The organism is Flavobacterium hercynium, from assembly GCF_002217285.1.
GTDB lineage: Bacteria > Bacteroidota > Bacteroidia > Flavobacteriales > Flavobacteriaceae > Flavobacterium > Flavobacterium hercynium.
This window is the reverse complement of record NZ_MUGW01000008.1, coordinates 1-57671: the sequence shown is the minus strand read 5'-3', so window position 1 is coordinate 57671 and position 57671 is coordinate 1. Positions and strand designations below refer to the sequence as shown.

The window sequence follows — 57671 nt, the reverse complement described above, 5'->3', positions numbered from 1 at the left end:
TTAATCAAAATGTACTTACTGAAAAGAACAAAACAAAAGGATTAGTAGACAAAAACATTACAATAAAGATTACATGCCTACACGATCTTGATACTGATCACGAAATCAATATTTATGCGTATCCTAAAACAAAAAAAACAGCTTCCGGCATTTTAGCACAACCCAATATTGACGATAGAAAACTTGCGGGCAGAATAAATGTACTTCCAAATAACAGCACAATTCGCAAAGAGGAAAAATTTGCATTGATAAAGGTAAAGACTCAATTGGATCCAACAATTCCTGCACAAGAAGGTGAGTTTACTATTGTTGAGAAAAAAAATCTTTACAATACGCTCCATCAGGCACTAATTGTGCCTATAGTAGAAGAAGTTTCTCTTGACTTAGTTGGTCAACCTAATTTTTCTCTTAATGGTAAAAATACTGCTGGACAATTTATATTTTACAGCGGTTATATAAATGGAGTTTTTTACGAAAACCACACGCTATTTTCAGATTGTCAACTGGCTTTTTTGTTTGCTACAGATCCTAATGGAAATTTTATAAACACAAAATACAATCATTATTTTACTATTTTTAAGTTTGGAATTCCTTCAACAGATCTAACGTTACTTGGACATTCCGAAAACATAGGAACACGAAATGTAATTTTATATAGTATAATCGGAAATACTAATGATTACATTATAGCTCATGAATCAATGCATGGATTTGGACTTCTTCATTCTCATCGGGATGATCTGATAATAAAATTCCCTAATTTTAAATACATTTTCCCCTGTTATAACGCTACCTCATTTCAACCTACAGCTAATCCAATGACCTCTACAAATAATATCATGAGCTACAATAGACTTTGTTACAGTTCTTGGTACTGGCAATGGAAAATAGTTAATCCAAACATTCCTTAGTTTATAAAAAAAATGTTGTTGTGGTTCTGTTTAACTTCACTATTTCATAATAGTAATAGTCAAACTAAAATCGTTCCTGAAGAAGGTAAAAATCAATTAATAGAAAACAAAATGGAATACTTTGCATTAGAAAAATATAAAGATTGGGAAATTGATACCAAATGGTTATCCCGAGAAGATAAAAAATTTCTTAAAAAGCAATATGAACGGGCAATAATCTGGTATCTTAAAGAAAAAATACAAGTAACCAGAAGTTCTACACTAAATCCTTATACGAGTATATTTGTATATAACGAAAAAACAAGCATGCTGTTAACCTACGTACTACAATTTTACCAATTCCCTATCGGTACAGCAAAACATTACGATGAAAATGGGATTCTCATTAAAGAAATCGATTATGACAAACCTTATCCTTTTTCATTAAAAGAACTTATTGAGAAAATAAAAGAAGAATACAATATTGACCTCGAGGATAAAGAACAACAAGCTGTTGTAAGCAGACAAATACAAGAAGATTTGCAAAAACCTATTTATGAGGTTTACTTATTGAATGATGAATTCAATTCTAAACCGAATTATATCTTGATAGATGGTCAAACTGGGGCTGTTTTATTTGAATCCAACGTTAATAGCAGAGATGAAAAAGCGATACCTCCTCTTTATCAGTATTTGTCTAAGTTAAAAAACAAAGAAACAGAAGACAACTCCTATTACAAAAGCTACAAAGGAAAAAACTACACTAAAAAAGAATGGGAAGCTTTTCAGGATGAATGGCATAAAAATTACGAAGAACAGAAAAATGGCAGAAACTTTTTTTTCGATAATATATTTAAAAAATAGACAATTGTCTAAATTTATGACATAAAATTACATTTTTGTGAAGTGAGAAATATTTTTCTTACGCTATTCTATTTTTTAGTACGTTTGCACCAAACAAATCTAATCCAAATTAGATCTGCTTTTTGAATACCACTCAATTGTATTATTGACTTAAAGTTTGATGAACCTTTTTATCAACTATAACTTTAATCAATATACGCCTTGGCTTTACAGACTAATACCAGAATTAAAATTGGTGAAATTACGATCACCAATTTCAGCAACTTAAAAATCGATCAGGAGATTCATGCTCACAATACCTTTTCGGTAGAAGTGAGGCAGGATTTACTTGTACCCGAATTTAAAAGCGTCATGCCCGTTTCACAACGCTTATATGGCGAGAAAGTAACAATCGAAGTCAAACCTGCTGAAGGATTAGAGGATCTGCTGTTTTTTAATAATCGCAATGATTATGTACTTCATTTTTCAGGTATCGTAACCAAAATAAAAACCCGAAAATCCCGTTTTGAAGATCTCGAAGAAACCCTTTTTATTTCGGGTCACAGCTGTTCGATCCTTTTAGATGATGGTTTAAAATGCAATTCTTTCCATAATAAATCTTTAAACGATATTGTCACTGAAGCCAAAGCAGGTTATGATATCGATCTGAATATTTTTCCGTTTTACAAGAATATCCTGCCCTATACGGTACAATACAACGAAACTACTTTTGATTTTTTAAACCGTCTTGCCAAACGATACGGGCATTATTTTTATGACAATGGCCGTGTGATGGTTTTTGGTGCTCCGGGAACTTCGGGCGGAGAACCAACGCTAATGTATGGTGCCAACATGCAGGAGTTTAGTTATGAAATGAAAGTATTGCCTTCTCAGCTTGAAATTATGGAGAACGACAATCGTACAGGAAATTTTTCGACAGATCAAACACTAAAGTACCGCAACGAATGCGATGGTTTTCAGCAGAATTTTTTAAACAAATCCAATGCTGTTTTTAATCAGACAGCGCAACAACAACTCAATCAGAATCCTGCCGGAGGAAGCGGTAAAACAGCTCTCGAAGAATACGCCAAAAACAAAATGCGTGCTGTGTTAGGCAAGCTAATGCAGGTAAATGCAAAAAGTGAAGTAGCGGGAATAACACTGGGCAACTCAGTACGTATAACCGGTGTAGACGTTCAGCTTGAAAGTTCGTATTGTGTAACAAGCATAACGCATTTTTGTGAAGACGAGGGAACTTACGAGAATCAATTTACCGCGGTAAACTTAAACGGTTCTGTATTTTCTCCTCAAACCGATCCTGATTTAGTTCCACATTGTGTAAGTCAAACCGCAATCGTAACCGCCAATGCTGATCCTGACGGATTGAGCTTTGTACAGGTGCAAATGCCGTGGCAACAAGTAAAGAATAAAACAACACCTTATATTCCATTGCTTCAGGATTATGGAGGAAGTGGAAGAGGCTCGCATATCATTCCCGAAATTGGTGATACTGTTTTGGTGGAGTTTCAGGGAGAAAATGCAGAGCTTCCTTTTGTAGCGGGAATCATGACCAATACCAAACAAAAAAGCGGTTTCAGTACCCCAAATAACGATCTGAAAGTGCTTGCCACCCGAAGCGGTAATCAATTGGTAATGAACGACAGCACGGGAAGTATCTTGCTTGCAGATGCTTCTAACAATAGTGTAACATTAGATGGTAATCACAACATTTCCCTTAGAGCCGACACGTTGCATATTGATGTAAAACAACTCATCATCAACGCCTCAGAAAGTACTCAAATCACGACGAATGATTATACACTTAACGCACTCAGTAAAATATACATTAGCAGTGTAAAACTAAAACAAGTGATCAAAGGATTTATGAACCTGTGCTGTGGTAAAGTTTTAATCAACAGTGATGATACGATTGATATCGAAGGAAAAGTGGTTAAACTACATGGTAAAAAACAAGCGATGCTGCATTCTGATGAAGAAGCGATGATCAATAGTTTGGGTACCGCAAAAATACATGGTGCAGACGGAAATCATTTTACCAATACACCCGAGAAAATCGAAGCAGTTCCCACAGCGGCTGTTGCTCTTGCGGTCGTTTATTTTAGACCTTCTCCACTTTGGAAAGGACAATATGGTTTTGACTGGCTTCGTGAAAAAGACAATGGTTTAAACTTGGAACCTGATTATGAAAGCATCATCGAAAGCGGTTACAAAGATGGTATATCCAATCTAAGCAAAACCGAGGCTTTTGAAAAACTAAAAAAAGAATATGAAAGCATCCCAATCACCAGAAAGGACTCTAAAGCAGGAACAACAGAATATTTTGTACCGTATCTCACGCTTTTCTCCAAAGAGTTTGTAGATGCAATGCCTGCTACAACAGCTATAAAACCACAATATGAAGCGCAATTAAAATTGCTTTTCGACATAGAAGAAAACCTCGAAAAACTGGAATTTGAATTTGATGAAACCTTGTTTAAAGTAAGCAGTAAAGTATTGCCTATAAAAACCAAAACCAATGGTCTGGAAGAAAAAAACACCATCATAAAATTCACCTGTTTAAAAGACCTTGATCGCGATCATCATATCGATCTGTATGCTTATCCCAAAGCCCGCACCAATGCTGCAGGCAAAAAAATACAACCCACGATCGAAGACAGAAAACTAGCGGGAAGAATTAGAGTGCTTAGGAATGATTATACGGTTCGAAGGGAAGAGAAAATTGTGCTCGTGGAAGTTAAAACGAATATAATAAATGATGATAATGAAGGAGAAAAACAAGGCGAATTTAATCCCGAAGAAAAACAAAATCTATACAATACATTACATCAGGCATTTATCATACCTATTATAGAAGAAACTATTTTGGATTTATCTTGTGATGCTAATTTTATACTTGGAGGTAACCACTTATTGGGTACAACTATAAAATTTATGGTAGACGATATAACAAACCAAGATTTATTTACAGACTGTACAAGAGCGTTTTTAGAGGTTAAAGATTCAGAAGGTGTTAAAATAAATTCTAAGTATGAGCAGTATTTAACTGTTTTCAAATTTGGAATTCCTTCCAACAGAGGAAAATTATTTGGAGCGGCTGAGAATATAGGACAAAAAAATGTGGTGATGTTTACTTTAAAAGATAAAGATGACTGCACTTTAAATCACGAATCGCTACATGCTTTAGGGCTTTATCATTCGCATAGGGATCATCTCATTATCCCTACTAAACATTCTAACTATAAATATACTTTCCCAAATGCTAAAGACAATTACACAGATGCAACAGATAATGTTATGGGTTACAGAAGCACTGCTTATTCCACATGGCATTGGCAGTGGAAAATTATAAATACTAATATAAGATAATATGAAAAAGATACTGTTACTGTTATGTTTTACGACATTATTAAATTGTGTAAGCCAAACAAAAAAAATGACTAAAAAAGTTAACCAACAAAAAACACACAAAATGGAATACTTTACTATAGAAAAATACAAAGATTGGGAAATAGATACAGATCACTCGTCATCTGAAAATAGAAAATTTTTAAAAAAAGACAATGAAAGAGTTCAAATACTTTTTGACACAGAAGATATACAAGTAGAAAGAACCTCCATACTTAATCCGTATAAAAAAGTACAGGTTTTTCGTAGTTCGACAAAGAATTTATATGCTGAAGGAATTGAATTCTATCAAATTTGGATTGGAATTGATAAAGACTATGACGAAGTGGGCAAAGTTATTGAAGAAAGAGACAATGACAAACCTTATATTTTCTCACTGCAACAGCTAATTGAAAAAATTAAAAAAGAACAAGATATTGATTTAGAAGATTTAACCAAAAAAAGTATTGTTGATAGAAGAGAAGATACAGCATTGCAAAAACCTATCTATGAAGTTCATTTAGAGTCTAAAAAATCTCCGGATTATCAAACAGATTATTTTTTGATTGACGGTATAACTGGCGAAGTCTTGTTTGAAACTATCTATTTTAACAGAGATGAAAAATCACCAACACCCTATTATCAATATTTACGACTTTTAAAAAACAAAGAAATAGAAGACAACTCTTATTACAAAAGTTACAAAGGCAAAGACTACACTAAAAAAGAATGGGAAGCTTTTGAGGAAGAATGGTATAGAGACTTTGAAGAAAAGAAAGAAGGCAGAAACTTTTTCTGGGATAATATTTTTAAAAAATTAAATGAATAAAAGCATCAATAAATTAATAGCAATATGGTGCTGTTTCTCCTTATTGCAATGTACTGGTCAGGTAAAACACAAAATGGAATATTTTACAGTAGAAAAATACAAAGATTGGGAAATCGATACAGATTGGACATCATCAGTAGATGATAAATTTCTCAAGAAAGGTAGCGAACGAGTAGAAATATGGTTTCATGACGATAAAATACAAGTAGAGCATAGTTCTATACTACATCCATATACAAAAACATACGTTTACAATAAAAAAACAAGTCTTTTGCTTGTTTTTTTATTGGAGTTCTATCAATTTTCGATTGGAATATTAAAAACCTACGACGATACGGGCATTTTAATTAAGGAAACCAACTATGACAAGCCATACGTTTTTACACTACAACAACTGATAGAAAAAATTAAAAAAGAACAAGATATTGATTTAGAAGATTTAACCAAAAAAAGTATTGTTGATAGAAGAGAAGATACAGCGCTTCAAAAACCTATCTATGAAGTTCATTTAGAGTCTAAAAAATCTCCGGATTATCAAACAGATTATTTTTTGATTGACGGTATAACTGGCGAAGTCTTGTTTGAAACTACCTATTTTAACAGAGATGAAAAATCACCAACACCCTATTATCAATATTTACGACTTTTAAAAAACAAAGAAATAGAAGACAACTCCTATTACAAAAGCTACAAAGGCAAAAACTACACTAAAAAAGAATGGGAAGCTTTTGAGGAAGAATGGTATAGAGACTTTGAAGAAAAGAAAGAAGGCAGAAACTTTTTCTGGGATAATATTTTTAAAAAATTAAATGAATAAAAGCATCAATAAATTAATAGCAATATGGTGCTGTTTCTCCTTATTGCAATGTACTGGACAGGTAAAACACAAAATGGAATATTTTAATATAGAACTATACAAAGATTGGGAAATAGATAAAGATCACTCGTCATCTGAAAATAGAAAATTTTTAAAAAAGGAAAATGAAAGAATTGAAATACGTTTTTCTAGTAATAAAATACATGTGGAAAAGAGTTCGGTAATTAACCCTTATCTAAAAGTACAAGTTTTTCGTAGTTCGACAAAGTGTTTATATGCAGAAGGAACCGAGTTTTATCAATTTTCGATCGGAATTAGTAAGTCTTATGATGAAGTAGGTAAGGTTACTAAAGAAAGAGACAATGACAAACCATATATTTTTACACTACAACAACTCATTGAAAAAATAAAAAAAGAGCATGATGTTGATTTAGAAGATTTAACCCAAAAAAGTATTGTTCATAGAAGAGAAGATACAGCGCTTCAAAAACCTATCTATGAAGTTCATTTAGTGTCTAAAAAATCTCCGGATTATCAAACAGATTATTTTTTGATTGACGGTATAACTGGCGAAGTCTTGTTTGAAACTACCTATTTTAATAGAGATGAAAAATCGCCAACACCCTATTATCAATATTTACGGCTTTTAAAAAACAAAGAACAAGAAGACAACGCTTTTTACAAAAACTACAAAGGAAAAGATTATACTAAAAAAGAATGGGAAGCTTTTGAGGAAGAATGGTTTAGAGATTACGAAGAACGAAAAAAGGGAGGAAACTTTTTTTGGGATAATATTTTTAAGAAATAAATGCTTATTAACAAAAAGAGACTCGAAAGTCTCTTCTTGTATTTTTAAGCTACTTTTTCAAAAGATTTTATTTAGCCTCTTGTCATATCAATATGCGGAATATCGTCTTCCAGATACATTTCGCTTACTGGAATGAATCCGTGGCTTTCATAAAATTTTTTCAGATACAATTGTGCTCCAATCGTTATTTGGTCTTTTCCAAAATTTTCTTTGATTCCTTTTATTGCCTCACGCATTAAATCATGTCCCCATTTTTTATCACGGTAATTGGCATCGACCACTACTCTGCCAATAGAAGTATTATCAAAACTAATTCCTGCATCAAACAAGCGTGCATACGCTACAATTTTACTGTCATAAACACCAAGTAAGTGTAAAGCCTTCTTGTCTTTACCGTCTACATCTAAATAAACACAGTTTTGTTCTACTACAAAGATCTCACTTCTCAATTTGAGCACATCATACAACTCATGAACTGTTAATGCCTCAAAAGGCTTTATTTTCCATTCTATTTCCATTTGCATTATTTTAGATTAACCAACCTGTAATGGTTAACATGAAAGACTAAATTAGTTTAAAATTTGAAATTAACCTCAAAACATAAGTCATTTTCAAAAACAGAAATCCCGATCGTATAATATATATGATCGGGATTCTTGTTTTGAATATAATAAAGTTAGTTCTTTTTCAGAATGATTTCCATGCTTTTGTATTCTTCTCCGTTTTGAACATCGAACATTTCCATTTTACGTGTCTTAGGATCAACAATGGTATAGATTTCTCTGTACGGTGTTTTTTTTCCATCAACAGGATTGATTATAACCCCTTTAAATTCTATACTTTTTGTTCTGTCATCTAATTTTCCGTTCGCCACCATCATACCGGTTCCCATATTGTCAATAAAGGTGGTTGTAAATTCCTTGCTCGTATTATTAAAAGCCAATGTCCCTTTGCCTTCAAAAGGCTGACCGGATATTTTACCTTTAAAAATGGTCTCTTGATAACGGTTTCCCAAAATCATTTTTATTGTAGCCACGGCCTTTTCTTTTTCGGGTTTGCCATTTGGCTCTCTCCAAAACGTCATATCACAATTCCAATTTCCAGTTTCTTCCGCCATTAGTTTATGCGCTTCTCCTGGGGTGGCATAATTTATCCATGCCTTTATTTGTGCAGCAGAATCTAACGGTTGTTCTACCGCCACATGTTTTGGTTTAATTGTATCGGTAAGTACAGCAGGCTCTTCATTATGTACTGTCTCTTTTTTACAAGAAGCTAAGCAGATTGTTAACAATGCTAATGCCAGGTAAAAATTTTTCATAATCATTTGATTTATCGTTATTTAAAACAAATTTAATCAAAATAATCTCACTACCGTTTATCTATTTTAACCGATTTTATAATTGCTTCTAATTCCAGCATCAAATCGCGTTCCTGATTGGATGGGGAATAGCAAAATCCTTCGATTACTAAGATTCGGTTGTAGGCTTTATCGATAATTGCATAATTGATAAAGGGGCCGGTCATGAAGTCATTTCGCAGTTCCCAGGTTCCTTTTGTTTCGAAGGTTTTCTTTCCATTTAGTTCAACAATTGAAAAATATGGTGCATAAGCTTCACCAGTAATCATTCGGGTGTTGGGTTCACGACCTTTGATATAGCGTCCGACAGAATCACGCATTCTAACAATATTCTCTACAATATCGGCTCCTTTTGTAATTCTGCTAATGGGAATCTGATAGATAAGCAAACTTGTATTGCCGCTTATAATATCATTTTTAAGCCACATAAACTTATTTTTATGGAGCATGTATTCATATCCTACCGGAATTTCAAGATCAATATGGAATTTGTTTTTGATGATATCCGGCTTTAATAAGGCTTTTTTATTATCCTGTCTGATCTTATTTATTTCGCTGTCCCGAATCACTTTGATAATCTGAGCTCCGTTAAATTCAAGACTGCAAATTATATCGTCTACTGATTTTCCGTAAATACGAAATGTATTGTGGGGTAATGAATTAAAGTTATGTTTGATTTCGAATTTGTCTACTCCGGCTTTTTTTACGACAATGATACTTCGGCTATCTGTAACAAATCCTTCCAGCAGTTTAGCCGGATATTGATTGATCGTAAACAAGGGTTCTTCCTGAGTAAGTCCTAAAACAGGTGAAGCAAATTTATTTCGGATACTGTCTCCCACTTCGCCATACCACAGCTGATCGTCAATGACAATAGAAATGGTATTGGTTTTTCCGGATGAGCGCTGATTCTGCTTTTCGTTTTTGAAACACGAAACCAGCAAACACGAAACTATCAGATACAAAAAATGGGTTTTATTCATTTTCTTAAGTTATGAAATAAAACCCAAATTTAGGTAAGATTTTTAATTATCCGTTGATTTTAAGTTTCATTCCGGGTTTTAATTCTCCATCTTTAATATCATTCCATTTTTTAATATCTGAAATCGTTACTCCAGGATATTTTTTTGAAATGCTGTATAATGAATCTCCTTTTTTTACATAATATTCAATGTCTTCTTTAGCAGAAGGTTGTTTCTTTTTAAAGTTATCAATTGAGTTTGATGCTATAGCTGTATTTAATTCTTTGTGAGGTTCTTCTACAACAGGAACACTTTTAGAAACTATAAGTGTTTTTCCCATACCTATCGTATTGGAAGATAAGTTGTTTAACTCTTTTAACTCTGCAATAGAAGTATTGAACTTTTTAGCAATGCTTCCTAAATTATCTCCAGATGCCACTACATACTCTACGTTAATTGTACCTGGTTCTTCTTTATCATCAGCGGCAGCAATTGCTTCCTCTTTTTTATCAATTACCGGTACTGCTTTTATCTCTTTTGGAGCTTTTAGTACAACCTCATTCTTAGATTTGATTTTTAAAGTTTTGCCTAAAGCAATTGCATTAGTTTTAAGATTATTCCATTTCTTCAAATCTAAAACTGAAACATTATACTTATCAGCGATGGCTCCTAAATTGTCTCCTTTTTTGATTTTATAAAACTGAGTACTTGTACTGATTGTACTTTCAAGCTTTTCTCTGTTTTTTGGAGCAACTTTTAATGCTAATTGTCTCGGCAAGCCTTTGTGCTGTGAATCGTAGTTTGCATAAGCATAAATTTGCTCTTCGTTTGAAATGAAGGTAGCAATCTTGTCTTTTGGCAAACGTAAATAATGCGCTTCACTTTCGTAAAACGGTACAACGTTTAATTTATAAGAAGGATTTAAAAGTTGAATCTGTGCTTGAGGCATGTCTAACAAATCAGCAATTTGTTTAAACGACATTTGATTTTTAATCTGAACAGTATCTGTTTCAAAATGTTTAACGACTGCTCTTGTCGGAGTAATTCCGTGTTCTTTGTGGTATTCAAAAAGATACATCGTTGCAAGAAAAGCAGGAACATAACCTTGTGTTTCTTTTGGAAGATGGTTACGAATGTCCCAGTATTTTGTTTTTCCGCCAGAGCGACGAATCGCTTTGGTCACATTTCCTGGTCCTGAATTATAAGATGCTAAAACTAACTCCCAGTTTCCGAAAATCGAATACATTTTACTCATATACTCTGAGCACGCAAGTGTAGATTTAAGCGGATCACTACGCTCGTCGATATAAGAATCGATCTTAAGCGCGTATTGTTTTCCTGTACCGTACATGAATTGCCAAATTCCTGTGGCTCCCATTCTAGAAACTGCTTTAGGATTTAAAGCAGATTCTACAACGGCTAAATATTTAATTTCTAAAGGAACATTTTGTCTTGCAAAAGCTTCTTCAAAAATGGGAAAATAATATTCTGATAATGACATTAAGCGAGAGAACGATTTTTTTCGATTCTTAAGAAACGATTTTATGATATTCTCTAAGCCTTGATTGTACTCTATTTCAAAAGGCGATTTCTGGTTCATTGCCAATAGACGCTGTTTTAGCAAATCTGTTGGTAATTCTTCATCTACAGTTAAATCTGTATTGATGGTTTGAATGTCTTTTGTTAAATCGTCGTAGATATCTAAACTTGTTAATTCCTGCATCCAGAGACTATCTACGCGGGCAGCATTGTCATCTTTTACAAAAGAATTTTTAACTGAATCTAAATACGAAATCTTAACATCGGGTCTGATTTGTAAATCTGCTTTAAGCACATCTTGTGAAAAAGCGCTGACCGACAATAGTACCGAAAAGGCTAATGAAATTTTTTTTCCAATCATAGAACATTTATTAATAGGCTAATACTCAGGGCAATAATTAGTGCAATTATAAAGTTACAGAGTTGCAAACTTAAATGGTTTATGGATAAATAATATCCAAAAAAAAGTTAAAACTGCAATTTAGTCCAAAATGGCAGCAATACCAGGTAATACTTTTCCTTCTAACATTTCAAGCATGGCACCTCCTCCAGTTGAAACATAACTCATTTTATCTTCGAATCCGAATTGTTTTACAGCAGCAACAGAATCACCACCTCCAACTAATGAGAAAGCTCCTTTTTCAGTTGCTTCTGCAATATAGTCACCAAGTGCGATTGTTCCTTTTGCGAAAGATTCCATTTCAAAAACACCTAAAGGACCATTCCAAAGGATTGTTTTTGATTCTAAAATTACTTTTTTGAAGTTCTCTAAAGATTTAGGACCTGCATCAAGACCTTGCCATCCATCAGGAATTTCAGTTACGTCTACCACTTTAGTATTTGCTGTATTAGAAAAATCATCAGCAGCTATAACATCAACCGGAATATGAACCTGAACTCCTTTTTCTTTAGCTAATCTTAAAATTTCAAGTGCTAACTCTTGTTTATCGTCTTCACAAATAGATTCTCCAATTTTACCACCTTGTGCTTTGATGAATGTAAAAGTCATTCCACCACCAATGATCATGTGATCTACTTTATCAAGAATATTTTCGATAACCGTAATTTTTGAAGAAACTTTAGATCCTCCAAGAACTGCTGTAACTGGTTTTTCGCTATTTTTTAATACTTTGTTTAAACTCTCAATTTCTTTAGCCAACAATGTTCCAAAAGTTTTTTCAGTTGGAAAGAATTGTGCAATGATTGTTGTTGAAGCATGTGCTCTATGCGCCGTTCCAAATGCGTCATTTACGTAAATATCTCCAAGTGAAGCTAATTCTTTTGCAAAAGCAACATCTCCAGCTTCTTCTTCAGCATGAAAACGTAAATTTTCAAGTAATAAAACTTCTCCTGGTTTCAAATCTTTAGCAGCTGTTTGTGCAGGTTCTCCAACACAGTTTTCAGCGAACTTAACAGAAACTCCTAAGATATCTGAAGCTGTTTTTAAAATATGTTTAAGTGAATATTTTTCTTCTGCTCCTTTTGGTCTTCCTAAATGTGACATTAGAATTACACTTCCGCCCTGTGCCAAGATAGCATCAATTGTTGGTTTTGCAGCTTCTATACGAGTAGCATCAGTTACATTGAAATTTTCATCCAATGGGACATTAAAGTCAACACGGATAATAGCTTTTTTATTTTTAAAATCGAAATCGTTTAAAGTTTTCATCTGATATGTATTTTTTTTATTTTTTGGTAAGAATAACAAATATAGAACTTTTAGATTAGTATTAAATTCGAAAAATCTAAAAATAACCTATTTATAACAACGAAAACGATATAATTTATGAAAAAATCTCAATTAATTACAAAATGGTAAACTATTTCGCTATGTTGTTAAAAAAAAATAAAGTTTATTATAATCTGCTTATACTGTTCTACTTTTTTAAGTAGAAAACAATACTTGCAGATCACAATAAACTTTAAAATTTAGATGATCCTGTTTTATTTAGTCGTGAACAGGACTTTGTGTACAAGGACAGTTACTAATAGCTCCTAAGAAATCTACACCAATAGTAACCACGTGTGTACCTGTATTATAAGAACCCAATTGGTTAAACATTACCTGGTAAGAATATCCAAAATAGAATTTAGATTTCATGAAACCGGCCATTGGTCCAACTGATAAAGGTTTTGGAAACTGGTCATTAAGAAAACGATACGAAACCCCTACCCAATAATAATCTTCATAACGATTGTAACGTCTGTACTTGAAGTTGAAATCGGTAGTAGAACGTTTATCACTTGCAAAATATTGGTAATAAACAGATGGTTCATATTCGATACGTCTGTTTTCACCATCTGTGATTATATATCCTGTATACACCTGATAATTAGAAAGCAAATTAGGCTCTACTCCTCTGTATTTATCTACATTTTTCTTTAAAACGTTGTTGGCATTAAAACTCGCATAGAAATTTTTATTACGGTATAAAGCACTAATATCAAAGTTGTTATTTGATGTATAACGATTATCTGTAATAGAAGGATCTAAAATTGGTGCATTTGGTGTTGTATTGAATTCGTCAATGTCGATACGAAAACTATTGAAGTTGTATGACAAACCGAAAGATAAATACTGTTTAGAATAATAATCCAGAATCAAGTGATGCGCAAAGGATACCTTAGCACCTGTTTGCCTTGTATAACCGTTTTTATCATTGTATACCGAGATACCAACTCCGGAACGATCCAGAAGACGGAAATCTGCATATACAGATTGATTTTGAGGAGCATCTTTGATACCCACCCACTGTGTCAATCCATTGGCTCGCACTCTAAGGTTGTCGCCAATACCCGCAAAAGCAGGTGAAATAATAAAAGGGTTATCAGCCAAATACTGAGTAAACACCGGTAGGTTTAACTCTTGGCTGTAACTTGTTGTTACAGCCATGAGTACTAAGGATAAAATAAACTTTTTCATTGTATTAATTTTTTTAGATAACATTGGGGCAATCAATTGTTATCTGTATAAAGTGAAATGTCCAACAAACTCTCTGTTATCTTTTTCATCATTCAGTTTAAGAACATACCAGTAATCACCTGATGGTAATTCTTCACCATTGTATTTACCATCCCATTTTTGTCCATATGTATACTTCGCAACTGCACGACCGTATCTGTCGAAAATTAAGAACTTAAGGTTGTTGTAAATATTAGTACAACCAGGCCCCCAGTAATCGTTAATTCCATCTCCATTTGGTGTAAAGTGATTATCAATACAAACATCAACATAAACTCCAGGAACAGTAATCGTAACCTCACAACCATTTTGATCTCTAACGATTACTACATAATCACCTGATTTGTAGATTTTGTATTTGTTAGAAGATGTGAATGGCTCTCCGTTGAAACTGTATAGGTACTCTGGAGCACCACCACCTGCAACAACTGAAATTATGTTCATTTCTTTTTGTTCCGGACTAGCCATTAAAGTTAATGGTTCGTATGGTTTAATTACAAATTCCTCTGTAAATTGGTAACAACCATTTTCATGAATTGCTGCAATTGTATGCGTTCCAGCAGGTACATCGAAGAAAACATTTCCTCCAGAATTTGAAATTGAATTTCCATCCAATTCGTATCTGATAAGACTTAATGTTGAATTAGTTTCATCAACTGTAACTACTACTCTATTAGATTGTGCATTGTTAACACAGTCATACGTTATTGCAACTTTAGGGTTAAGAACAACCGGTAAAGGCATTTCTTCTCTTAACTCAGCGCTACAACCTGCAGCATCTCTAATGTAAACAATGTGAGTTCCACCTGAAAGACCTGTAAAATCAAATTTAGTCTGACCAACAGCTCCTAGTGTAAACGGACCTCTTTCTGCATCTAAACTTATGCTGTAAGGACCTGTACCACCTGTAACCTCAATACTAAATGCTCCATTCTTATCGTCTTTACAAAGTTCCGGAACCATTGATCCTGCAACTTCTATAGCAATTAGCGGGTTTGGTTGCTTAACTTCGATTTCATCAACAATATAACAACCATTCTCATCTTGTGTAACTACTGTATAAGTACCTGCACTTAATCCTTCGAATGTGTTTTTAGTATCAAACTGGTTCAAGTCTGGCGAGATAGCAAATTTAACAAGGCCTGTTCCGCCTGAGTAACTCATTACAATCTTACCATTGTTTTCACCAAAACAAGTAGCATCTATTACCACATTAGTTGTACCTAAACCTACAGCTGGTTCTTTGATTTCAACTGGTTTCACTACAGCGTTACAATCTCCGCTTACAACACGTACATTATAATTTCCTGCAACAAGACCTTCGAATCTAGGATCTGCCTGAGGTCCAAGAACTACAACACCACCTGAAGTTTCTAAAGTATACTGATAGTTTCCTAAAGCACCTGTTGCATTTGCAACAATAACTCCAGTTGCCTCACCAGCACATTTCACAACCGCATTAGTAACGTCTAAATCTAATCCTAGTGGCTCTAAAGCGTCTATTTTAATTTCATTTGAAATAACAGCCACACAACCGTTAGCGTCTTTCACATAGTATTGGTATTTACCAACCGGAACAGGGAAACTGGTCGATGTAGTAAATGTAACAATACTGTATGTAATACCATCTGCACTATAAGTGTATGGAGCAGTTCCGCCCACAGCACCTAATGTAAGAACAGTTTCTGTTAAACATGTTTGTGTTGATGCTAATGTTAAATCAACAATTATTTCTGCTGGTTCTGTTATTGTAATATCCGTAGATGTTGCAGCACAGTTGTATCCGTCAGTAACCGAAATACTGTATGTTCCTGCAGGTAATCTATTGAATACCGGACTAGTTTGCGGACCTGAACTTATAATTGGGTTTGCTGATAAGTAATTTAATGTATATGAATAATTACTTCCTTGACCTCCAGTTACTCCATTTACAGTTATTACACCGTCTCTTCCACCAAAACAAGATAACATTGTTGCATTTGCTGCAGCATTGATCACGATTGGATCCGGAATTACCAAGTTAACCGTTTTCGAAGCAGGACATCCTTTACTGTCTTTTGCGTTTATGGTATAATTTCCAACACCTAAACCTGTAAAATTACCGTCTGCTCTGTAATCAATAAATAAAACACCATCTTTCATCAATTGGTATTCATAATCATTATCCCATCCACCTACTGCACTAGCAGAGATTTCACCATTGTCATAATTTGTTGACAAACAAGTTATTGGACTTGAAATTACTATGACATCTAAAGCTACAGAAGGCTGCGCAATTGTAAACACAGTTGAAACAGTACACTCTGGGCTATCTACTAACTTAGCAGTAACAGTATACGTACCGGCTGCAAGGTTCTCAATTAATAATGGTCCTGCATCTGTTGTTGTTCCTGTGATCGGTAATGCACCACCTGTAATAGTGTATTCGAAACGACCTGCATCATCTGAAGGAACTGGTTGATTATCAACAAAAGTTAACTCAACACTTCCGTCATTTGTACCGAAACAAATTTCTGTAACAATTGGCTTAGCCACAATCTCAAACGTATTTGGATTATTTACATAATATGCTTCTTCTAAGAAACAACCTGTTGCCGGGTTTGTAACTCTAATTAAGTAACTTCCTATACCTAAACCTGTGAAATTACCATTGGTATTCGCTTGGTTATAAGCATTATCTGTTCCTGTAATTCTGTAGTTCAACAATACTGGAGTTCCTCCTGTTGTTGCAACTGTTACAGTTACATCTTCGTTAGAAATACATGTTATAGCTACATTAGTAGTAAGAATGTCATCTAACTTAATAAATGGATTCACTCTTATTGTTCCTACTGAAGCACCTGTACAATTGTGACTGTCTATAATGCTTACAGAATAATTACCTCCTAAGAAGTCAGACTCTGTGTAAACGTTTTCAGTACCTCTCTGAACTTCAACTCCATCTCTGAAGAAAATATAAGTATAAGCAAGAGTACCACCTGTTACACCTGCAGCAGTTACTGTTGCATAGTTCGAAACATTTCCTGTCGTACAACCGTATTGTGCGATCACTGGAAGTGGAACTAAAATTACAGCTGGCTCATCAATTCTCACATCTTCTGAGTCAACACAACCTCTACCTGAAGTAACAGTTATAGTATAATCTCCTGCCTCAACATTTTCAAAAAGAGGACTAGTCTGATCTGGTCTACTAATCGGAACATTCTGAGCATTTGTACCTGTTAATCTATATAGATAAACCGGATTATCATTTTTGCCTGGAGCACTTGGCTCCAAACTTGCTGTAATTGTACCATTGTTTCCACCGTTACATGTAACATCTGTTTTCGCTAATGTTAATCCTGTAATTTCAGTAGGTAGAGAAACTTCTATCGTAACTTCAAAGATACAATTAGTAACCATATCTCTTACTCTTAGGATATGCGTACCCGCAGTAACATTAGTAAACGTTGCTGGAGTAACATTTACAGGAACACCTCCATTAAGCGTGTATCTGTAATTTCCTGAACCACCTGTTGCTGTTGCGCTTATTTCTCCGCTATTTGTAATACTACAATTAGGTAATGCAACAATATCATAATTTAACTGCAATGCTGGTAAAATAGTCACCGCAGCCGGTACTGTAACTTCACATTCGTTAGCATCTTTAACTGTTACTTCATAAGTTCCAGAAGCAGTTACCGTAAAGCTGTTGCTTGTTTGGAATCCGTTTCCAATACTGTATTGGAAAGGACCTATTCCTCCACCAACATTAACTGTAAATGTATAGTCATGTGTCGTAGTATTAGGACATTGACTTGCCAATGTTACTGTAATATTATTTGGTAATGGGTCAACTACTATTGTGATTGGAATAAACGTTTCACAATTATTAGCATCTTTAACATAAGCTCTCCAGTTTGTTCCTGAAGCAGGATCTAAAACAGCATTAGGGCTGTTTGTGTAATCTGCTGCTGTTGGAGTTGCAGGCGCTACTACAAATGCATACTGGTAATTTGGTGTTCCTCCTGTAGCACTTACAGTAACCTCATAACCTTTATTACAATTTGCATTATCATCGCTTGTTTGTGTTAATGATAATGGAGCTGGCTGACCAACGATAACTGAAGCACTAGCAGTACAACCTGTAATGTCATCTGTTACCTGAACTGTATATGTCCCTACCGGTAAGTTCGTTAATGTAACTACTTTTCCTGTCTGAGTTAAAGTTCCTGTTGTTGGACCTGCTGTTAATACAGCTGTATAAGTTCCATCGAAATTATCAATATCAAATTTCACTGAACCATTAGATTCTCCGTTACAAACTACGTCATTAATTAACTGACCTACGTTTGTAATATTTACTAAAGCTTTTACAGTGTATGTCGCTTCATCTGTACAACCGTTGGTATCTGTAACTTTAAAGTTATAAGTACCTGCCGGTAATAAAGTAAACACTCCTGTTGTTGCTCCTGAAGTATTTGTAATAGCACTTGCAGGAGAAGTAATTACAAAGCTTAATCCTCCAACACCGTTAGTTGTTGTAACCGTTACTGTACTAGTTGTACTAGTAGACGGAGCACAATAAATTGGCGTTCCATCAACATTTGTAATTGTTGGTGGGTTTAAAGCCGGGATAACTACATCTACCGGAGCAGCAATTACGCAATTATTAGCATCCTTAACATACGCTGTAACAGTACCTGAAGTAGTTGTTGTGTATGTATTTGTTGGACCGTAAGTAGTACCTCCGTTAAAACTATATTGATATGGAGCTGTTCCTGTTCCTGCAGTTACATTAATTGTAACAATTGCAGGTTGTGCAGCATTTCCAGTTCCACAAGTTAAACCTTGAGTTAGTACCGCTGTAGCCGCTAAAGCTGTAGGTTCTGCAATCGTAACCGGGAAGCTTACAGATACACATTGCTTAGCATCTTGTATTACTACATTGTAAGTACCTGCAGCTAAATCTGTAAAGATATTAGAAGAAACAAATGTTACTCCGTTATCAATACTGTATCTGTATGGCGCTACACCATTAGCAGGTGTAAATACAATACTTCCATCTGAACCTCCTGTACAAGTTACATCACTTGTTTCGTATGTTGCACTAGGCGTTGTTGTTGGTGTAACTTCTACCGAAACAGAAGTTGCCTGACATCCTTGACTATCTGTTACTCTGAACGTGTATGTTCCAGGAACATTTGTAGTGTAAGGTAGTGGTGTTGTAATTGTACTATAAGTTCCTCCGTTAAAACTTACCTCAAAAGTGCTGTAAGTTAAAGTTCCCTGAGTTGCTAATAATGTTATGCTTGCATCACCTGCACAAGTATAATCTTGTGTTAGTGTCGCTTTTAATAATAATTCCTGACGTAAAGTATATGGTGCAGAAACAATACATCCGTTACCATCTTTAATGTAGAATGTATAGTTTCCTGGCGCATTCAATACAAAATCAGGGCTAGATTGGTATCCGTTTCCAATACTAAACATTGGTGTACCAACATAAGTACCTGTAATGGTTATCGCAACCGGACCTCCAACATAACAATACGGAAGTGCTGGTGGATTAATAGATGGTGGCAAATCAGAAGCAATTGTTACATCTAATTTAGTTACACAACCATTAGCATCCATTGCATAGAAATCCCAGTCTGTCGTAGCCGGATTAAGAACTGCGCTTTCAACAGTATCGTAATCACCAGCTACTGGCGTAAATCCGTCAACACCCCAAGCGTATTTGTAACCCGGTGTTCCGCCATTAGCTTTTACCGTTACTTGTGCACCGAAGTTGCAATTAGCGTTTTTATTAGAAACAAGACTTAAAACAAGAAGTGTTGGCTGCGTAACGTCTACTGAAGTAGTAGCAGTACATCCTGTAATATCATCTGTAATTGCTATTGTATATGTTCCAGGAACTAAACCTGTAACATTAACTGTGTCACCTGTTTGTGTTACTGTACCTGAAGCAGGAGTTACAGTAGCCGTATAAGTTCCAGTGTAATTAGCTACTGTAAATCTTACAGCACCATTTGTTTCACCGTTACAAACTACGTTACTTACTAACTGACCTGCAACTGTAATATTCGTTACCGGATCAACAATGTATGATTCCTGATCTTTACAACCGTTAGCATCTGTTACTTCAAATAAGTAGTTACCTACTGCTAGACCTGTAAAGATTCCGTTTGTAGCTCCTGTAACATTTGATGTCGCACTTGCTGGTGAAAGAATCACATAATTTAAACTTCCAACACCATTAGTAGTTGTTATTGTAACAGTACTAGTTGTGTTAGCAATAGGAGCACAATAAATTGGTGTTCCACTGATATTTGTAATTGTTGGCGGGTTTAATGCTGGGATCACTACATCTACCGGAGTAGCAATCACACAATTATTAGCATCCTTAACATACGCTGTAACAGTACCTGAAGTAGTTGTTGTGTATGTATTTCCTGGTCCATAAGTTGTACCTCCGTTAAAACTATATTGGTATGGAGCCGTTCCTGTTCCTGCAGTTACGTTGATTGTAACTGTAGCAGGTTGAGGAGTATTTCCTGTTCCACAAGTTAAAGCTTGAGTTAACACAGCTGTAGCAGCTAAAGCTGAAGGCTGTCCAATAGTAACTGGGAAGCTTAAAGATACACATTGCTTAGCATCTTGTATTACTACATCGTAAGTACCCGCCGCTAAACCTATAAAGATATTAGAAGAAACAAATGTTACCCCGTTATCAATACTGTATCTGTATGGTGCTACACCATTAGAAGCTGTAAATACAATACTTCCATCAGAACCTCCTGTACAACTAACATCATTTGTAGTAAATGTTGCTGTTGGCGTTGTAGTTGGTGTAACTTCTACCGAAACAGAAGTTGCCTGACATCCTTGACTATCTGTTACTCTGAACGTGTACGTTCCAGGAACATTTGTAGTATAAGGTAGTGGTGTTGTAATTGCAGCATACGCTCCTCCGTTAAAACTAACTTCAAAATTACTGTAAGTTAAAGTTCCCTGAGTTGCTAATAATGTTATGCTTGCATCACCTGCACAAGTATAATCTTGTGTTAGTGTCGCTTTTAATAATAATTCCTGACGTAAAATGTATGGCGCTGAAACAATACATCCATTACCATCTTTGATATAGAATGTGTAGCTTCCTGGCGCATTCAATACGAAATCAGGGCTAGATTGGTATCCGTTTCCAATACTAAACATTGGTGTACCAACATAAGTACCTGTAATTCTTATTGCTACAGGACCTCCAGTATAACAATATGGAGTTGCAGGCGGATTAATAGATGGTGGCGCATCTGTAGCAATTGTTACATCTAATTTAGTAACACAACCATTAGCATCCATTGCATAGAAATCCCAGTCTGTATCAACTGTAGGATCTAAAACTGCAGTATTAGAAGTATCATAATCACCCGCTACAGGTGTAAATCCGTCTACACCCCAAGCATAAGTATAACCTGGTGTTCCGCCAGTAGCCATTACTGTCACTTGTGCACCAAAGTTGCAATAAGCATTTTTATTAGAAATCAGACTTAAAACAACAGGTGTTGGTTGTGTAACGTCTACTGAAGTAGTTGCTGTACATCCTGTAATATCATCTGTAATTGCTATTGTATATGTTCCAGGAACTAAACCTGTAACACTAACTGTGTCACCTGTTTGTGTTACTGTACCTGAAGCAGGAGTTAAAGTAGCTGTATAAGTTCCAGCATAATTAGCTGCTGTAAATCGTACAGCACCAGTTGTACCTCCGTTACAAATTACGTTACTTACTAACTGACCTGCAACTGTAATATTCGTTACCGGATCAATAGTGTATGATTTTTGATCTTTACAACCGTTAGCATCTGTCACTTCAAATAAGTAAGTACCAACCGCTAAACCTGTAAAGATTCCGTTTGAAGCACCTGTAACATTTGATGTTGCGCTAGAAGGTGCAAGAATTGCATAGCTAAGAGCAGCAACACCATTAGTTGTTGTTATGGTAACAGTACTAGTTGTGTTTGCAGTTGGAGCACAATAAATTGGTGTTCCACTGATATTTGTAATTGTTGGTGGGTTTAACGCTGGAATATCAACTCCATTTGTTAAAGTAAAGGTACATCCTTTAGCATCTTTTACTAAAACATTAAACGTAGTACCAACATATGATTCGTATGTGTTAGTAGCGCTATAAGTAGCTCCATTATCAAAACTATATAAATAAGGCGCAGTTCCCTGAGCAGCAGTTACGGTAACTACAGCTTTAGTTGCTGCATTACCAGTTGTACAAGTTAATGCTGTTGTAACTACAGATGTAGCTGTTAAAGCACTTGGCTGTGTAATAGTAATTGAGCCACTTGGGTAAAGACAAGATTTAGCATCTCTTACTGTAACAACATAAGTTGTACCAGCTGTTAATCCTGCAAATACATTAGAAGTCTGGAATATACCAGATCCTAATTGATATTGATATGGACCAACTCCTGAAGAAACGTTTACAGTAATCGTTCCGTCGTTACCACCAAAACAGCTAACATGAGTTTGAACTGTTGTAAATACTGCTGGCGGAACAGGATCTAATCTTAAAGTTGTAGTAGCCTGACAAGCTGCCGGCAACTTAGCATCACTTACTCTAAAAGTATAATTTCCGATAGCACTTGTTGAAAGTACATTTGAAGCCATAGCAGTGTAAGTAGCTCCGTTATCAGTAGAATACTCATAAGTATAAGCTGTATCATATCCTCCTGTAGCAGTCAATGTAATTTCTGCATTTCCTGTAGCAGTACAATCTAATTCTTTTGTAAGTGCAGCGCTTAAGAATAATTGAGGTTTAACTTCATAAGCAACAGTTGCTGTACAACCATTGTTATCCTTAATAGTTAAATTATAAATTCCAGAAGCATTATATGTAAAGTTTGGACTTGTTTGGAAAGCACTTCCGTTTACGCTATAAGTAGCTCCGCCAACTGCAGGATCAACTGTTCCTAAGATAGCGATTGTAAACGCACTTCCAGTATAACAAATAGTAGCAGGAGCAGTAATCGTTGGATCTGCATCTCTGTCTAAAGTAATGTCTACTTCTCTTATACATCCATAAGCATCTTTTGCATAAACTGTATAATTTCCGGCATTTCTATTAAATGTATTAGCACTTGCCCAACCAGCAGTAGTAGCTGTTGGTGCAGCATCAGTAGCTAACAATAATTGATAAGTATACGGAGCAGTACCGTCATGACCAATAGCTGTTATGACACCTGAATTTGCAGCACAATTTGCATTTTTAGAAACTGAAGCTGTAACTGAGAAATCAATTGAAGACTCTGTAATGTTAAATGGTACAGTTGAAACGCTACAACCTGCGTTGGTAGCACCTGCTGTTTCTCTAACCAATACAAAATAGTTACCAAATGGTAATGGTCCTAAATCAGAAACCGTCAATATTCCGTTTGCAGGAACTGTTCCCGTTCCGGTAATTCCAGTTGATATTACACTTTGTGAGTTAAATATCTCGTAACTAACCGGTGTTGGTGTTCCGTATGTACTTGCAATTGTAAATGTTACATTTCCATCAGCACTTCCTTTACAAGTAACATTATCTGCAATAAGTGCATTTGTTGTTAATGTAGAGTTTGTTGGAATTGGTAATTGAGCTGATTCAAAATAGTAACATCCTGTACCTGCATCATGAACAATAAATGTATATGTAACACCCGGTATTAAGTTAGGGATTGTTGTTTTTTTACTTCCATTTCCATCTTCGTCATACCAAGGTAAAGCTGTTGGAGCTGTATATACCATTCCAGGCCCTGTGTAAATAGCGAAATGGAAAGGACCAGGACCAGTAATACCTGTAGATGCAGCACCAATAGCCACAACTGCACTACCTGGCGCAGAACAATCTGCCGGAGGTGGCGTTACTGTAATATCTAAATCTTCTGGTGGAGAAGCTACTAAAACATTTTTAATTAAAACAGAACATCCATTAGCATCAACCACATTAATTTGATACAATCCAAAATCAACTACGTTAAAACTTACTGAAGTAGTTCCTAAATTGTTTAATTCTGATGCATCATATCCGTTAACTCCTGTAACGAAATAGTTATAAGGACCAACTCCTCCGGTTACACTGTCAACAATAACAGAACCTTTAGAAATTCCACCTGAAGTACATGTAATTGGCACCGCGTGATGCGCTACAACAATTTGTGAAGGTTGTTTAACCTCAATATCAGCAGTAGTAAAACATCCTTTTGAATCCGTAACCGTTACTGTATAATCACCTGCAGGCAAGCCTGAAGTTTGTGTTTTATAATCAACACCTGTAGTGTTATTGAAAATATTATATACAAATGGAGCAACTCCCTGAGTATTATCAATCGTAATGGTAATAGTACCGTTACTATCTCCAAAACATTGTATATCAGTAGAAGAAACATTTGTTATCACCGGAGTAACTGTAGGTGAAACTACGATAGGTGTAGTAGTCGAAACTGTACAACCATTCGCGTCTACTACCGTAAAGATATAAGAATCCGGTGTAGAAGTTGTGAAAACATTCCCTGCAAAAGTTCCTGTAGCAGGAGTACTTGTGTAAGTAAACGGTCCGTTTCCGCCTGTTGTAGTCAACGTAATTTGAGCTGCTGTAGGAGCACTACAAGTAATATCTTTGTCTAAAACTGCAGATAATGATAATGCATTATTTACAATAATTACATTACTGTCTGCTGTACATCCGTTACCATCTTTAATTCTAACAGTATAACTTCCCGGAGTAGTAATTACAAAGGTGTTACCTGTTTGATATGATGCACCGTTATTGATACTGTATGTAATAGGTGCTACTACACCAGTACCTGGCGTTGCTGTAATTGTGTAGCTTCCTACACCAAAACACTGACCTGTAGCTGAAGCAGTAACCGTAGGTACTACATCATTAGCAATCGTAATATCTAATTTAAAAGTACAACCACTAGCATCAATGATGTGTACATCCCACTCTGTATTAACTGTAGGATCTAAATTAGCTGTATTTGAATTTGTATAAGTTCCTACCAGAGCATTATTTTGTACAAATGAATATCTGTAAACTGGTGTACCACCTGTAACATTTACTGTTACACTAGAAGTAGCAATAGAACAGTTTCCGTTTATTGCAGTGTATGTTGCTGCTAAAACAGCTGGTTCATTTATTAGAACTGAAGCCGTTTCTGTACAACCTGTTCCCTCATCTGTAACGATAACAGTGTAATTTCCAGCAGCTAAATTTACTAAATTAAATACTGAAGCCGTTTGTCCTGTAACAGCTGTTCCGCCATTTACAGTATAGCTATATGTAGTTGCGTATCCGCCAACCGTAAATCTTGCTGAACCTGTACTTCCTGCATTACACAAAGCATCGCTTATTTTAGCTCCTACTAGTGTAATTGGAGTAACAGGGTTTATCGTGTGTGCTTCTGTGTAGAAACATCCGTTTGCATCTGTAACCTTAAACATATAAGTACCCGGAGCAAGATTTGCAAAGGCATTAGATGTTTGTTTAGGTATAATAACCGGTGATGGAGCAATTGTTTCGTATTGTAAAGTACCTACTCCATTTACAGCTGTTACTGTAACTGTTGTTGTTGTAGCTGTACAAGTAACTGCATTTGCTGCAAAAGTTAAATCTGTTGGAGGGTTCAATCTCAATAAAGTTCCTGAACCTGAAATGATACATCCTTGCGCATCTCTAACTGAGTATGTATAAGGCTGATCTGCTCCATTGTCATTTAATGTCAATACATTAGAAGCACCAAATCCACCTCCGTTAAAACTATATGTGTAAGGAGTTGTTCCTGTACCGGCAGTTACATTCACTGTAACAGTTCCTGCAACTTTACCATTTGCTGTATTACAAGCAAAAGGAACTTCTGTAACTGTTGCTACTAATTGCGTTGGAGCAACCAATGGCACATCAATTGTTCCTATACAACCTTTACTGTCTTTTACATAGAAAGTATAAGTACCTGCTGCTAATCCTGTAAATACAGCACTTGCAGTATAAGTTGTACCATCAATACTGTATGTGTATCCTCCTGAACCTCCGGCACCTGTTAATTCAACAGAACCATTATTTCCTCCATTACATGATGGATCTACATGAATTTCTGTAACAGTTGGGTTCGTAATAGGGTTTACTGTAGTAATAGTTGTAGATGAACATCCGTTTGCATCCGTAACTACAAAAGTATAATCATCTACATTTCCAGCAGTAACGGTGTAAGTAAATGAAGCACTAGAGAAAGGTGCACTTGGTGTACTTGCAGCACCTGTACCTTTAGCAACGGTGTAAGTAAATGGTGCTCTACCTCCTGAAACTGCAACAGTAATAGTTGCGTTTGGTGTAATTGTACAATCTAACTCTTTTGTTACTGAAGCTAAAGCCACTAATTGTGGGTATATTACTAACGGAGTAGTTGCTGTAGCTGTACATCCGAAAGCATCTTTTACTGTAACAGTGTAAGTTCCTGCCGGCACGTTAAATACATTACTTGTCTGGAACGATGTTCCATCAATACTGTATGTTAATGGTGCAGTTCCTGTACCTGTTGCTGTTAATACAAACGTAGATCCTGTTCCACTACATTGGTTACCGTTTGTTACTGTAACTGTTGGTAAATCATTAACCTGAATTGTAACTTGATTTGTTGTGATACATCCATTTGCATCTTTAGTGTAAACATCCCAAACTAAATTTGCTCCTGAATTTGTATCAACTGAAACCACATTACCACTTGCATAAGTTGTTGGAGCTGTTGCTCCTGAAACTACTACAGCATAGGTGTAATTTGGTGTTCCGCCAGCTGGCGTTATTGTAATTTCAGCAAGATCATTATTACAATTGATCTTAGTTGCTGTTGTTGTAAATGTTAATGGATTTGCCGGTTCATCAATTACAACTGTTGCTGTATTAATACAACCTGTTGCATTGTCTCTAACTTCTACAGTATAAGTACCTGCAACAACATTAGATAATGTTAATACATCACCTGCTTTTACTAATGTTCCAGTACCTGCTGTTAAAGTATGTGTATAAGCACCTACTGTAGCGTGTCCTGAAATAGTAAAAGTAGCTCTTCCTGTAGCACCTCCTTTACACAATACATCACTGTCTTTGTTAGCCACAATAGTAATTGGAGTAACCGCATTGATTGTATATGGTTTATCAAAATAACATCCGTTAGCATCAGTAGCTCTAAAGTTATAAGTTCCCGGTGCTAAACCTGCGAATACTCCTGTTGTGTTTGTTGCAACTGAAGCCGCCGGTGATGTAATAGAATATGTTATTGTTCCAACTCCGTTAACCGCTAATGCTGTAACTGTAGTAGTTGTAGCAGTACATGTTACTGCATTTGCATTAAACGTAATATCTGTTGGAGGGTTTAATCTCAATAAAGTTCCTGAACCTGAAATGGTACATCCTTGTGCATCTCTAACTGAGTATGTATAAGGCTGATCTGCTCCATTGTCATTTAATGTCAATACATTAGAAGCACCAAATCCTCCTCCGTTAAAGCTATATTCATAAGGAGTGGTTCCTGTACCTGCAGTTACATTAACTGTAACTGTTCCTGCAACTTTTCCGTTTGCAGCATCACAAGAAAAAGGAACTGTTGTAACTGTAGCGGCTAATTGTGTTGGAGCTACTAATATTACATCAACTGTTCCTACACAACCTTTACTGTCTTTTACATAGAAAGTATGAGTACCTGCTGCTAATCCTGTAAATACAGCACTTGCAGTATATGTTGTACCATTTATGCTGTATGTATATCCTCCTGAACCTCCAGCACCTGTTAATTCAACAGAACCATTGTTTCCACCATCACAAGTTGGGTTAACATGAGTAGCTGTAACTGTAGGGTTTGCAATAGGATTTACTGTAGTAGTCGTTGTAGATATACATCCGTTTGCATCCGTAACTACAAAAGTATAATCATCTACATTTCCAGAAGTAACGGTATAAGTAAATGAAGCACTAGAGAAAGGTGCGCTTGGTGCACTTGCAGCACCTGTACCTTTAGCAACGGTGTAAGTAAATGGTGCTCTACCACCTGAAACTGCAACAGTAATAGTTGCGTTTGGTGTAGTTGTACAATCTAATTCTTTTGTTACTGAAGCTAAAGCTACTAATTGTGGGTATATTACTAAAGGAGTAGTTGCTGTAGCAGTACATCCGTTTGCGTCTTTTACTGTAACAGTATAAGTTCCTGCCGGTACATTAAATACATTACTTGTCTGGAACGATGTTCCATCAATACTGTATGTTAATGGTGCAGTTCCTGTACCTGTTGCTGTTAATACGAATGTAGATCCTGTTCCACCACATTGGTTACCGTTTGTTACTGTAACTGTTGGTAAATCATTAACCTGAATTGTAACTTGGTTTGTTGTGATACATCCATTTGCATCTTTAGTGTAAACATCCCAAACTAAATTTGCTCCAGAATTTGTATCAACAGAAACCACATTACCACTTGCATAAGTTGTTGGAGCTGTTGCTCCTGAAACTACTACAGCATAGGTGTAATTTGGTGTTCCTCCAGCAGGAGTAATTGTAATGTCAGCAAGATCATTATTACAATTGATCTTAGTTGCTGTTGTAGTAAATGTTAAAGGATTTGCCGGTTCGTTAACTACAACTGTTACAGAATTCGTACATCCTGTAGCATTGTCTCTAACCTGAACTGTATAAGAACCTGCAGGAACATTTGATAATGTTAAGATATCTCCTGATTTTACTAATGTACCTGAACCTGCTGTTAAAGTTTGTGTGTAAGCACCAACTGTAGCATGTCCTGAAACAGTAAAAGTAACTTTTCCTGTAGAACCTCCTTTACACAATACATCATTGTCTTTATTAGCCACAATAGAAATTGGACTAACAGCATTGATTGTATAAGGTTTATCAAAATAACATCCGTTAGCATCAGTAGCTCTAAAGTTATAAGTTCCCGGTGCTAAACCTGCGAATACTCCTGTTGTATTTGTTGCAACTGAAGCTGCCGGAGATGTAATAGAATATGTTATTGTTCCAACTCCATTAGTTGCCAAAGCTGTTACTGAAGTAGTTGTAGCTGTACATGTAACCGCATTTGCAGTAAATGTAATATCTGTTGGAGGGTTTAATCTGTTTATAATGATAGTTTGTACTCCTGTTTTACAACCTTGAGCATCGCTAACTACGTAAGATATTGTTTGGTTTGTACCATTATCAATAACAGTGAAAGTACGTGTACTTGAAAAAGTTACACCTCCATCAAAACTATATTGGTATGGTGCTGTTCCTGTTGTAGGAACTGCGATCGTAACAGTAGCAGCTTGTTTTACATTTGAAGCATCACATGTAAAAGTTGTTGCAGTAGCTGTAGCCGTTAATGTTGTTGGCTGTGTTAATGTAATAGAACCAACAGCAGACGTACATCCTTTACTGTCTTTTACCTGATAAGAATAGGTTCCTGCAGCTAATCCTGTATAATTTGATTGTGCAATAAAGTTTGTTGGAACTGGTGTTACTGTACTATTGTATAATAAATAAGTATACGTTCCTGATCCGCCAGCACCTGTTAATTGAACTGAACCAGTTGCTGCTCCGTTACATGTTGCATCAACTTTAGTTGCTGTTACCGTTGGATTTACAATTGGGTTAATAACTGCATTTACAACTGTAACACAACCTCTACTGTCTGTAATTTCAAAATCATAAGAATCTGCAGTAGTAGCACTGTAAACAAATGAAGTTCCTGTTACATTAACACTTGCTCCATAAGTACCTGCACCTTTTTTAACTTTATATGTAAAAGGAGCTGTACCACCTGTAATGTCAACTGTAATAGTTGCATCTGGTGATGCACTTGTACAATCTAATGTTTTAGAAATTGTTGCACTTCCCTGCAATGCCGGTGCTATAACAATATTAGATATTGTAACAGTACAATTATTAGCATCTGTTACTACAATATTATAAGTACCTGGTGCAACATTCGTAAATGTATTTGAATTTTGAGCTGGTGCTCCGTTTAAACTATAGGTATATGGCGCTGTACCATTTGCCGTTACTACTAACGTTGCCTGATTGTTTGTATCATAACATAAATCTGAGCTATTTGCTAAAGATGCTGCCAATAATACTGGTGCATTAACTGTTACCTGTGCAGAAGCACTAGATGAACAAGCATTTTGATCACGTGTTACAACAGTGTAAACTCCCGAAGGAACATTAGCAAAAACACCTGTATTTTGGAAAGCTCTAATGACAGTAACGCCATTTGCTGCTCTTAATTCATATTCAAAAGCAGGAGTTCCGCCTGAAGCTACAGCTGTAATCGTAGCTCCTTCAGTACAAGTAGCCACTTTCGTAACTGTTGCAGTAATTGTTAAAGCAGAAGGACCTTTTACTTCATGAGTCAACGGTTGAATACATGGCGAAGCCGATGCATCATAACGTACTTGTATATTATAATTTCTGCTTGCTAATCCAGTAGCTGTTACCGGAGAAACTTTAGAATTAACCCAAGTAACACCATTATCTAATGAGTAATCGAATCCGTAAGGCAATTTGAAGTTCTCTGCTGAAATTGTAATTTCACCATTATTAGCTCCAAAACAAGTAAGATCTTTAAATCCTGTAATTGATGCTGTAAAAGCTTTATCAGTACCAATAGTAACTGGGAAATCTTTTGTAGCAAGACATGATTTAGGAATCTGACGAACCCAAATATCATCTATAAGTACGTCATTACCATTAAACTCATTACTATAAGATCTGATTACGAAACTTAAATTCGTTTTTCCACTACCTGGATTTAATGTCAATTCTCTATATTCCCATTTTTCAGATTTAGGAACAACCCATGGATTAGTAGTATCTGTAGTAGCAACGATTTCTTCTGTACCACCAACGTTATTCAAATTGTTAACTAATTGAATTGTTAATTTTGGATCATCATGTCCTGAATTAACAGCTCTCATAAGATTTTCAGCCCATAATGATATAATGACAGATTGATTATCAATTACGTCTTTAATTGGTTTACTATATAAAATACCTCCAATACCTGCAGAACCTCCTACGTTAACACATAAAAATCTTCCTAGAGGATGTTGTGGAAGTGTATGATCTTTTGCAACAATCCATGTACCACCGAAATCTGTTTTTATTGAACTAGCTACTGCATACTTACCATCATTAATTTGATAATCATTAAAAGCACCACAAGGATATCCAGGATAGTGAGGAGTTGATTCGTCTTCAAAACAATAAGCAGGATTAATTCCAGGAGTTGTTGTATAACCTCCTCTACCAAAGTCTTCTTGTAATAAGTTACTATAAGTTGATACCGTAGTTACGTTATACTTAACAGAAACAGTATGCGTTCCAGAAGGAACATTTAAAAATACATTATTGCTAATTGGCGTATTTGGAACACCATTTAAGTAATATTCATAAGAATAATTAGCAGAAGTTCCGTTAGTAATTGTTACTGTACTTGTTGCAGTACCATTACAATTAAATATAGGGTCTTCAACATTAATAGTTGGTTCAGCTGGTTTTTGATCTAAAGTTACTGTGTACGGAATTGTATATTCACAACCAACAGCATCTCTAATTTTTAAATTATACGATCCTGGCAATACATCTTTTTCATTAGTATTTTGCCATGTAACCCCACCATCAAAACTATATTGGTAAGGCGTAGTTCCTCCCTGAGCATTGTTTATTCTTAATTTACCTCCCTGTTGAGAAAGTGTACATCCTGCTAATTCAGCAACACCTCCAGATGCTGTAACAGCAGAGGTTGGTCCCGCAATAATTCTTTGTACGGCAGGATCAGAACAATATTTCATTGTTGGCTGTCCGTACTGAGGTGTATACGATATACCGTATCTAACCACTACATTATAGGTACCCGGTTGTAAATTAGAGAATACCGGACTTGTCTGAAATGTTCCTCCATTATTAATACTATACGACATACTATATCCGTTAGCATTAGTAACATTTACTCTAATTTCAGAATTATCGTTGTAACATACACTATTTGTATTTGTAATAGTATAAGTTGGTTTTGCATTATTAGCAACAACTATAGTTCTTGTAATAGTACAGTTATTTCTATCAACGATTTTGATTTCATAAGTTCCGGGAGCCGTAACGGTATATTCATTACTTGTCTGGAAATCTGTATCGCTATTGATAAAATAAGAATATGGAGTACTACCGCCTTCTACGGTAATTCTAATTTTTCCATCGCTACAAGCTGTTAATGGTTCCACTAAAGCAGCCGTTGCTTTGTACTCATTCCATACCTGTCCTATATACTTATATTGAGTGTCTTTACATCCATCGTCTGTAGAAACCTCAATTACATAGTTTTGGTTTGTATTTAAATTGTCAAAAACATATTCAGAATCTGCAATTGGTCCTATATTATATAATACGTTACCGTTATTGGTAAGTTTGTAATAATATTGTGGATTAGCATCATTGACAGCAACTCTAATTCTACCTTTTTCTCCATAACACAATGGTTCTGTAACTTCGGTAACAACACTAAAGTTTCTTTGTCTGATCTGAATATTTGGAACAGTAAAAATACATGGATTAACTGTTACACCAGTTTGTTTGATGTATACAGTATAAAATCCAGCGGTAGTTACGTTAAAAGTATTACTTGCCTGATAATTAGTACCATCTATGCTGTACTGATATCCTGCAGGAACACCTCCAATAGTAATACTACCCGGTTTACCACAAATAAGATCCTTATGCGTTTCTGTCGGATTTAAGACATTCGTAAACACATTAAAATAGAAACGGCTGAAACAACCACCTGCATAATTTAATGTTAAACGATATTGTCCAGCAGTAGTTGCATTGTAGTTAGGGCCCGTACCAACTTGTGTCCATGAGCATGAATCACTTTCGTTCGCACAATTAGCACTACTTGGAGCAGGACAGCTACCTTCGACTAATCTTTCCCATACAATGGTCGAACCATCTGAAATATGAGTTTCGATAAGTCTTGCATCATTTGCACCACATAAGAAAAGATTAGGTAATTGTTTTCCGTCATTAGGACAAATTAAAACTTCACCTTTATATGGAGCCTGAGCATAAGGAATAACAGGATTTGTATTTGTAGCACCAAATCTAGTTACTGTAATTGCCTGATAGATTGATCTACAAGGTGCAGCAGCTAAATTGTAAACATAATATGTTCCAGGGTTTCTCACATTAAGCGTTTGCCCAGTTCCTATTTGTCTTGTACGTGCTTCATCACTGTACCAAGTGTAGCTAGTGTATCCATTTGCAGCAACCAGATCTACACTCTCCTTACATAAAATAACATTAGCTGTATACTTACATCCATCTACACCTACTAAGAAGTTAGTCGCTTTTGGAGTTAATATACAACCTGTGTTTGTATTGACACTAGGGTCATCAGAAATTTGGAAATCTGTATTTAATGTTCCTCGGTAAGTTGCATAAGCAGAGTTATCGATACTATTAGAACATGCTTCACTTAACGAATTACAATCTGGAACTACCTTAACTTTAAAACTAATTATTTTTTCACTTAAAGTATTGGCTTTTACTAAAGAATTATCTACTGCAAAAACAATACTTCTTGTAGTAGGATTATAACTCTGAACAGTAACACCTGCCGGTAAAGGATTTAAATCAGCAGGGTAATTGAATATAATATTAATTGGCAATTGATCACGAATGGTTAATCCTCTTGCATCATCATTACCTGTATTCTTAAATCCAATTTCGTAATTTAATTCTTGTCCTAAAACTACATCTTGATTTCCGATATCTTGTCCAGCCGCATTTTTTACAATTTTGGTTAGTACAATATTCGGTTCAATAATATCAACCGCGAAAGCATTAAAATAATAGAAATAAACGTCCTGCGTACTACCTAACCTAATATTAGCTGACGTTGCATTATTATCAATGACAATTCCTCCGGGTTTTAAGAGTGTTCCGGGGTTATTTATATTCAAAATACCAGCATCATACCCTAAGGTATTTGTACTGGCGGGATTTCTATTTAGAAAATTTTCGGTTTTATCCGTAGCCGGATTTACGTATGTTACACTACTATTAAAGAAGTTATTATTTGGTCGGATAATATTACCTGCCGCATTTGTAGCATTAATTGTAATTCCGTTAATCTGCAAGTAATCACCAGTAATTGGCTCATCACCTTCTAAAGCGGCGAAAGCAAATTTAACACGAACGGGACCTGTTGGAATCGTTTTGAAACCAGAAACAGGAATATCTAAGGTAGTTGCTCCACCAATTCCGCTGAATCCATCAAATGAAGTAATATATTTTGCAGTTAAAGTTGGATCCTCATAAACAACATAAATAGACCAACCTGCAGATAAACCAGTACCACCATTTAATCCCTGACTTGATCTAACGTTTGCAACTGTATAAACCCCTTGCGCATCAGTCTGCCCAGCGACCAAAGCGGTGATATCAGCATAACAAGCATAAGCTTTATTATTATCTCCACCAATTGGTGCATTGTTAGCATCATGAATGATCTGACCATTAATATCATGGTAACCACCCGTTGGTAACTTAAGTTTAACCTTCTCGATGTTTGAACGATCATTCTGCTGCAGAATTGCACCCCAATACAAACCTGCATAAAGAATTTTATAACAAGCCGGTTTAGGAACAGTAAGTGTAGCACTACTTGAACTAAAAGTGGTGTTATCATTATCGACATCGATATATCGCATATCGTAGTCTGAATTATATCCACTTATGTTAAAAGCATCATTAGGAGTCCTATTGTTCGTGCTCCTGTTCAGGATATTGTTACCAATCAGTAACATATCTCCTTTTAATCTTCTATCAAATCGCGGTGTGAATGGTTTAAGATTCTGGGACACCACAATAATGCTTTGCAATAAGAACAAAGCCAAGAAGACAATTCTTAGGTTAGTAGGTTTTTTCATATTTAATCTGCTGTTTTCCATAGCTTCTGTTTACTGAGGGGCATCTCAAAACAGAATAATTATCATTTTAAAACATTTTGAGTAAGTGCTCTTTACCCTTATAAAAAGCACTTACTGTATATTAGAAATTAATTTAGTTCTCCACTTTTACAATAGCCATTTTTCCGTTGTATGGCTTAGTTCCTTTAGATTCCAATGCTTTTTGAGCCTCAGATAATCCTTCGAATTTTTCGTAATAGATGTAATACTTACTCGTTGTTATATTGTAAAAGAAATTCACATCTGAACGTCCGGCGGCAACAGCCTTAGTAAGGAATTCATCTCTTTTTTCTACACTACTGTGTACAGCTATAATCATGTAATAACCGCTATCAGAATTTTTAATATTCTTAATAATCTGCATGTTTGACTGATCTTCTCCGAAATCAAAATCGCTTGCTGTTAATGGCGTACTACTTAATTTCGTTGTCTCCTTAATACGTTGAAGAGCGGCTACGTCTTGTGCATATCTTCCCTGATCATTCTCGTATGCTGCACGCTTAATTCTACGTTTTTTCTCAATCTCCGTTTCAGCTTTAATACGTTCTAAGCTCTCAAGCAATGCTGCACTATCCTGCTCCATTTTAAGTTGAGCTGCTTTTAACTGGTTTATTTTTTCAAGATAAGCCTTGTTTAAAGCGTCATTTTTATTAGGAACCTTTTTAAGTCTTTCATTATATAAATTAGTCAACTTATTAATTTCGTCTTTTTGTGCTCTGTTCGCTTCCGCTATTTGTAATTTTAAAGCCTCTAACTGACTATTTTCAGCTGCCACACTTTTAAATGGTTTTGGCTCTCTGTAAATTCCTTTGTCACTTAAATCATTTTCTTCTTTTAAGTCATCCAGATCTTTTTGCTTGTTAGCAACACTAGCATTAAACTGCGCTAATAAATCGCTTTGCGTTTTACTTGCTGCATCAAGAGCCTCTGCTAAATTATCAATAGCTTTTGCTGCCTCGTCTTTTGGCACTGCTGCTGCTTTTGCAGCTGCTTCAGCAGCTAATCTTGCCTGAAGTGCTTCGGCATCTGCTTTAGCTTGTGCGTCTGCTGCAAGCTTAGCTTGACGAGCTTCTTCTGCTTGTTGCAATTGTCTTATTTCTTCTTCAGCTTTCAATTTCTCTGTTGCTTCTGCATCTGCTTTTGCTTTGGCTGCTGCAAGTGCTTTAGCTTGTTCCGCCGCCATATCTGCTTTAATCTTAGCTTCTGCCGCAATTTTTGCTTGTTGTGCTTCTGCATCTGCTTTTGCTTTTGCTTCTGCTGCAAGTCTTGCTTGTTGTGCTTCTGCATCCGCTTTAGCTTTTGCTTCTGCTGCAAGTTTTGCTTGTTGTGCTTCTGCATCCGCTTTTGCTTTTGCTTCAGCAGCTAATCTTGCTTGTTGAGCTTCTGCATCTGCCTTAGCTTTTACTTCTGCTGCAAGTCTTGCTTGTTGAGCTTCTGCATCTGCCTTAGTTTTTGCTTCTGCTGCAAGTCTTGCTTGTTGTGCTTCTGCATCTGCCTTAGCTTCTGCATCTGCCTTAGCTTTTGCTTCTGCTGCAAGTCTTGCTTGTTGTGCTTCTGCATCTGCCTTAGCTTTTGCTTCTGCTGCAAGTCTTGCTTGTTGTGCTTCTGCATCTGCCTTAGCTTTTGCTTCTGCTGCAAGTTTAGCTTGCTGTGCTGCATCGGCTTTTGCTTTTGTATCTGCTGCAAGCTTAGCTTGACGAGCTTCTTCTGCTTGTTGCAATTGTCTTATTTCTTCTTCAGCTTTCAATTTTTCTGATGCTTCGGCATCTGCTTTTGCTCTTGCTGCTGCAAGCGCTTTAGCTTGTTCCGCCGCCATATCTGCTTTAATCTTAGCTTCTGCTGCAATTTTTGCTTGTTGCGCTTCTGCATCAGCTTTAGCTTTTGCTTCTGCTGCAAGTTTTGCTTGTTGTGCTTCAGCATCTGCCTTAGCTTTTGCTTCTGCTGCAAGTCTTGCTTGTTGTGCTTCTGCATCGGCTTTCGCTTTTGCTTCTGCTGCTAATCTTGCTTGTTGTGCTTCAGCATCAGCTTTTGCTTTTGCGTCTGCTGCAAGTTTAGCTTGTTGTGCTTCTGCATCTGCCTTAGCTTTTGCTTCCGCTGCTAGTTTAGCTTGTTGCGCTTCTGCATCGGCTTTCGCTTTTGCTTCCGCTGCTAATCTTGCTTGTTGTGCTTCTGCATCGGCTTTTGCTTTTGCTTCAGCAGCTAATCTTGCCTGCTCTGCTTCAGCAGCTTGTTTTACTTTTAATGCTTCAGCATCAGCACGTGATTTTACTTCAGCAGCTATTCTTGCTTGTCTTGCTTCTTCATCAGCTTTTGCTTTTGCGTCAGCAGCTTGTTTTTCTTTTAATGCAGCCTCTTCAGCAGCTTTTGCTTTTGCATCTGCAGCTAATTTCGCTTTATTAGCAGCATCGATGCTTGCTTTAGTTTTAGCAGCCGCTGCAGCTTTTGCTTTAGCCTCAGCCGCTAGTCTTGCTTGTAAAGCATCAGAATCTGCTTTTGCCTTAGCATCAGCAGCTAAAATAGATTGTAAATCTGCGGCCTCAGCTTTTGCTTTTGCGTCTGCTTTACGTTTTGCTTCTGCAGCATCTGCTTTTTCTTGTGCATCAGCAGCTAATTTTGCTTTTGCAGCTTCTGCATCTATTTTGGCTTTATTCTCTGCTTCCAGTTTTGCTTTTGCAGCAGCTTCTGCATCGGCTTTTGCTTTAGCTTCAGCAGCTAATTTCGCTTTTTCAGCTTCTGCATCAGCTTTAACTTTTGCTTCTGCCGCAAGTTTCGCTTGTTGTGCTTCTGCATCAGCTTTAGCTTTTGCATCTGCGGCAAGTTTTGCTTGTTGCGCCTGTGCGTCTGCCTTAGCTTGCGTATCTGCTGCAAGTTTTGCTTTTGCCGCAGCTTCAGCATCTGCTTTAGCTTTTGCATCTGCCGCTAATTTCGCTTTTTGAGCTTCTGCATCTACACTACTATTTTGGGCAGCTAATCGTTTTCTTTCAGCTTCAGCATCTGCCTTAGCTTTTGTATCAGCAGCTAATTTTGCTCTTACTGCCTCAGCATCTGCACCACTGTTTTGTGCTGCTAATCGTTTTCTCTCGGCAGCTTCAGCATCTGCTTTTGCTTTTGCATCTGCAGCTAGTTTAGCTCGTTTTACAGATTCAGCATCTGCTCCACTGTTTTGCGCCGCTAATCTTTTTCTTTCAGCAGCCTGAGCCTCTACTTTAGCTCGATTATCAGCAACTAATTTTATTCTTGCTGCTTCGGCATCTGCTCTGGCTTTGTCAGCAGCTAATTTTGCCTGCTCTCTTTGTACCATTACAGCTTGCTGCTTATTTGTTGTAGCTTCTTGTCTTGCATTGGCTACAGCATCTGTTTTAGCTTTCGCTTCTGCAGCTAATCTTATTCTCACGGCCTCAGCATCTGCTTTAGCTTTATTGTCAGCATCTAATCTTGCTTTTGCAGCAGCCTCAGCATCAGCTTTTGTTTTTTCAGCAGCTGCTAATCTTGCTTTGACAGCAGCTTCAGCATCAGCCTTCGCTTTTTCAGCCGCCGCTAATCGTATTCTTTGTGCTTCTGCATCAGCTTTTGCTTTTGCTTCAGCAGCTAATCTTGTTTTTTCAGCTGCATCAACTCTTGTTACCGGAGTCGTTGTCGATTTTTTAGCTGGTACCGGTTTCGATTTTGAAGGATCTATTATAGCTCCCTCATCATCATCACCATAGTAATAATTTTTATTTTTAAATTTATAAGCTATTGCAAATTCATGAGAGCCACCTAAATTGGTAAAATTCCCCATTCCTCTTTCATAATTATATTCGATAGCAATATTCGGAGTAATGTTAACACCAAGTCCTGCTGAAACTCCATACAAAGTATTATATCCCGCTTGGGCCCATAAACCTTGTGGAATTCTAATCATTCCAAGTCCGGAGATTACTGTTTTATCTTGTTTAATCTCTGTTTTTACTATTCCTGAGAACTTACTTCTGTCAAAAAAACCGTAACTGTCTATATAACCAGTGTACATAGCATGCAATTCAATAGCTCTTTCCGGATCATCTTTTACTACACCTGAACCAAAATTGTATAAAACCAAATTATTGACAGATACTCCAAAATCAAGGAAATCCGTTCCATAATTAATTCCAGGATTAATAGTAAGTAAAGTATTCGATGGATAATCACCGCTCAGAATATCTCCATCGTCTGAAACTATTTTTCCACTATTTAATCCACTTCTGTAAGCACCAACATTTACACCAAAAGTCAAATTACTGTCCTGATCAAATTCAATATTATGTGCAAAGTTTCCAATACCACCAAAAACGGTCAACAGACCATAATTTTGCTGAAACAAACCAAATGCAAATGCTTCATTCTCTCCGAAACGTCCAGAATAATTAAACAAATAAGACACAGGGGCATTTTCAAATTGCAGCCATTGTCTTTTATTGTAAAAACTCAAATACGCATCCTGTTCACGAACGAAACTAAATGCCGGGTTTATTAAATATCTATTGAACTTTAATGAATTTCTTATAGGTAATGAAAACGAAACAACCCCATCCTTAGGAACATCCTGAGAATAGAGTACATTATTCAAACCACAGATTAAAGTTATGAATAGGAAAATTTTCTTCATTTTATTTAATCACAGTTATTGATCCTTTTTTTTCACCTGCATCTCCCTGAATAACATAGTAATAAACTGGATTTATATTTTTAAAATCTATTGCGGTCTGGGGCCAGTCACCCTGATAATTAGTAACATCCAGAACCTTATCTCCATTTGAACTTATGATAATAACATTTGTGGTACCATTCTTATATACATCAGGAATATTCCAATATGGGTTTGAACCACTTAATTTAACAATATTCTGTATTACCGAAGTTGGTAAGGCCGGACCTGTAACTTTAAATTCCAACTCCATTGAAGCTACACATCCTGATGACTGTGAAACTTTTACTTTATAAGTACCGATTGTTGTTACTACGTATGTATCTGTCGTAGCTCCAGCAATAATATTTCCATTTTTATACCATTCAAAAGTTGGACTTGTAGCGTCTGTTGTTACAGTTACATTTAAAGTTTCTCCTTCTTCTATTCTTGTACTATCAGCTACGTCAATACTTGCGTTAAAGCCGTTTCCAACAAGATTTATAGTTCCTGTAGATGAACATCCTCCAAAATCAACATCTACGGTATAAAGTCCTGATTCGTTTGTTGCGTAACTGCGAGACGTTGCTCCGGCAATTACAACACCATTCTTTTTCCAAACATACGAATTTCCGGCAGTAGCTGTTAAAACTGTACCAGAACCGTTAGAGCAAAATGGGTTTCCTAAACTTGAATCAATTGTAACAGGAGAACCTGTGCTTGAAGAGGTAACATTAACACGATTAGAACCGTAATTAACATCTGAACATTGTCCGTAATCCATTTCAGCATGATATTTCCCTATAGAATTAACTACTAACGTACTAGCACTTTGTCCTGGTATAACCACATCATCTTTAAACCATTTGTATTTAACATTAGGGAAAAAGATTGGTGAAGAACCTGGAATTTCTGGTGTTAAATTAGAAACAGACAGTGTTAATGTACCGCCAACACATATTGTGGCACTGTCACTTCTGTCGTTAATATAAAAAGAGGCTTCGTAATCTTTAAAAAAGGCAGGAAAAAAAGTCTCTCCTGCCGGATTTTTAAATCTTGAACTTGTGTAACCGGTAGAGCTTTTAACTCTAAGGCCATAATCATTAGCACCAACTAAATTGGTTGGTACAGCAAATTTAATAGTTTGTTGCCCTGCAGTAATCGGAATAGTTTGTAATAATGTAGTAGCAATAGGGTTACTTGAACCATCTAACAACTCAATTACAAAGGTTGTTCCTGCAGGAAAATTTAAATAACTAAATGTCGCAAAATATTCATTAAAATTGTTTCCGGCACATATTTTATCAAGACCGCTTAACGTTTGAGGCGCAATTACTTCTTGCGCATAAACATGAGGTTCGAAAGCAAAAAATGCGCCGAAAAAAATTAAACACTTAGTAATAAAAAGAGTAATTTTTTGAATCATATAGTACGTTTTCTTGCTAAATCTATGTCCTCAAAAAATAGAATATCAATAAACGTTTCAGAAAAATCATATTTGTAGTTCTCAATAATGTCTTTTGCAAGAGCAGAATAAGAACCTGTTAATAATGATTGATCATCGCATATTGAAGTAGTGTTTTGACTATTCATACCAGTTGAAGCAAGACTACCTTTGGGGATAGGTAGTCCTACTATAAACTGATTAGAATTATCTAAATTGCTGATAGTAACATCAGCTGTAGCATTATTGTTTTGGTTAAGAACTAACGTTGCCTGATTTTTAGCAATATCAGCAGAAACAGATGTTTCTACAGTACTTTGCGCAAACAAACATGCCGTCATAGGCGAAACCAAAAATATTATATTAAGAAAATATTTTTTTAATGGGGCCATTATTTAGATTTTTATTAGGTCCGTCGAGATGTGTCCGGGACTTTATTAATAATAAAATTTACGCTCTTCTTGAAATAAAAATCGAAATCTAATTATGTTTTATTTTCCGCTAGACGCTGTGATTTTTCCTAATTGTAATCTATAATCTGGCTTTTTAGGGTTAGTAATGTCAATGAATGTCTCTTTGTTTGAACTTTGAGACATAACATTAAAGAAAACAGTATTACCATACCAGCTCTCTAAATCTTCATTGTTAGAATTGTATTCTGTAAAGATGTTTCCATTACATTGGTTGAAGTACATTTCTTCGAATTTAATTTTCTTAAGGTTGGCATTATTGATCTCTGTTTTGCTATCTAATAAAACAGCAGGGTTGAATCCAGAGATTACACTACGTTTCATTTCTAAAGAAGCAGTTTCAGCGATGTAGATAGCTTCTTTTACTAAACCTGATTGAATATCAGCTTTAATGTTTTCGCTATCATTAAGCATTGTAATATTTGATGCTACTACAAGTGTTTGTTTTTTAGTAAAATCTGTTTCATTTTTCTTTTCGTATGATTTAACTTCCATACAACGAGAACCATCTTTGTTACTAGTTAAATAAGATGTTCTAATAGCTAAAGAGTTGTATAAACGACATTGAACTCCTTGTGTAAATTTAAAATCATCATTGACTACTCTGTGAGAAACCAATTTTGTAGCATTTAAATCACCTCCGTAGAAAGCAAAAGCATCACCACCAGCGTAGCTTACCATAATGTTTTCAAGGATCGTTTTGTTTCCAACACCAGCAATTGTTAATGCGTTAAAAGTGTCTACACCTTTTACTTTTTTTCCAGCGAATTCAATTCTTACGAATCTTAAAATACCAGAGTTTGATGCTACGTTATCTCCACCATAAGTAGTAAGAGAAGGATCAAGATCTAAGTTGTATGAACCAACATTTCCAAACTTGTTGATTGGAGCATCTCCAAGGATTACAACTCCACCCCAGTCACCCGCTTTTTTCACACTGCGGTTTGAAGTAAATACGATTGGATCTGTCTCTAAACCATCAGCAATAATTGAAGCTCCTTTCGTAACTACAAGAGTTCCTTTAGTTTCGAAATCACCAATAATTAATGTTCCAGGCTCAATAGTCAGTACAGCATTGTTTGTTACATAAACGTTTCCTTGTAAAACGTAAATGTTTTTTTTCATCAATTTTGTATTAACAGAAATGTTTCCTGCTAAAATTTGATTCGCTTCACCATAGTCGACTTTGTTAGGCTTAAACTCCGTCCAGTTATTCAACCAGTTGTTGTAGCCCATAATTCCTTTCTCTTGTTGAGCACTCATACTTGTCACTGTCAAAAGAATGCAGATAATTTGAGTAAATTTTTTCATGATAAGGTGTTATTAGGTTTAATAATAAATTTGGGTATGCGTAATACTTAAAAAACTCATCCCGAATTTTCTGAAAAAACAGAAAATTTCGAGAACGAGTGTTTTATATTTAGTCTTTTTTTTATTCCATACAATTACGTAAACAAAACAAAAAAAGTTTTTTATTTAGTTAAAAATTACATTTCGTTTAACTCGTTAAACTCATGTAGTGATTTTAAAGTGTTTTCGTAAAATAAAATGGCTGCGATTAAGTTTCCTTTATCAGAATACGGCATCATTTTTCTTTGAAAATCTACAGTAGTATCTAAGAAAGTTGTTGTACCAACTGCCTGACCATCTAACACTTTTTTGTGGTTGTCATCGTCCGGAATACCTAAATCTGCCATAGTAACACCTGGTTTAGTAACCAAGGCAATGTACGGAAGTGTCTTCACTAATACTTTGATACGTTCAATGTACAGCTCTAAAAGTTCACCTTTCTGCATACCACTCAATTCTTTTTGATCATGGTACTTACGAATAATAGCTGTTGTACTGATAATACTTCTAGGAGCATTTTTAGCCTGAGCAGAAACTGCTTCTGCTGACAATACAAATAACAAGCTTAAAAAAATAATTTTCCCTTTCATAAATTCATATTAAAGATTAATAATTGATGAAAAACAAAAATATATAAATTAACTTAAAACACAACTTTAATGAGGGTTTTTTTAAAAATTTCCTCTTAAAAAAAACTTAAAAAAGCGCTATACCTCGGTAATATATACCTTTTACCGAGTTTTTAGTTAAAAACGTTAAGAAAGAAGCTGTAAGAAATTAACTAGCTAATCAGATTTAGATGCATTCTTGTAACTAAAAAAACAACATCATTACAACAATTTTAGCAAAAACTATTAACAAAAAAACGTCAAATGTTTATAAATGAGGCTCAATAAAAACAAAACCTTAGATAAAAAAGACATTTTTTTTGGTTAAAAAGTGCTCTATTAAACTTAAAATGAACTCTAAAAATTAAACTTTATTACTAAAATTTTTGACTACATCATTTTCTTCTATCTTTGCTTCATGCAATTTTCTCAAATTTTAGGTCAGGATTATATCAAAAGTCACTTGATAAAAAGTGCATCTTCCGGAAGAATTCCGCATGCACAATTGTTTATTGGGCCAGAAGGGAGTGGCACACTTTCAACGGCTATTGCCTATGCGCAATACATTTTGTGCAACAACAAAGGCGATGAGAATACAAACGGTAATGAGTCCTGCAATCTAAAATTCCAAAACATCTCGCATCCGGATCTGCATTTTATTTATCCGACAGTTACTACTGAAGATGTTAAGACCAAACCAAAAAGTTTAGATTTTATTCAGGACTGGCGGACTTTTATTCAGGAAACTCCTTATGGCGGATTATTTGACTGGTACAAACTTTTAGGTGTACAGAACAAACAGGGTGAAATCAGGGTTGAAGATGCTCAGGAAGTTCTAAAATCACTTTCGTTAAAATCGTACGAAGGCGGTTATAAAATCATGATTATCTGGATGGCTGATAAAATGAATATAGCGGCTTCCAACAAATTATTGAAACTTCTCGAGGAACCTTCAGAAAAAACTATTTTCATTCTGATTTCTGAAAATGAAGAAGATATCATTCAAACTATTCGTTCCCGCTGTCAGGTGATTCACTTTAACGGACTGCCTGAAAAAATAATTGCTCAGGCGCTTATTTCTCAAGAGAATATTGACGAGAAAATGGCTTTTAAAATTGCACATCAGGCGCAGGGTAATTTTAGCAAGGCACTTTCATTGTTAAAAGATGATGATTCTGAATATCCATTTGAACAGTGGTTTGTCAATTGGGTGAGGGCTGCTTTTAGAGCTAAAGGAAATGCAGCTGCTATCCAAGATTTAATTTCATGGAGTGAAGAAATTGCTTCTCTTGGCCGCGAAAGCCAGAAAAAATTTATTCAGTTTTGTATCGAAATGTTTCGACAAGCGCTTTTACTTAACTATGAAGCACCCACTTTAGTCTATATCGAACCAAAAGTAGAAAAGTTTAAATTAGAAAATTTTGCTCCTTTTGTAAATGGGAACAATATTCACGACATTTTCAAAGAACTTTCAGATGCTATGTATCATATTGAAAGAAACGGAAATGCAAAAATAATTTTGACAGATTTATCTATAAAACTAACTCGTTTAATTCATAAAAAATAGTTTCAAATGAATAATGCTGCTTCTATTTTAATTTTAGCTTTTTTAGCCTTAACTTTTTTACAATCAGGCTACGAAAAAATATTTTACTGGCAGGATAATGTTACCTGGCTTAAGGAACATTTTGCCAAAACAAAACTTAAAAACCAGGTGCCGCTTGCGTTGTTTCATCTTCTGGTTTTAGAATTAATTTCCGGGATTTTTTGTGTAGTCGGAATTATACAATTAGTTACTAAAAGTGGAAGAGAATTTGGTTTTTACGGAGCTATTTTTTCTTGTATCTGTTTGTTAATGATGCTTTTCGGTCAACGATTAGCAAAAGATTATGATGGTGCACGAACCATCGTTATTTATTTTATTCCAGCTGTGATTGCTGTTTATTGGCTGAACTAAAAACGGCCTGTTATTTTAAATTTTTATATAAAAAAAATGAATCCAAAACACCCTTCAGAATCTCTGACTATTTTAACCGATTTAGTTTTACCGAGCGAAACAAATCCTTTAAATAACCTTTTTGGTGGCGAATTATTAGCCAGAATGGATCGCGCGGCAAGTATCGCAGCACGAAGACATTCCCGCCGAATTGTAGTGACTGCTTCTGTAAATCATGTTGCTTTTAACAGAGCTATTTCCTTAGGAAGTGTTGTTACTGTCGAAGCAAAAGTTTCAAGATCTTTTAAAAGTTCTATGGAAGTTTTTATCGATGTTTGGGTAGAAGACCGCGAATCCGGAAACAGAACTAAGGCTAACGAGGCTATTTATACTTTTGTTGCCGTTGATGATACAGGAAGACCTGTAGAAGTACCACCAATTTCACCGGAAACCGAACTTGAAATACAACGATTTGAAGCTGCTTTACGCCGTAAACAATTGAGTTTATTGCTTGCAGGAAAAATAAAACCTTCTGACGCCACAGAATTAAAGGCTTTATTTTTGTAGTATCATTTTGTGACAATTTGGAACAATTTGAAACGATCAAACATCAAAAAAAAGAAGTATTTTTACCGAATTACAAGCCTGATGCAAATCTAAATCAGTAAGTTATTAATTTTCTGGTTTGTTTTTGAATATGAAAGAATTATAAAATTTTACATGAAAGAAAAAGAAAAAGAAAAGATGAGTTCAGAGAAAGATGCCAAATTAAAAGCGCTACAACTTACGCTTGACAAACTAGATAAAACGTACGGTAAAGGTACTGTAATGAAAATGGGCGATAAAGCCATTGTAGAAGTTGAAACTATTTCTTCAGGTTCTCTTGGTGTTGATTTGGCTCTTGGAGTTAACGGATATCCTAAAGGAAGAATTATCGAAATATACGGACCGGAATCTTCTGGAAAGACCACTTTAACACTACATGCAATTGCTGAGGCTCAAAAGGCAGGTGGAATTGCAGCTTTTATAGATGCGGAACATGCTTTTGATAGAAATTATGCTGAAAAATTAGGTGTAGATATCGAAAACCTTATCATCTCACAACCGGATAACGGGGAACAAGCTTTGGAAATTGCAGAAAACCTGATTCGTTCCGGAGCTATAGACATTGTTGTAATTGACTCTGTTGCAGCATTAACTCCAAAAAGTGAAATCGAAGGTGAAATGGGAGATTCTAAAATGGGGCTTCATGCACGTTTAATGTCTCAGGCTTTAAGAAAGTTAACGGGAACTATTAGTAAAACAAACTGTACTGTTTTCTTCATCAACCAGTTGAGAGAGAAAATTGGTGTAATGTTTGGAAATCCTGAAACTACAACCGGTGGTAATGCATTAAAATTCTACGCTTCTGTTCGTTTAGATATTCGTCGTTCTTCTCAAATTAAAGATGGTGAGAACGTTATTGGAAACAGAACTAAAGTAAAAATTGTAAAAAACAAAGTAGCTCCGCCTTTTAAAACTGCAGAATTTGATATTATGTACGGAGAAGGTGTTTCTAAAACGGGAGAAATTCTTGACTTAGCTGTTGAATTTGAGATCGTTAAAAAAGCAGGATCTTGGTTTAGCTACGGAGATACAAAATTAGGTCAGGGACGTGATGCTGTTAAATCTTTAATTAAAGATAATCCGGAATTAGCTGACGAATTAGAATTAAAAATTAAAGCTCATATTAAAGAATTAGCTAACGCATAAATAACGCTTAAGTCCTTTATTTTAAGGATATTTGCTAAAAAATTAAACCCGTAGGATTTGTAAATCTTGCGGGTTTTTATTTTTTTTAAAGAAATTTCTACTTTTTAACGCAACCTTTTCAACCTTTTGCTCTCTTATAAATAAAAGTCAACTTGAGTTTTATATAAACTCTTTATTACCAACCATTAATATTTTGAATTATGAAAGAGAAAATAGAAGTGTTGTTGAATAAAAACCGTAAAAAAACCAGATTAAAATTTAAGAAAGTATTACGTTTTATTTCGGAAAAAATCATTCACAGATAGGAACAATTTTGGATATAAAAGAGGTTTTTAATTCAAAATAAAACCCGACATATCGCTCATCTCATGTCGGGTTTCTTTTTATTTTTTATCGTCTTTTTTAAACTCTAATAGTCCTTTGTAGATCAATTGTCTAACCTGATCTTTCAGGTCTTTCCTATTTTCAATTCCCAGTCCTTTTGTTTCTATAAATGGCAAAATTCTTGTACGCATTCTTCCGGGACTACCGCTTAGAAACGTGTATGAAAAACGCTTTTTATTATCCGCAAAAACGATTGGAACAATTGGTATTTGATGGTCCAGAGCTAATCTAAAAGCACCATCCTTAAACTCATCAAGCAAAATAGATTCATCATCCGGAACTCCTCCTTCAGGAAAAATACAAATGCTTAATCCTTGATTTAGACGATCCTGAGCTCTCTTGAAAACTTCATTTTTACTTTTAGAAGAATTTCTATCTACCAGAATACAAGTTCGTTTATAGAAAAAACCAAATAAAGGAATTTTAGAAAGTTCTTTTTTTCCAACAAAAACAAATGGATTTTTAATGATCACGAGCATTAGCATAATGTCCGTCATTGAAGTATGATTCGCCACAATCATATAGCTTTTTCCTTTTACTAATTTTTCTTCCCGTTTGATTGTATAGTAAAAACCCATCCCAAAAAGGATCACACGTGCCCAAATTCGAGCCATTTTGAAAAAATAAGGATATCCTCTTTCTGTTAAAATAGAAGCCACTAAAAAGGGCAGCATAATTAATATCGGAATGGCCATTAAGATATAAAACCATATCCTCCACAAGACCCAAAAAACTATTTTTATTGCTTTCATGGTTTCAAATGTAATAAACAGAAATGAAATTAGATCGCTAGATTTTTAGAATATTAGCCTTTTCTAAAAAATAATCCTGTAAAATCTTTAAGAACTTGAAGAAACGTAGCGCACTTTGCGAAAAACTTCACGAAATTTGCGGTTAAAGAAAATAAACTTGCAATCTTTGCGGTTAAGAAAAAAACTAGAATGGCAAAAATACTTACTGGCGTTCAGAGTACTGGAACACCACACTTAGGCAATTTACTGGGAGCTATTATTCCTGCAATCGAATTATCAAATCAACCTGCAAATGAATCTTATTTGTTTATAGCTGATTTACATTCGATTACACAAATAAAAGATGGTAAAACATTAAGAGAAAATACGTATAGCACTGCAGCAGCATGGCTTGCCTGCGGATTAAATCCTAATAAAGTTACGTTTTACAGACAATCTGATGTAACGCAAACTGCTGAATTGACCTGGTATTTAAGCTGTTTTTTTCCTTTTCAACGCTTGACTTTGGCGCATTCTTTTAAAGATAAAGCGGATCGTCTTGATGATGTGAATGCGGGACTTTTTACTTATCCGATGTTAATGGCCGCGGACATTTTATTGTACGATGCTGAATTTGTGCCTGTTGGAAAGGACCAATTACAACACTTAGAAATTACTCGTGATGTTGCTTCTCGTTTTAACCATCAAATGGGAGAAACATTTGTCATTCCGGAAGCTAAAATTCAGGAAGACATCATGCTAATTCCAGGTACTAATGGTGGAAAAATGAGTAAATCTGCCAATAATATTATTAATATTTTCCTTGATGATAAAACGCTTCGCAAGCAGGTTATGAGTATCGAAACGGATAGTACTCCGCTGGAAGATCCTAAAAATCCTGATACTTGTAATGCTTTTGCAATCTATTCATTACTTGGATCTGAAACGCAAATTGCTGAGATGCGCGCTAATTATCTCGGTGGAAATTATGGTTATGGTCATGCAAAACAAGCTCTTTTTGAATTGATTACCGAAAAATTTAAAACAGAAAGAGAAAAATACAACTACTACATTAACAACCTTGAAGAAGTTGATGCTCTTTTGAAAAAAGGTGCTGAAAAAGCTTCTGTTGTGGCTACCGGAGTTCTAGAAAAAGTTCGCGAAAAACTTGGATTTAGTAAATAATTTAGACAATAAACATACTAGAGCCTCTTGTATTACAAGAGGCTTTTTATTTTTCTTTTTTTTAAATGTTATTTAACTTATTGTATATCTGTTCTTTATATAATTCATCTAATCAAAACATCAATTTAACAACTAAGAAATTACTCGTTAAATTGATTCAAATAACTTCCCAGGCAAAGGACGCACTACTCCTTTCAATTCCATATTTAAAAGAATTCCAGAGATTTTATAAATTGGCAAATTGCATTGAAGCGCTATAACGTCAAGTAATTCTTTTCCATTTTTTAAAAGAAAATCATAGACAATTTGTTCATCAGCTTCTAAGTCTACAAAAAGTTGTTTTTGAACCGTTTTAACCTTATTTTCAATATCCCAGTTGAGCATATAAACTAAATCCGCGGCATTGGTCAACATATTCGCTTTTTGGGTCTTAATTAAGTTATTACAGCCCTGACTATATTTGTCGGTTATGCGTCCCGGAACAGCAAAAACATCGCGATTATAATCGTTTGCCAAATTAGCCGTAATCAACGAACCTCCTTTGTCTGCAGATTCTATTACAATTGTTGCCTCAGATATTCCCGCTACAATCCGGTTTCTCCGTACAAAGTTTTCTCTATCAGCATTAGAAGAGCTCCAAAATTCTGTAATGAAACCACCATTTTCTTCCATTTTACTCATGTACCTTTTATGCGTTTTAGGATAAATTTGATTTAAACCATGTGCTAAAACACCAATAGTCTGCAAATTATAATCCATTGCGAATTGATGTGCCACAATGTCTACACCATAAGCAAAACCACTCACTATTACAGGATTAAGAGGCGCTAAATCTTCGATTAATTTTTTACAGATCTCTGAACCATAAGAAGTAACCTGCCTTGTGCCTACAATACTTATGATTTTTTTGTTTTTTAAATTTATTTGTCCAGCAGTGAAAATTAAAACGGGTGAATCAATACAATGTTTCAATCGATCAGGATACTCTTTTGCTTGAAAATAAGAGACATTAATCTGATTTGATCTGATAAATTTCAGCTCTTGATCTGCTTTTTCAAATACTGCTTTATCTTGCAAATTTTTCAGTAATACACTTCCAACTCCATCAATCGCAGCAATTTGGGTTGAATTTGTTTTAAATATGGCTTCTGCACTTCCGCAATGCGTTATTAATTTTTTAGCCATGATATCTCCCACTCCATCTACTTTTAATAATGCTAATAAATAAAACAATTCCTGATCTGACATTTTCTCTGAATAAAATTTTTAAAGGCGAATAAATTCTTCTAAAAACAAAAATTCATCATTTTAGAAGAAGGACAAATATATAAATCAGAAGTAAATTCCTTCGAAAAATAAAGCCAAAATGATATTGCACCCTATTAAACAAAATAGTATCTTTACTTAACTGTTTGAAAAATAGCTAACTGTAGCATTATGTCAATTGTTAATAAAAATTGTGAATAAAATTTTGATAACTATATTCCTTGCATAACTTTGTTACTATGAAAATCGAAACTTACATCTCGCAATTATTGTATCGTTATCAATGTATAACGGTTCCCGGGTTTGGAGCATTTTTAACCGAAATTCAATCGGCTAAACTAAACGAAAGCACAAATTCGTTTTTTCCACCTAAAAAAACGATTGCTTTTAACAGCCTATTAAAAAACAACGACGGACTCCTAGCAAATCATATTGCTCAGGCAGAAAATACATCATACGGATTTGCAGTTAGTTCAATTGCTTTTGAGGTCCTGAATTGGAAAAAAACATTGGAAGAATTTGGTGTACTGAGTTTAAAAAACATCGGTGATATTCGTTTGAATGCCGACCAGAATATGGTTTTTACACCAAGTGATAATACCAACTATTTACCGACTTCTTTTGGATTGAGTCCGTTTGTATCTCCTCTTGTGAAAAGAGAGATTTTCGAGAAAAAACTGGAAGAAATCGAAGAAGAAGAGACCATCACTTTGCATGAGGCTGAAGCTGTAGTTAAATCATCCCGCTCTTATTTGAGGTATGCTGCAATTTTTGTTTTAGGACTTGGAATTACAGGAAGTATTGGTTATCCGCTTTACGAAAATCAAATAGCTTCTCAAACGATTCTTGTAGAAACTTCTGTACAGAAAAAAGTGCAGCACAAAATACAGGAAGCTACTTTTTTTATACAAAATCCAATACCGGCTGCTGTTACAGATTCAGCAAATACAGATGCTGCTAGCCTAAAAACGATGCCGTATCACATTATGGCAGGTGCTTTTAGAAGTCAGGAAAATGCAAAGAAGGAATATGATCAGCTAATAAAAGACGGTTATAAAGCACGTATGCTTGGCGAAGATAAAAATGGCTTATTTCCAGTTGTATACGGAAGTTATGCTACAATGTCTGAAGCACAAAATGCGCAAAAAGAAATTCAAAAAGCAGAGAATCCAGCTGCCTGGATTTTAATCGAATCTTTATAAAATTAAAAAAGTCCGATTTGATAAATCGGACTTTTTACTGCTCTTTTGTTTTACAATTCTCTTATTTTTCTATTTTACAACAATCTTTGCATTCTCAGAAAAAACTTCTTTGTTATTTTGATAGATCATAACTTTTGCAGGTGGAGAACCAGCTTCACCCCATTCAATAATTGAACAATCATAAACAAAACCACCTTTTTTTCTAAACTCAAAATGGTGATTCATACTGTTATTATCATGAATCCATACTCCATCAAGGATTACCACTTCTGGTGCTTCACTCATTTTTTGCTTAATAGGCCATGATGCATAACGGTAATTTCCATTTCCCATATCATCAATTCTTATTCTATACTTAAGCGTTTCCAATAAATAAAGTGGTGCTTTGTATTTAGTAAGTGATGCATGCAAGTGAAATCTTTCAGCTTCAATTAACTTATTTTTAAGTCTGGTTTCAAACTTTGACTGATAATTAACGCTAATCAAAGCTCCTGTCTTATCTATCCAGACATTACCTTTATTTAGTTCAATACCGCGCCAACCCATATCTTTCCAATCTCTCTGAGGAACTGACTTTGTTATTTCAGCTTTTAAAATTTCATCAAAAACTTCATCATACCTCTTTACAAATTCCGCTTTATTTTTTATTGACGGAATAGGATACTCTCTTTCAAAAGGATACGTAATTGTAGCAGCTATATTATCTTTTCTTCCATTTCTAACATTTTCGATAAATGCTTTTGCTTTTCTTTCGTACGCTTTTAACTCCTGGCTCGTTACTAGATTACTGCAAAATAGCAACAGCCCTAAAAACATTAAATTCTTTTTCATCTTCCTTGTGTAATAATTTATTATAAAATATATTACAAAAGTAGTATGAACATAATTTAAACTCTATCAGATTAGGACATACTTAAGCTGGCTTTAAACATTTTAAGTTCGTCCCAAGTAAACTCGTCACCATGTTTTTCTTTCAAAGGACTCAGCGATTCTTCCTGATAAAATTGAAAGGCTTCGCGCAATGCCAGAATCTTATCATAAGGCAACACATCACTAACATCTATTTTTTTAGCCTGAATAAGCCTCACCAAATGTGTTTCTACGGTCTGAACTGTCAGTTTACGGAGGCGCGCAATATCCTCAATCGAATTTTTTTCTATCCACAAATCGTATGTTTCCTCAACAGTAGTTTTCTTCTCGGTTTTAGCCTCCGTTTTGGCTAATTTTCTTGACGTATAACGCTGTGTAGGCTGATCGGTTTTAAAAATATCTGTATTCGACATGTTGAGTTCTTCCCGAATTCTGTCGATTTTATCTGTTTTGTAATTTTTAATCGCTGAGGACGTTAATTTTTCTTTAGAGATACTTTCTCCCGCCACAACGATTTCGATCAATAATTTGGCCTTCATTAGGCGTAAAACAGCCTTTGTCTGCAGATCATCCAGAAACATCAATTCTTCGTAAAATGCCTGCACCTTTTTAAATTTTTGAATTTCCGCAATTTTCTGTAAAAGATCGGTTACGAGTCTGTCCATTGATTTAAAAAAATAATCATAAGCTGCCATAACTCTTTCCTGCACAAAAAGCAGATCGACTGTTTCTTTGCTGAATATTTTGTTGAGCTGCTGAATGAATTTTTGCGAAGGATCCAAAAGCGCATCAATTGTTTCTAATCGCTTGTGCGCCCAATTCGAATGTTTGGACTTTTCTGAACCAACGGCATTTTCGTTGTAACTAAAGCGATGGTTGCGCCATTCTTGTGCCAATTCTGCCCAGTTAAAACTGTTAATCAAATAGTTATGAATAAAATTTTTAGTTTCAAAATGAAGCGAATTCTTTAAAACATCTTCCGTCGCTTTATTCAAAGCATAATCCATTACATCCTGATCGTTCGAAATACCATTCATCTGCAACGGAGAAAGCAAAATAAGCCCGTTTAAGGACGTTAAACGTGATAATGCTACGTATGCTTGTCCGGGTAAAAAAACTTGCGATACATCGAGCGCAGCTTTCTCAAAAGTTAATCCCTGACTTTTATGTACGGTAATTGCCCAAGCTAATTTTAGCGGATAATGCGCAAAAGTGCCTAAAACTTCTTCTTCTACCTCTTTTGTGTGCTCATTTATTTTGTATCGAATGTTTTTCCATTCGTACTTCTCTACTTCTATCGTTTTATTTTCTTCAGGGAAATGAACAAAGATTTCCTCGGCGGAAAGTGATTTTACAATCCCCATTTTACCGTTGAAATAGCGCTTTTCAAACGAAAGATCATTTTTAACAAACATGACCTGTGCTCCTATCTTGAGTTTTAGATTTTCTTCTACCGGAAATATTTTTTCGGGAAAATCACCTACTACAAATGGCGAATAAGCAAATTCATTACCAGCTAAGTCACTAATTGCCTGCTCATTCATGGCATCTGCCTTTGCATTATGTGTGGTAAGCGTAATGTAGCCCTTGTTGTTTTTTAGGTCAAAATCTGGCTGAACATACTGATTTAAAACTTGTACATCGTGCGGTGTGATCTGGTTATTTCTTAAATTATTCAAAACAGAAATAAAAGCATCATCCGTTTGACGGTAAATTTTGGATAATTCGATGTAAAGCGGCGGATTTTGCTGCATTACATGAGAATGGAAAAAGAATTTGCCTTTGTAATAATTGCGCAACGTACGCCACTCTTCGTCCCTGATAACGGGTGGTAATTGCAGTAAATCACCAATAAAAAGTACCTGAACACCTCCAAAAGCACGTGTATTTTTGCGTACAGTCTGCATCATAAAGTCTATTGCATCAAGCAAATCAGCTCTAAGCATACTTACTTCATCAATAACCAACAATTCCATACTTCGTATCACATTTCGCTTGACATTGTTCATTTTGAAATGTCTTCTCAAGGTTTCTTTGTTCTCGAATTTTACTGTTTCTGTAAACTGAGAACTTTCGTCGTATGTGGGAATAAATGCTGAAAATGGCAACTGAAACATTGAATGAATCGTTACTCCGCCGGCATTTAACGCAGCAATTCCGGTTGGTGCCACTACTACGGTATTTTTATGCGTAGTTGCTATGATTTCACGCAATAATGTGGTTTTTCCGGTACCGGCTTTACCCGTAAGGAAAATTGATTTTTGCGTTTGATTGATGAATTGTAAAGTATAAGCTGCCGCTTCTGAAACATCTTGCATTTTGACTTGTATTGAATAACTAAAGTTATCGTGTTTTTATAAAAGAAAAAACCTAAATCGGTTAAGATTTAGGTTTTTCATTATTTAGTTAGTTTGGTATTATTTTTTAGCTTCTGTACCTTCTTTAGCAGCTGGTTTTTCCTCTGTTTTAGGAGCTGTTTTGTATTTTTCGTTCAAAGCTTTAATGATCTCTTTTGTGATATCATATTTCTCTTCAGCGTATAATACTGTTGCAGCATCACCTGTACCGTAGATGTATGAATAACCGTTTTTCTTACCGTAATCTTTAATGAATTTTTTAACTCCACTTACAAGAGAATCCATTTCTACACCGCTTTCTTGTTGCAATTGTTGCGATAAAGCTTGTTGAGCATAAGTCAATTGTTGCTCTCTTTTTTGCAATTCTGCTCCTCTTTGTTGTGCCCAAGCCTGACCGTTTGCTTGTGCCTGACTTTGAAAATTAGCAGCGTCCTGTTTAAAACGAGTAATTTCAGCTTGTAGTTGTCTTCCTTTTTCTTCTGCCTGACCTTTGTATTTTGCTTCAAGATCTTTTGCTTCAGTGTACTCTTTCATTAAAACTGAAGTATCAACGTAAGCTGTTTTTACTTCCTTAACTTCTGCTGTTTGATTACATGATACAACCGAAATTGAAAGTGCGATAATTACTAATGCTTTTTTCATTTTCTAAAATTTCTAATTTTTTTAAGTATTAAAGACAAAAATATAAAAAAATAAATAGCATCAACATAAAGTTTAAAAAATGCTCTATTTTTCTGGTATTGATTTTATTTATGGATCAAAAAATAACCATAAAACATCACTATTAAAACCGGCTTTCATAGCTCAAAATAGCGGTGTTTTTCCAAAAAAGACAACAACAATACTCACCTAGAGTAAAACTATCGCTTAAATGGCTTTATTTCGCGTTTTAGCGGTTTTTTAGGACGTAAATGTGCGATGAATACTCTTTTGAACGCTTCGCTTTTAAATTTGAACGAAAACCAACAAAAAATGCACTGATGTAATTCATTTTTCCGGTTTTGTATTTTTCAGACAAAAGACTCACATAAAATGAATCGAATTTCATTGGAAGTACTTTTTCTAATTTCATTTCTACTTTTTCAAAAAGTGTCTGAATTGATTTTTTTGAAAAATGCCAAAAATGAATTGGCACATCATAAGCTGCCCAAAATTCATTATAATATTTTGCGTCGTACGATTTGAAATTTGGAACCGCAACAATTAATGTTCCAGTTGGTTTTAGTAAACGCTTTAATTCCTGAATTTGTAATTCTAAATTTGGGACATGTTCCAAAACGTGCCACATTGTAATTACATCAAATGAATTATTTTCGAGAACGCTAATTTCATCAGCAAAAGAAATTCCTTTTTGTATTGCAATATTTTTTGCTCTCTCGCTCGGTTCTACTCCAACAGTTTCCCAACCGTCATTTTTTGCCGTTAATAAAAAATCTCCTGTTCCGGCACCAATGTCTAAAATTTTTCCTTTTTGAGATTGCTCCGCATTGATAAGATTCAATTTATTTTTAAGCGCAATATTTTTTACAAAGTGATATGCTTTTTCAAATAATGAACGTTTGTTGTCTGTGTGCGAAATATAATCTTCGCTTTCGTAATACCTTCCTAAATTTTGCAAATCGGGTTGCGGAGAAGTAATTAACATGTCTAAAGTTTCGTCGTAAAATAAGTCGAAAATTTCTTTAGATACAGAATGGTCTTTTACAGTAAGAAAATGTTTTTTGTTTAAAACGTCCATTTTTTAATTCTTAGTATTTTGGTTTAATTTAATTTTAGATTTTAGATTTCAAAATTTAGATTATACTTCACTTTTTTTAAAATAGCAATTTGAAAAATATCATCTCTTTTTTAATTCTATAAAAATATATTTTAATTCCAAAACCTGTTTCACGTGGAACAGGTTTAAATTTTAGATTGTTGATTTTAGATTATGTTGAATTCTATAAACCTACACTATTTCTTTTAATTTCAATTTTTCAAAATCGAATGTATTTCACGTGGAACACAGATTTAAATTTTA

At 35.2% G+C, this 57671-nt stretch carries 30 protein-coding genes (1 of these 30 running past the window's edge); 12 read left to right on the top strand and 18 right to left on the bottom strand.

Annotated elements, in window-relative coordinates; translation table 11 throughout:
- The 6 genes from B0A66_RS03130 to B0A66_RS03105 all read left to right on the top strand — a co-directional run.
- Window positions 1–911, top strand: partial view of a contractile injection system protein, VgrG/Pvc8 family gene (locus tag B0A66_RS03130; protein WP_089048394.1) — the 3' portion only. The gene continues 2287 nt to the left of window position 1, outside the view; the window shows 911 of its 3198 coding nt (coding positions 2288–3198); its start codon lies beyond the left edge, outside the window; its stop codon occupies window positions 909–911.
- A 12-nt stretch (window positions 912–923) separates the two neighbouring features.
- Window positions 924–1754, top strand: coding sequence for a hypothetical protein (locus B0A66_RS03125; protein WP_089048393.1), 831 nt, complete (start codon window positions 924–926; stop codon window positions 1752–1754).
- Window positions 1755–1955: 201 nt separating this feature from the next.
- The gene (locus B0A66_RS03120; protein ID WP_089048392.1) at window positions 1956–5120 is read left to right on the top strand and encodes a contractile injection system protein, VgrG/Pvc8 family; all 3165 of its coding nucleotides are present in this window, start codon (window positions 1956–1958) and stop codon (window positions 5118–5120) included.
- Between the two features lie 103 nt (window positions 5121–5223).
- Window positions 5224–5967 carry a hypothetical protein gene (locus B0A66_RS03115; RefSeq protein ID WP_123868198.1) on the top strand — a complete coding sequence of 248 codons (744 nt, stop codon included), beginning with the start codon at window positions 5224–5226 and terminating at the stop codon, window positions 5965–5967.
- Window positions 5960–6784 (top strand): hypothetical protein, encoded by an 825-nt coding sequence (locus tag B0A66_RS03110; protein WP_089048390.1) that lies wholly within the window; start codon window positions 5960–5962, stop codon window positions 6782–6784. The genes B0A66_RS03115 and B0A66_RS03110 overlap by 8 nt, the downstream gene beginning before the upstream one ends.
- On the top strand, window positions 6777–7592 hold the full coding sequence (locus B0A66_RS03105) for a hypothetical protein (RefSeq protein ID WP_089048389.1): 816 nt from the start codon (window positions 6777–6779) through the stop codon (window positions 7590–7592). Before B0A66_RS03110 ends, B0A66_RS03105 begins: the two co-directional genes overlap by 8 nt.
- A gap of 71 nt (window positions 7593–7663) precedes the next feature.
- Here B0A66_RS03105 and B0A66_RS03100 read toward each other — a convergent pair whose 3' ends face one another.
- The 12 genes from B0A66_RS03100 to B0A66_RS03045 all read right to left on the bottom strand — a co-directional run bounded on the left by B0A66_RS03100 (window position 7664) and on the right by B0A66_RS03045 (window position 43950).
- Window positions 7664–8110 carry a GNAT family N-acetyltransferase gene (locus tag B0A66_RS03100; RefSeq protein WP_089048663.1) on the bottom strand — a complete coding sequence of 149 codons (447 nt, stop codon included), beginning with the start codon at window positions 8108–8110 and terminating at the stop codon, window positions 7664–7666.
- A gap of 158 nt (window positions 8111–8268) precedes the next feature.
- Complete coding sequence (locus B0A66_RS03095) at window positions 8269–8910, bottom strand: DUF1579 domain-containing protein (protein WP_089048388.1); 642 nt, start codon at window positions 8908–8910, stop codon at window positions 8269–8271.
- A 50-nt stretch (window positions 8911–8960) separates the two neighbouring features.
- Window positions 8961–9932 (bottom strand): DUF4837 family protein, encoded by a 972-nt coding sequence (locus tag B0A66_RS03090; protein ID WP_089048387.1) that lies wholly within the window; start codon window positions 9930–9932, stop codon window positions 8961–8963.
- Between the two features lie 46 nt (window positions 9933–9978).
- Entirely contained in the window at window positions 9979–11811 is a 1833-nt protein-coding gene (locus B0A66_RS03085) for a LysM peptidoglycan-binding domain-containing protein (RefSeq protein ID WP_089048386.1), read from the bottom strand.
- Window positions 11812–11931: 120 nt separating this feature from the next.
- Window positions 11932–13119 (bottom strand): phosphoglycerate kinase, encoded by a 1188-nt coding sequence (locus tag B0A66_RS03080; RefSeq protein WP_089048385.1) that lies wholly within the window; start codon window positions 13117–13119, stop codon window positions 11932–11934.
- Window positions 13120–13398: 279 nt separating this feature from the next.
- The gene (locus tag B0A66_RS03075) at window positions 13399–14373 is read right to left on the bottom strand and encodes a PorP/SprF family type IX secretion system membrane protein (RefSeq protein WP_165766574.1); all 975 of its coding nucleotides are present in this window, start codon (window positions 14371–14373) and stop codon (window positions 13399–13401) included.
- Window positions 14374–14412: 39 nt separating this feature from the next.
- On the bottom strand, window positions 14413–35412 hold the full coding sequence (locus B0A66_RS03070) for a T9SS type B sorting domain-containing protein (protein WP_165766573.1): 21000 nt from the start codon (window positions 35410–35412) through the stop codon (window positions 14413–14415).
- Between the two features lie 133 nt (window positions 35413–35545).
- Window positions 35546–40078, bottom strand: coding sequence for a PorP/SprF family type IX secretion system membrane protein (locus B0A66_RS03065; RefSeq protein WP_089048382.1), 4533 nt, complete (start codon window positions 40076–40078; stop codon window positions 35546–35548).
- A 1-nt stretch (window position 40079) separates the two neighbouring features.
- On the bottom strand, window positions 40080–41522 hold the full coding sequence (gene sprC / locus B0A66_RS03060) for a gliding motility protein SprC (RefSeq protein ID WP_089048381.1): 1443 nt from the start codon (window positions 41520–41522) through the stop codon (window positions 40080–40082).
- Complete coding sequence (locus tag B0A66_RS03055) at window positions 41519–41932, bottom strand: hypothetical protein (RefSeq protein ID WP_089048380.1); 414 nt, start codon at window positions 41930–41932, stop codon at window positions 41519–41521. The genes sprC and B0A66_RS03055 overlap by 4 nt, the downstream gene beginning before the upstream one ends.
- Window positions 41933–42031: 99 nt before the next feature.
- Window positions 42032–43321, bottom strand: a complete 1290-nt coding sequence (locus B0A66_RS03050) for a hypothetical protein (protein WP_089048379.1) — start codon at window positions 43319–43321, stop codon at window positions 42032–42034.
- 176 nt (window positions 43322–43497) lie between these two features.
- Window positions 43498–43950: a hypothetical protein gene (locus tag B0A66_RS03045; protein WP_089048378.1), complete on the bottom strand. Its 453-nt coding sequence runs from the start codon at window positions 43948–43950 to the stop codon at window positions 43498–43500.
- Window positions 43951–44386: 436 nt separating this feature from the next.
- Here B0A66_RS03045 and B0A66_RS03040 point away from each other — a divergent pair, with 436 nt between their 5' ends.
- The 4 genes from B0A66_RS03040 (at window position 44387) to recA (ending at window position 47656) form a co-directional block, all read left to right on the top strand.
- Window positions 44387–45535 carry a DNA polymerase III subunit gene (locus B0A66_RS03040; protein ID WP_089048377.1) on the top strand — a complete coding sequence of 383 codons (1149 nt, stop codon included), beginning with the start codon at window positions 44387–44389 and terminating at the stop codon, window positions 45533–45535.
- A gap of 6 nt (window positions 45536–45541) precedes the next feature.
- Window positions 45542–45925, top strand: a complete 384-nt coding sequence (locus B0A66_RS03035) for a DoxX family protein (RefSeq protein ID WP_089048376.1) — start codon at window positions 45542–45544, stop codon at window positions 45923–45925.
- Window positions 45926–45961: 36 nt separating this feature from the next.
- Entirely contained in the window at window positions 45962–46471 is a 510-nt protein-coding gene (locus B0A66_RS03030) for an acyl-CoA thioesterase (RefSeq protein WP_089048375.1), read from the top strand.
- 177 nt (window positions 46472–46648) lie between these two features.
- A complete protein-coding gene (gene recA, locus B0A66_RS03025; protein ID WP_089048662.1) occupies window positions 46649–47656 on the top strand; it encodes a recombinase RecA in 1008 nt (335 codons plus the stop codon).
- Window positions 47657–48039: 383 nt separating this feature from the next.
- Here the strand turns inward: recA and B0A66_RS03020 are convergent, their stop codons facing one another.
- A complete protein-coding gene (locus B0A66_RS03020; protein ID WP_089048374.1) occupies window positions 48040–48792 on the bottom strand; it encodes a lysophospholipid acyltransferase family protein in 753 nt (250 codons plus the stop codon).
- Window positions 48793–48981: 189 nt separating this feature from the next.
- Between B0A66_RS03020 and trpS the strand changes: the two genes are divergently transcribed.
- The gene (gene trpS, locus B0A66_RS03015; protein ID WP_089048373.1) at window positions 48982–49956 is read left to right on the top strand and encodes a tryptophan--tRNA ligase; all 975 of its coding nucleotides are present in this window, start codon (window positions 48982–48984) and stop codon (window positions 49954–49956) included.
- A gap of 147 nt (window positions 49957–50103) precedes the next feature.
- Here trpS and dprA read toward each other — a convergent pair whose 3' ends face one another.
- The gene (gene dprA / locus B0A66_RS03010; protein WP_089048372.1) at window positions 50104–51204 is read right to left on the bottom strand and encodes a DNA-processing protein DprA; all 1101 of its coding nucleotides are present in this window, start codon (window positions 51202–51204) and stop codon (window positions 50104–50106) included.
- A gap of 257 nt (window positions 51205–51461) precedes the next feature.
- Between dprA and B0A66_RS03005 the strand changes: the two genes are divergently transcribed.
- Window positions 51462–52424 (top strand): HU domain-containing protein, encoded by a 963-nt coding sequence (locus B0A66_RS03005; protein WP_089048371.1) that lies wholly within the window; start codon window positions 51462–51464, stop codon window positions 52422–52424.
- Between the two features lie 69 nt (window positions 52425–52493).
- Here B0A66_RS03005 and B0A66_RS03000 read toward each other — a convergent pair whose 3' ends face one another.
- The 4 genes from B0A66_RS03000 to B0A66_RS02985 all read right to left on the bottom strand — a co-directional run bounded on the left by B0A66_RS03000 (window position 52494) and on the right by B0A66_RS02985 (window position 57389).
- A complete protein-coding gene (locus B0A66_RS03000; RefSeq protein ID WP_244283381.1) occupies window positions 52494–53240 on the bottom strand; it encodes a hypothetical protein in 747 nt (248 codons plus the stop codon).
- Between the two features lie 86 nt (window positions 53241–53326).
- A complete protein-coding gene (locus tag B0A66_RS02995; protein WP_089048369.1) occupies window positions 53327–55612 on the bottom strand; it encodes a helix-turn-helix domain-containing protein in 2286 nt (761 codons plus the stop codon).
- A gap of 99 nt (window positions 55613–55711) precedes the next feature.
- Window positions 55712–56293: an OmpH family outer membrane protein gene (locus B0A66_RS02990; protein WP_089048368.1), complete on the bottom strand. Its 582-nt coding sequence runs from the start codon at window positions 56291–56293 to the stop codon at window positions 55712–55714.
- Window positions 56294–56540: 247 nt separating this feature from the next.
- Window positions 56541–57389 carry a class I SAM-dependent methyltransferase gene (locus B0A66_RS02985; RefSeq protein ID WP_089048367.1) on the bottom strand — a complete coding sequence of 283 codons (849 nt, stop codon included), beginning with the start codon at window positions 57387–57389 and terminating at the stop codon, window positions 56541–56543.
- Window positions 57390–57671 lie beyond the last annotated feature (282 nt).

Coding starts and splice junctions, on each gene's coding strand:
- B0A66_RS03035 (WP_089048376.1), top strand. CDS start 45,542: ATGAATAATGCTGCTTCTATTTTAATTTTAGCTTTTTTAGCCTTAACT.
- B0A66_RS03045 (WP_089048378.1), bottom strand. CDS start 43,950: ATGAAAGGGAAAATTATTTTTTTAAGCTTGTTATTTGTATTGTCAGCA.
- B0A66_RS03110 (WP_089048390.1), top strand. CDS start 5,960: ATGAATAAAAGCATCAATAAATTAATAGCAATATGGTGCTGTTTCTCC.
- B0A66_RS03070 (WP_165766573.1), bottom strand. CDS start 35,412: ATGAAAAAACCTACTAACCTAAGAATTGTCTTCTTGGCTTTGTTCTTA.
- sprC (WP_089048381.1), bottom strand. CDS start 41,522: ATGATTCAAAAAATTACTCTTTTTATTACTAAGTGTTTAATTTTTTTC.
- B0A66_RS03055 (WP_089048380.1), bottom strand. CDS start 41,932: ATGGCCCCATTAAAAAAATATTTTCTTAATATAATATTTTTGGTTTCG.
- B0A66_RS03100 (WP_089048663.1), bottom strand. CDS start 8,110: ATGGAAATAGAATGGAAAATAAAGCCTTTTGAGGCATTAACAGTTCAT.
- trpS (WP_089048373.1), top strand. CDS start 48,982: ATGGCAAAAATACTTACTGGCGTTCAGAGTACTGGAACACCACACTTA.
- B0A66_RS03040 (WP_089048377.1), top strand. CDS start 44,387: ATGCAATTTTCTCAAATTTTAGGTCAGGATTATATCAAAAGTCACTTG.
- B0A66_RS03075 (WP_165766574.1), bottom strand. CDS start 14,373: ATGAAAAAGTTTATTTTATCCTTAGTACTCATGGCTGTAACAACAAGT.
- B0A66_RS03000 (WP_244283381.1), bottom strand. CDS start 53,240: ATGTTTTTAGGGCTGTTGCTATTTTGCAGTAATCTAGTAACGAGCCAG.
- B0A66_RS02990 (WP_089048368.1), bottom strand. CDS start 56,293: ATGAAAAAAGCATTAGTAATTATCGCACTTTCAATTTCGGTTGTATCA.
- B0A66_RS03095 (WP_089048388.1), bottom strand. CDS start 8,910: ATGAAAAATTTTTACCTGGCATTAGCATTGTTAACAATCTGCTTAGCT.
- B0A66_RS03065 (WP_089048382.1), bottom strand. CDS start 40,078: ATGAAGAAAATTTTCCTATTCATAACTTTAATCTGTGGTTTGAATAAT.
- B0A66_RS03080 (WP_089048385.1), bottom strand. CDS start 13,119: ATGAAAACTTTAAACGATTTCGATTTTAAAAATAAAAAAGCTATTATC.
- B0A66_RS03105 (WP_089048389.1), top strand. CDS start 6,777: ATGAATAAAAGCATCAATAAATTAATAGCAATATGGTGCTGTTTCTCC.
- B0A66_RS02985 (WP_089048367.1), bottom strand. CDS start 57,389: ATGGACGTTTTAAACAAAAAACATTTTCTTACTGTAAAAGACCATTCT.
- B0A66_RS03115 (WP_123868198.1), top strand. CDS start 5,224: ATGGAATACTTTACTATAGAAAAATACAAAGATTGGGAAATAGATACA.
- B0A66_RS03050 (WP_089048379.1), bottom strand. CDS start 43,321: ATGAAAAAATTTACTCAAATTATCTGCATTCTTTTGACAGTGACAAGT.
- recA (WP_089048662.1), top strand. CDS start 46,649: ATGAGTTCAGAGAAAGATGCCAAATTAAAAGCGCTACAACTTACGCTT.
- B0A66_RS02995 (WP_089048369.1), bottom strand. CDS start 55,612: ATGCAAGATGTTTCAGAAGCGGCAGCTTATACTTTACAATTCATCAAT.
- B0A66_RS03090 (WP_089048387.1), bottom strand. CDS start 9,932: ATGAATAAAACCCATTTTTTGTATCTGATAGTTTCGTGTTTGCTGGTT.
- B0A66_RS03005 (WP_089048371.1), top strand. CDS start 51,462: ATGAAAATCGAAACTTACATCTCGCAATTATTGTATCGTTATCAATGT.
- B0A66_RS03030 (WP_089048375.1), top strand. CDS start 45,962: ATGAATCCAAAACACCCTTCAGAATCTCTGACTATTTTAACCGATTTA.
- B0A66_RS03125 (WP_089048393.1), top strand. CDS start 924: ATGTTGTTGTGGTTCTGTTTAACTTCACTATTTCATAATAGTAATAGT.
- B0A66_RS03085 (WP_089048386.1), bottom strand. CDS start 11,811: ATGATTGGAAAAAAAATTTCATTAGCCTTTTCGGTACTATTGTCGGTC.
- B0A66_RS03020 (WP_089048374.1), bottom strand. CDS start 48,792: ATGAAAGCAATAAAAATAGTTTTTTGGGTCTTGTGGAGGATATGGTTT.
- dprA (WP_089048372.1), bottom strand. CDS start 51,204: ATGTCAGATCAGGAATTGTTTTATTTATTAGCATTATTAAAAGTAGAT.